Source organism: Rhodoplanes elegans (assembly GCF_016653355.1).
GTDB lineage: Bacteria > Pseudomonadota > Alphaproteobacteria > Rhizobiales > Xanthobacteraceae > Rhodoplanes > Rhodoplanes elegans.
This window is the reverse complement of record NZ_NHSK01000114.1, coordinates 1-50,352: the sequence shown is the minus strand read 5'-3', so window position 1 is coordinate 50,352 and position 50,352 is coordinate 1. Positions and strand designations below refer to the sequence as shown.

Here is a 50,352-nt window from a genome sequence, read left to right as displayed (position 1 = left end):
CCGGCGATCGCGGCGGCGCCGCGGCCGCGCGAGGCCGCGCTCCTCGTCTCAGCGCTGGGGCACGCCCTCGCGCTCGCCGGCTTCGGTGCGATCATCGCCGCCGTGCCGGCGCCGACCGCGCACGCCTATGCGGCGAGCACCCTGGTGGTGCTGATCTATGCGGCCCTGCACGCGGCGATCGGCATCGTTCTCGCGGCCTATGGGCTGTGGCGGAGCCGCGCCGGCTACGTCTCCGTTGCGCGCCGGCTCGATCTGCGCATCGGCAGCCTGTGGCACGCCGCGACGGCCGCGATCGGCCTCGCCACGCTGGGGCTGGCCTTCGGCCTGCCGTGGATCGCGCGATGACTTCGCAGGCGCCCAGACCGGAGACGAAGACGCGGACCGACAGAGCGGTGACGCTCCTGCTCCTGGTCGCCGGCTTCGTGATCTGGAGCTCGGCCTTTGTCCTCCTCTACGCCGCGTCGTCGATCGGCTGCGCGGCCGGATGGGAGCGCACGACGGTGGCCGGAACGAGCCTCTTGCGCGCGCTCCTCGTGCTGCTGTGGATCGCGCATCTCGGTGCGCTGGTCGCGCTCGTCATCTACACGTGGCGCCGGCGGCCGGGCGGTCCGGGTGGAACTGCGACCTTCGTCCGCCGCGTCGCAGTCGGCGCCGGCACGGCGGCGCTGGTCGCGACCCTGTGGACCGGCGCCCCGATCGTCGCGACGACGATGTGCGATCAGTACGACGCAGGCCTCGGTGCGCGGACGGCAGCGCAGGAGACGTCCGCCGAGCAAGCATCCGGCATATTGCGCCAGCCGTCGCGCCCGGCAATCGCGCCGCGCGACAATCCTCGCTCGGCCTAGCGAGACGCACTCCTCACCTACGTGGCCGACAACGGCTGGATCGACCGCGACTTCATCGCGGCGAGCACGCTCGCGGCAGCGCAGGGCCCGGCGCTGATCTCGCGCCCGGGTGGCGGCAGCGTCGACACGGCCGATCCGCTGGCCGACTTCACCGCCGCGGTCGCGGCCAACCACACCACCATCGACGATGGCGGCGCGCATCACCGGCCTGAGGCCCGAGGACATCGTCAAGGCGGCACAGTGGATCGCCGAGCCGAAGGCTGGCGGAAAGCGCGCTCGCCACCGGCAATGTCGGCCGGCCGGGCGGCGGCGCGCCGGCTCAGCTTCAAGTCGGCGGAGTACCGCACCTGACGCGACGTCGGCGCCGAGATCGATCGCGGTCTCGGCGCCTTCGCGTCACTCCTCGTGCCAGCCCGTCACCATCATCTTGAACAGGCTGCTCACCCGCGTCCCGGTGGTGCCGAGATAGATGTGCGCCACCATGAAGGCGACGATCATGGCACCGACCATGTAGTGCAGCACCGCAACGGGCAGCAGTCCATCGACCCCGAAGGCACTCTTGGGCGCGAGGTCGGGCCACATGAAGACGAGGCCGCTGACGATCAGGAGCGGCATCAAGAGATACATCACCACCCAGTAGATGATCTGCTGCAGCGCGTTGAAGTTCGCTTCGAGGGTCGGCGGATAGGGATGATGCTCGCCGCGGAAGATGCCGTAGGCGTAGAACCTGGTCTGCCGCCAGCAGCGCTCGAAGAAGCCGTCCGGCTTGGGCACGTACTGCCACCAGTTGCCCGAGACGATGTTGGCGAGGACGAAGACCACGTAGAGGCCGGCCACGGCGAGCCCGGCATTGTTGTGCAGCATCACGGAGAGCCGGAACGGCACGAGCGGCGCGTCCGGCGAGGCGAAATGTAGGCTGACGCCGGTGACGGTCAGGACCAGCATCAGCACCGCGTTGCTCCAGTGCCAGAGCCGGATCCACAGCGGCAGGATGAAGATGCGCTCGCTCATTTGCTGCCTCCCCGTCCCAGCCCCGCCACCACGCGGCCGAGGCCGTGCAGGGCGACCCCGCCGAGCGCGAGCACCACCAGGGCGATGCCGATGTAGTCGAAATAGGTGTTGCGGGTGGCACCGATCACATAGGCCTGCCCGATGATGGCGCTGTTGACGAAGCCGAGCCGCGCCCCTTCGGTCTCCGCCTGCCAGCGATAGAGCCGCGTGCGCAAGGCAGTGTCCTTGGTGTGGCAGGTGACGCAGTTCTGCTCGGCCCGGTCCTTGTTGAGCACCTCGTGCGACAGGCCGAGACTGCGCGTCGTGGAGGCCGGCGTGTGGCACTCGACGCAGCGCACCGCCGCCCAGTGCCGCTGCGTGTTGGGCAGCCAGGCGTGGATCGCATCGAGATCGGGCCGCTTCTTCGGCACCGGCAACGGACGTGCCGCGGCCGCGAACTTTTCGTCCGAGCCGTGGCAGCCGATGCACATCGCGTTGTCCTGCTTCACGATCAGGGCGGGATCGCGGAGCCGTGCGGCGGTCTGGTAGACGTGCGAGTCGTGGCAGCTCGAGCAGGTGAACGTGTCCTTCAGGTTCTTGGCGTGGACGCTGCGCGCGACCTGCGGCTCGATCCGGAAGGTCTTCTGGGCATGGCATTCGGCGCAGGGCAGCGTCTCCGCCTTGCCGCTCGCCGCGCCGACATGCGGGTACTCGCGATAGCCGCCGGTGTGGCAGGTGCGGCACGCCATGCCGGCATGGATCGACGTGTCGAACTTGGCGATGTCGACCAGGAGGCCGGACAGCTTCTTGACGTCCATGTCGTGGCGCGGCAGCGCCCGCAGGCCCGCCTCGCTGTGGCAGGCCGTGCATTCCGCGTTCTGCCGCCGCACCATCGCTGCGGTCTCGGGATCGGCGGACGGCAGGCCCTTGGTCTGCGCCGAAGCCGGACCCGTCAGGGTGGCGGCGACCGCCATCACGGCCGCGCCGAAGAGCCATCGTGTCATTGCATGCGACATGGTCCATCTCCGGGAACCGTGCCCGCGGCCGGAGCGCGGCCGAATGCCGGAGCATCCCCGGCCCGTTCGACGGACAGCGCCAACCCCAAGGAGTCCTCGTGGAGGATCTGCGCGGTCACGCGCGCCAGCGCGGCGTAGAGCGGCTCGCGCGCCTGCGCGGCGAGCGCGTGGCAATAGCCCGGCACCCAGACCATCAGATGCCGGTCGAGGAACCGTCGCCGATGGTCGCGGGCGGCGGCGAGATCCTCGTCCGCCCCGTCGCGCGCGGCGGCGTCCTCGGCGGCACACAGCGCCGCGACGAAGCGCAGCTCCTCAGCGAGCTGGTCGCACGGACCGGCGAAGCCCCGCTCGTCGTAGCCGGCCGCCCGATAGGCCTCCGCGACCGCCGCCGCGACGGTGCCGACCGCGGGATCGTCACGCCACACCGACTCGTAGGGCGGCGGCGGGCCGTAGCCCTCCTGCAGGCCGCCGAACAGGCGGGTGTGCTCGACACCGAGTCGCAGGGCGATGTCCGGCGCGCCGTCGCGCAGCGGCGCGAGCAGCTCCGCCGCGAGCCCGCCGGCTTCGTCGCGCGCCGCGTCGCGCGTCAGCCGCGCGATCGTCTCGGCCGACAGGGGTCTGCCCCAGAGCCCCGCGAGCAGGCCGTAGACGCTGCTGCGCATCGCGGCCGGAAGCGGATCGGGATGCGGGGTCATTGCTTGGCGATCCCGTAGAACGGCGTCGCCAGCGCACCCTCGCCGCGATGGCAGCCCATGCAGGTGCCGCGATCGACCGCGCCCGGATAGGCGGCGAGCGGGAACTCCTCCTTGCGCAGATACTGGATGTTGTCGGGGAACTTCACGCCCGAATGGCAGGTCACGCACTGGATCGCCATGAAGCGCGTGTGGATCCGGTGGAAGCGGCTGCCGACCTCGAGGTTGTACTTGTCGCCCGGCGAGACGTCGCCCTCGCGGATGAGATCAGAGAGGATGCCGGCGCCGACCGGCTTCTCGGGGCCGGCCGCATCCTTGGCGGCCGGAGCCTTGGTGACCGGATCCTTGGCGACGGTGGGCTGCTGGGCGAGCGCCGGCGCGATGCACAGCGCGGCGGCGAGCAGCAGCGGGAACAGCGGCTTCATCGCTCGCCTCCTTCCAGCACGTAGTAGACCTGCGGACCGGCCCCGTATTCACGCTTGAGCTGGGCCGCCTTCTTGGTGCCGATCTGCCTGGCGACCTTGGAGGTGGGATCGTCGACGTCGCCGAAGGCGCGGGCGTCGACCGGGCAGACGAGATCGCAGGCGGGCGTGTATTGCGCGTCCTTGCCGATACGGTCGGTCTTGCCGTCGGCCACGGCCTTCTCCAGCTTGTGCCAGCAGAACGTGCACTTCTCGGCCTTGCCGGCCTGCTTGCGGTGGGTCCAGTGCCGCTCCGCCGCCGGCACCGCCTCGACCGGGGTCGGCGCCTCGCCGGGATAGAGGGTCGCGAGCTTCGCCCCGTTGATCTGCGGCACGCCGTAGGGACAGACCGCCGCGCAGTAGCCGCAGCCCGTGCATTTGTCGTAGTCGATCAGAACGACGCCGAGCTCGTTCTTGGTGATCGCCTTGAAGCCCGCCTTGTCGCAGGCGAGCTTGCACGGGGCGTTCTCGCAATGCATGCAGTTCATGGTGACGAAGGTGCGGTAGACGTTCGGGAACGTGCCGCCTTCGGACTCCACCATCACGTTCCACGGCGAGTCCGGCGTGAAATTGTTCTCGACCGCACACGCCGCGACGCAGGCCCGGCAGCCCATGCACCGCTTGGTGTCGATCACGCGAACGAGCTTCATGATCGGGGCTCCTCTCAGGCCTTGGTGATGCGGCACTTGGTGTCGTTGAACGAGTTCATCCCGGAGATCCTGTCCGGGTGGAGCTCGAGCACGCGGTTCACGTCGATTCCCTTGCGGGCGTAGGCCGGGTAGCTCGGCAGCGTCTGGCCGTAGTGGTAGGAGATGCCGACCGTGTCGGGCCGGATTCCTTCGGTGAACTTGCAGCGGCCCGTGACCTTGCCGACCCGTGTCTCGACGATCACCTCGTCACCATCGACGAGACCGAGCTTGCGCGCCGCCGTCGTGTTGATCAGCACCCGGTTCTCCTGGGTGTCCTTGCCGAGGGCGAAGTTGAGGATCGGGTTGGTGTTGCTGCACGCCATCTGGTTCCGGTACATGCTCTTGAACGTGATCAGGTAGAAGGGCATGTCGGCGGCCTCCCGGTGGGGCGTCGGGAAGGCGTGCTCCTTGCGCGGAATCGGCGCGTAGGCGATCTGGTACTGGGCGACGTCGATGTTCCTGATCCCGTTCTTCTCGACCGTCTGCTTCACCTTCTCGAACGTGCCGGCCATGGAGTCGGCGTAGAGCTGCATCTTCGGCTTGCCCGGCCCCTTGAACTTGTCCTCGACGCCGGACATGTAGACCCGCTGCGGCGTCTTCTTCGACGCCACGAAGCCGTCCTTGACGGCGATGTCGAAGGACTTGCCGCCGGTGGCGTTCAGCCAGATGGTCTCGACCGCCTCGCGCGGGGTGTACTCGCGTCCCTTCTCGAACTTGTGGGTCTTCAGGCCCCATCGCTCGTTGATCGCATCCACATAGGCGTCGCGGATGCCGAGCCGCTTCGACAGCTCCCACAGGATCGTGAAGCCGTCGTGCTGGAGATTGTAGGGGTTGACGATCGGTTGCCGGATGCCGGTGTTGCTGGCGAACGGATGCGACCGCGTCGGCGCGAAGTGCCAGGACTCCAGGAACCCGAGATCCGGCAGCACGATGTCGGACATCCACGCCGTCTCGGTCATGTTGATCTCGATGGTGACGTTGAACGTCTTCTCCATCGACTTGAACTGCGTCGTCGTGTCGGAGGTCGAGACCGGCCGGTTGGTGGCGTAGAAGATCTGCATCTCCGGCTCGTAGGGCAGACCATAGGCCTTCGGATCCAGCACCGTCAGCGCGACCTGCTGGCAGACGTCGTGATGGCCGTTGGGGAAGTAGACGCTCTTGGCGAGGTCGACGCGCTTGGGCGGATACTCGCAGTAGGCCGGCGCCATGTAGGCCGGGCTGCGGCCGACCGGCCCGAGGATCATGCCGCCGACCGCGTCCGGATTGCCGATCAGCATCTGCAGGATCAGGCCCGAGCGCCAGTTCTGCACGCCGAACTCGCGCGCCGTCATGCCGCGCCAGGTGTGGATCATCACGGGGCGGTAGCGGTGCGTGAGATCGCCCACCTTCGTGGTCGTGCCGATGCGGGCCTCGCGGCCGATCATCGTGGCGAGTTCGCGGATCGTCTCGGCCGGCACGCCGGCGATCTCGCCGGCCGCCTCCGGCGTCATCTCGCCGAGGCTCTCGGCGAAGACGTCGAACGCGGTCTTCACCGGCTTGCCGTCGACCGTGAAGCTGCCGCGCAGCGCCGGCACGACGCCGGCCTCGAACGGCTTTGCGCTCTTGCTCGCCGTGTCCCACACCAGCGGCTTGTCGCCGGCTCGCAGGATGCGACCGTCGGCACCGACGAGCTGCGGCGCGTTCGTGTAGGTCACCAGGAAGTCGGTGTCGATCTGTCCGGCCTCGATCAGCAGCCTGGACAGTGCGAGCACGATCGCGACGTCCTTGCCGGGGCGCACCGGGATCCACATGTCGGCCTTGGCGCCGACATGCGAGAGCCGCGGCTCGACCACCACCACCTTCATGCCACGCTCGCGCGCGTCGGTCACGGCGTGATCCATCCAGCGCGCGAACTGCTCGGCCTCGAAATAGTTCGAGCCGAACACCACGAACAGATTGCAGTGCTCGATGTCCGGCAGGAAGCCGTGATAGCCCCAGGTGATGTCGTCGGCGACGTGACGGGCGGATTCGCAGGTCGTCGTGCGATGGATGATGTTCGGCGTGCCGAAGGCCTTGCCGAAGGCGAGCGGGAAGTTGTCGCCGATGAGATACTTCCCGTGGCCGTGCTGCCAGATCAGCTTGGACGGGTTCGTCGCCTTGATCCGCGCCATCCGTTCCGTGATGGTCGTGAACGCCTCCTCCCAGGAGATCTCGACCCACTTCGGATCCTGATCGAGGCCCTTCTTCGGATTGGTGCGCTTGAGCGGCGTCTTGACGCGATAGGGGTTGTACATCTGGAAGGCGCCGGCGACGCCCTTCGGACAGATGCCGTGATTGAACACGTCGCGGCGCGCCGGATCGGTGCCGATCGAGCGGATCACGCCGCCGACCTTCTTCACCTCGATGCCGCAGAAGTTCACGCAGTGCACGCAGATGCTCTTGATGGTCTCGGCCGCGGCGGCCGGCGCGGCGGCACCCGGTGTCGCGGCGCCCTGCGCTGCAGCGGGCCGGAGCGGCGTGAGCATCGGCGCCACGCCGGTCGCGGTCGCCAGCGCGGCGAGCGACGCGAAGCCCTTCAGAACGTCACGTCGCGACGCGCTCCCGGACTCGCCATGCACCCCGACATCGGGAGTGGCGTCCGTCGCGAGGGTGTGGGTGAGCGGCGCAGACGACGCTGTCATGGGCATATCCTCTCGACGATCCGGCCATGGGCGCGGCACACGGGTTCGCGGGCGCGGCCGAGACCGCGCTGAATGAGCTGTTGGGATCGGGGGTAAGGTGCGGAATCCGTCTCCGGCCGGAGACGGCCTTCAGGGACCGGGCCTCCACGGCAGAAGCGCTGCGCCGGTTCGCGCCGAGACACGATCTGGACTGTCAGATCCCGTTGCAGACGGACGGCGGCGATGGCTGCACATGGGAGTCACGCGGTGGGAACCAGTGTCGCGGAGCATAGGCGCCGTACTTTTGAACGCCTTGAGATAACTCAATAAGTCATTGTTCCAATTTGGTAACGTCCACCGTCGCCAGCCGCCGGAGCGGCACCGCGGCGTAACGCCGCCGCGCTCGCGTTACGCTCCGGTAACGTCCTGGACGTCGCGTTACGCAGGAGGGACACATGCGTCGGTTCCTGATCTCGCTGCTCTTCGCGACGCTGTGCGTCGCCCCCGCGCGCGCCGACCCGCCGATTCGCTTCGGCCTCACGGCGGCGGTCGTGCGAGAGCATCTGGATCTCTACGATCGTCTCGCCGCGTATCTCGGTCGCAAGGTCGGCCGCACCGTCCAGATCGTCCAGCGCCGCTCGTATCGCGAGGCGATGGAGCTGATCGAGAACGGCGAGCACGACTTCGCCTGGATCTGCAGCCTGCCCTACGCCAAGTACCGCGACTCCCGACGCTTCGGCCTCCTCGCCGTGCCGGTGTTCCGCGGCGAGCCGCTGTACCGATCTTATTTGATCGTGCACCGGTCGAGCCCGGTGCAGACCATGGCGGAGCTGGAGAAGCGCGTCTTCGCCTACTCGGATCCGGACTCCAATACCGGCTACGCCGTACCGCGCCGGCAGATTCACGAGCTCGGGCGCAATCCCGACAGCTTCTTCCGCCACACCTTCTTCACCTACGGCCACACCGAGCAAATCGAGGCCGTCGCCGCCCGCCTGGCCGACGGGGCCGCCGTCGATTCCTACGTCTGGGAGTTCCTGGCGCGGCACGGATCGCCGCTGACCAACGACACCCGGATCGTCGCGCAGTCGGAGGCCTACGGCTTTCCGCCGCTGGTCTACCGGGTGGGCGTCGAGCCGGCGCTCCGCGAGCGGATGGCGACCGCTCTCCTGACCATGGACAGCGACCCGGACGGCCGCCGCCTTTTGGCCGAGCTGATGCTCGACCGCTTCACCACGGCCGATCCCGCCCTCTACGACGGGGTCGGCCGGAACATCGATCGCCGTTGATGCGCCTTCCGCCGTCCCCGAGCCTCTCCGTCAAGCTGCCGCTCGTCCTCAGTCTCGTGGTCGCGACCGTCGCGGCGACGATCGGGGCGGCCATGGTCTATCAGGACCGCAGCCGGCTGCGCGACGAGCTCGAAGGCAAGGCGCTGCTGCTCGCCCGCGCGGTCGCCGTCACGACGCCGGAGCTGCTGCTGCGCGGCGACACCTGGACGCTCTACAAGGTGCTCCGGCAGATCACGCAGGGCACCGAGCGCGGCGGCGAGGCGGCGACCGTGGCCGCCATGGTGCTCGATCCGGCGGGCCTCGTGCTATCGCATCTCGACCCCGCCGCGTTCCCGATCGGACTGCCGGCGGCGCGCGAAAACTCCGCCGAGCACCGTCTGATGCAGGCGGCCCTCGGCATGACGGCGCCCGGCGTGCTCGACGGCGATGGCTTCGTCGAGGGCGTCGCGCCCGTCCAGACGGGAGGGCGCACCATCGGGATCGTCCGGGTCCAGCTCTCGACTCAGGAGCTCGACCGCACGACGCGCAGCGCAAGTATCATGGTGCTACTGCTCACGCTCGGCATGACCCTGGTCGGCAGTCTGATCGGGGCAGCCTGGTCGGTCCGCGCCGTTCGCCCGCTGCGAAGCCTGGCGCAATCGATGGAGCGGATCGGTCGCGGCGAGGTGACGCTACTCCCGGTATCGCGACGCGACGAGATCGGCCAGCTCGTCGACAGCTTCAACCGCATGGCGGTCGAGCTCGACGAGAAGCGGCGGCTCGCGGCCGAGCTGGCCGCCAACGAGAAGGTGATCGCGCTCGGGCGCATCGCCGCCGGCGTCGCCCACGAGGTCAACAATCCGCTCGCCGGCATGCTGAACTGCCTCAGCACGCTGCGGGCCAAGGCGAACGACCCGGAGCTGGTGGCGCGATACCTGCCCCTGATCGAGAAGGGGCTGCGGCGCATCGGCGCCCTGGTCAAGGATCTGCTGATCGAGCTGCGCGTCGAGGACGCGCGGGAGCCGGCCGATCCGTCCTGCCTCGAGGACATCCGCGATCTCGTCGCGGCCGAGATCGATCCGGCCCGCATCGCGCTCGCCTGGGACAACGGCCTCCAGCCGGGCGACCTCCTGAACCGGCCCAAGATGCAGCAGGTGCTGCTCAACCTGATGCGCAACGCGGTCGACGCGATGCCCGAGGGCGGCCGCCTGTCGTGCCGGTTCTGGGGCGAGCCGACCGATCTCTGGTTCGAGGTGACGGACACGGGGCACGGCATCGCGCCGGGGAACACGCAGCGCATCTTCGACCCGTTCTTCACCAGCCGGCCGAACGGCACCGGCCTCGGCCTATGGATCGTGCTCCGGCTCGTCCGCTCGATGGGCGGCAGCATCGATGTCGACAGCGCCCTCGACCGCGGCACCACGTTCCGCATCCGCATTCCCCGGGAGACCGACCTTGTCGCGCAGCCAGCCTGATCCTCATCCGATCCTGATCGTCGAGGACGACGAGATCATGCGCGTGTCGCTGGAGGACCGCTTCCGGCTGGAGGGATTTACGGTCGTCTCGGCGGCGACGATCGACCGGACGCGCCGCGAGCTCGAACTCGGCCCGAAACCGTGCCTCGTGATCACCGACGTGCGGCTGCCCGACGGCAGCGGGGCCGAGCTGTTCGACTTGTGCCGCACCACCCTTCCCGGCGTGCCGGTAGTGGTCATGACGGCGTTCGGATCGGTCGCCGACGCGGTGCGCCTGGTGAAGGCCGGCGCGCTCGACTATCTGGAGAAGCCGTTCGACCTCGACGATCTCGTCGATCTGGTGCGTGTCACGGTCCGCAGCCCCGAGCCCGGCGACGACCGCAGCCTGCGGAGCAGCCTCGAGGAGGCGGAGCGCGCCGCCATCGTCGACGCCCTCGCCCGCAACGACTGGGCCGTCACGAAGACGGCGCAGGGGCTCGGCATCTCGCGAAAGAGCCTGTGGGAGAAGATGCGCCGCTATCGGATCGAACGCTGACGCGCGATGGCCCGTGGTCGATCTCGATCACGTCGCGCGTGGCCGACGGTCGGGGACGACGGCAGACCCGGCCCCGATGGCCCCTCTCGCCGACGCGGCGCGTCACGAGGTCTCCGAGACGGGGCCGCGATTGTGACCCACATCAATGCGCTTTCGCGCCGTCGCGGTCGGCTGGGCACGGGAAGGACGAGACGAGGATGCTGCCATGTCGAAGCCTGAAGCTGTCATCTGTGCGCCCGTTCGTACGGCGATCGGGACTTACAATGGCTCGCTGAAGGCGATCCCTGCGGTGCAATTGGGAGCGATCGTCATCCGGGAGACGCTCCGGCGGTCGACCGTCGATCCCGCACGAATCGAGGGAGTCGTTTTCGGCAACGTCATTCAGGCCGGGAACAAGATGAACCCCGCACGCCAGGCGGCCGTCGCCGGCGGCGTGCCGGTCGGAGCCCCTGCCATGACCGTGAACCGCGTCTGCGGCTCCGGCGCTCAGGCCATCGCCTCGGTTGCCCAGGACATCTGGCTCGGGCTCGCCAAGGCCGAGGTCGCCGGCGGAATGGAGAACATGGACACGGCCCCCTACCTCATGACTGGTGCCCGGTGGGGCTATCGCATGGGCGACGCCCCGATCTTCGACGCCATGCTGCGGGACGGCCTCAACGATGCCTTCTCCGATCAGCACGCCGGGTGGCACACCGAGGATCTGGTCGAGAAGTTCGGGGTCAGCCGGGCCGATCAGGACCGCTGGGCGGAACGCTCACAGACGCGGTTCTCCGCGGCCCAGGCCGCCGGCCGGTTCGACGCCGAGATCGTCCCGGTCGAGATCCGGGGCCGCAAGGGGCCGGAGCTGTTCGCGAGGGACGAGCACAACCGGCCGGACACGACGCTGGAGTCGCTCGCGAAGCTCAAGCCTGCGTTCCGCAAGGACGGGACGATCACGGCCGGCAATGCGCCGGGCCTCAACACGGGTGCCGGCGCCATGATCGTGGCGGACCGCGCATTCGCGGAGAGCATCGGGCTGACGCCGATGGCCCGGCTCGTCTCGTTCGGCATCGGAGCGGTGGATCCCGGCATGTTCGGCATCGGGCCGGTGCCGGCCGTCCGCCAGGCCCTCGACCGCGCCGGCTGGACGATCGCCTCCGTCGAGCGGATCGAGATCAACGAGGCGTTCACGGCGATCACGCTCGCCGTGCTGCGCGAGCTCGGCCTGCCGGAGGACATCGTCAATGTCGAAGGGGGCGCGATCGCGCACGGGCACCCGATCGGCGCGACCGGCGCGATCCTGACGACGCGGCTGCTTCATTCCATGACGCGCGACGGGCTCGACCGCGGCATCGTCACGCTGTGCATCGGCGGCGGCCAGGGGATCGCGCTGGCCCTCGAAGTCGTGCGGTGACCGATCCCGGCGGCGCGAGCCGGTGAGCCCGGTTCGCGCCGCCGATCACGCCACGCGGGAGCCGGTATGAAACACTCGGCCGACCGCGGACGGCCGGATCTCTCGGCCCGCTCCCGGACACGAGCCGTCCGCGTCGACCATCGCAGCACGAGGGGAACGGCGCGCACCGCGTCCGGGAGCAGCTGCGATCCGCGCTGCGAGGCGGAGATCGATCAATCGGCGTTCTTCATGTCGGGCAGCCCGACCGGCCGCTCGACGGATCTTTCATGACTGATCGCAATCGCGCTCAGGTCGGTGCTGGCGTCTCTCGGCCCGTCGGCCTTTCGCTCACTGTACCGGTCGGTCAGGTAGTCCGAACGGTCGCGCACCAGCAGCGTGAACTTCACCAGCTCCTCCATCACGTCGACGACACGGTCGTAGAGGGGCGACGGCTTCATGCGCCCCGCGTCGTCGAACTCCTGAAACGCCTTCGGTACGGACGACTGGTTGGGAATCGTGACCATCCGCATCCACCGACCGAGAACACGGAGCGCATTCACCGTATTGAAGGACTGCGACCCTCCTGAAACCTGCATGACGGCGAGCGTTCGCCCTTGCGTCGGCCGTATCCCGCCCACCTCGAGGGGTAACCAGTCGATCTGGCTCTTGAAGATTCCCGTTATCGTCCCGTGCCGCTCGGGCGAGCACCAGACTTGGCCTTCCGACCACATCGACAGCTCGCGCAGCTCCGCAACCTTCGGATGGCTCGGAGGCACGGTGTCGGGCTGCGGCAGGCCACGCGGGTCGAACACGCGGGTTTCCGCGCCCAAATGATTCAGGAGCCGTTCGGCCTCGAGCGTCAGCAAGCGACTGTAGGAGTGCTCGCGCAACGACCCGTAGAGCAGGAGAATTCGCGGAGGGTGCGCCGAAGCCCGCGCCGGCTGTAGCTTTCCCCAGGACGGCAGGTCGAGGTGCTCGACCGCCGCGCTCGGAAGATCGTCCATCATTCGACCCCTTCTGGTAGTGCTGGGGAGAGAGTTTCATGAGCGTGGCCGATCGCCGCCGCGGCGATCGACGAGCAGCAAGACCGCTGGTCCGACGAGCGCGCCAAGCCCCATGGCGGCGAAGGCGGCGCCCCATCCGGCTCCGGTTCCGGCGCCGACGCCGCCGAGCACCCAGCCGAAGACGAGAGGACCGGCAAAGGCCCCGGCGAACCCCACCATCGAATAGACGGCCATGATCGCGCCGCGCTGCCGGGTAGCGCCGGTGGCCACCACGGAGGACGTCAAAGCCCCCGATTCCGCCGCCACTGCGACGCCATAGACGAGACAGAGTGCGATCAGCGCCGCCGAGACGACCTCGCCGGCCGCGAAGCCCACGACCGGTGCGAGCGCGGCCGAGCCGATCATGACGCTGACGATCCAGCGGCGGCGGCCGATTCTCAACGCGAGCTCGTTGCCGCCGACGCTCGCGGGCAGCAGGAGCAGAGTCAGGACCGCCGCGACGAGCGTCGGCTCGATCTGAAGCGGATCGCCGGGCCGCAGCGCGTAGGCAAAGGTCAGGAAGGCGACCGCCCAGGACCACAGGCCGAAGAGCTCGAAGTTGTGCGCCCCGTAGGCCACGGCTCGGGCCATCACGGCACGGTCACGCAGCACCGCACCGAACTGCTGCCGACCAGGGTCTTGCGGCGCGGCAGTTCGCCGGCGCGCTTGCCCGCGAAACACCATGGCGACCGTGATGGCGGCCGTCACGGGACCGATTGCAGCCAGGCCGAAAGCCCAGCGCCAGCCGAGCCACGTCGACAGGACGCCGATCATCGCGAACGAGAAGCCGGTGCCGATGGCGTAGCTCGAGGTGTAGAGAGCGACGGCACGGGACTGCGCCGCCCCGTCCAGGCGGTCGGTCAGAAGGCGCAATCCCGGCATGTAGGTGCCGGCCAGACCAGCCCCCATGATCACCTGGAAAAGCAGAGCCGACCAGAAACCGTCGGCCAGCAGGGCGAAACCGAGCGCTCCGGCCGCCGTGGCGAGCATCGAGGGCAGATAGACGCGAAGCGGGTCGGTCCGGTCGGTCCGCGTCACCAGGATCGGCACGGCCAAGCCGTAACCGGCATAGAAGGCGCCACTGACCCAACCTGCGTGTGATGCCGTGAGGTCCCATGCCGCACTCAGCAGCGGGAGTTGCGCCACGAAGCCGGCATAGGCGGCCATCCCGGCGATTTCGGCCGCGCAGACGAGCGTGATGAGCGGCTTGACGCGGATCATCTCACCATCCCCGCGAGTCCGAACCGGCAAGACGATGGTCGAGGCATCGTTGGACAATGTCTGCGGGCATCGAGATTTCAGGTGTCGAGGACCGCCCGTCTTTCGACGGTGGGCCGCACGTCCGTCCGGGGCCCGACGGCACTGCGAACGCCTCCCTCCCCTTGCCGGTCGGGGTGCGTGCTCGACAGCACTGTCTGCTCGCCCGGTCCACGAGCGGGCAGACAAGCGTTCCGTCGAAGGAGAGAAGCCGTAGCGTCACCCGTCGCAGCACGACGTGGCGCAGCACCCACCGCCACCGGCGTCGGGGCTCTCGGCTCCGCCGGGCTTGCGGGCACGGATGAAGGCGCCGAAGAACTTGCCGTCCAGCTCGGCCGCCAAGGCGTCGACGTCGTGGCCCTTGCCGACCAGGAGGTCGTGCGCGTCCTCGACCTTGTAGACCCGAGTGGGCTGGATGCCGATGTCGACGAAGCCGGCGGCGGCGAGCTTCGCCACGTAGTCGCCCTCGTCCAGCGCACCGGCCAGGCAGCCGACCCACAACAGCATGTCGGTGCGCAGCGCCGCCGGAATGTCGCCGCGCGTCACCACGTCGGACACGGCGAAGCGGCCGCCGGGCTTCAGCACGCGGAACGCCTCGCGAAGAACCCGGTCCTTGTCGCCCGACAGGTTGATCACGCAGTTCGAAATGATCACGTCGACCGTGTCGTCGGGCAGCGGGATCGTCTCGATCTCGCCCTTCAGAAACTCGACATTGTCGAGCCCCGCCTTGCGCTGGTTGTCGCGCGCGAGCGCCAGCATCTCGTCGGTCATGTCGAGGCCATAGGCCTTGCCGGTCGGCCCGACCCGGCGCGCCGACAGCAGCACATCGATGCCTCCGCCGGAGCCGAGGTCGAGCACCGTCTCGCCCGGGGCGAGCGCCGCGAGCGCCGTCGGGTTGCCGCAGCCGAGCGATGCCAGCAGCGCCTCGGCCGGAACGCCCTCGGCGTCCCCCGCATCGTACAGATCCGTGGTGATCGGATCGCAGCCGTCGCGCCCCGAGGGTCCACAGCAGGCACTGCCGCCGTCGACGACCTGCAGGGCCGCCCGGGCGTATTTCTCCCGCACGACGTCCTTCACGTCCGGACCGGTCATGGCCGACCTCCTCTCAGCAGCAGGTGATGTCCTCGGGACGCACGACCTTGGTGCGCGTGCAGCATTCGGCATAGAGAAAGGCGAGCAGTTCACCGAGCGCGACGGAATCGGCCGTGTAGCGCAGAAACGTTCCTTCGCGGCTCACCTTCACCAGGCCTTCCGTCTTCAGCTTCTCGAGATGATGGGAGAGCGTCGACGGCGCGATGCCGAGGCTTTCGCCGATCTCGCCGACGACGAGCCCCTCCGGATGGGCGGACAAGAGAAGCCGAACGATCCGCAGACGCGGCTCGGCCCCCATCGCAGCCAGCATGTCGGCGAAGCGGACAACATCCGCGTCGTTCGGCATGGCACCTCCTATTTCTGTATTTCTATCATTATCGAATTTTAGAGTCCATCCCGCCGCCGGGTTTTCCTGCGCGAGCCTTCTCCCACCCGGATCGGTCACCCATGCCGCCAGACCTTCACAGACGAGACGACGAGGATCAGCGCCAGGATCGGCAGCAGGACATGGTCCGGCACGATCCCGAGCAGCCGGCCGCCGACGAAGGTGCCGACGATCGACCCGATCGCCATGACCAGCACGAAGCTCCTGTTCCGGGCGACGACCGCGAAGGCGCTGTCGCGGCTGTAGCGGGTGAAGCCGACGATCATGGTCGGCAGGCTGACGGCCAGCGACAGGCTGCCGGCGAGCCTGATGTCGGCCCCGAACAGCAGGACCAGCGTCGGAATCAGAAGCTCGCCGCCCGCGACCCCCATCAGCGAGGCGACGACGCCGATCGCGAACCCCGCGGCGATCCCGGCGACGATCTGCCAGGCTCCGGTGAACAAGGGCTCGGCGGCCGTGGTGCCGTGCCCGAGGACGAGCACCATGGCGATCAACATCAGAAGGACGGCGAGGACGCGGTAGAGGCCGCGGGATCCGAGCTTCGTCGCCCATCCAGCGCCCAGCCACGCGCCGAGCAGGCTGCCGGCCAGCAGGTTGGCGATCGTCGGCCAGTGCGCCGCGACGGTCGCGAACGGCACCGTCCCGGCCCGGAACGGCAGGGCGGTGGCGACCACGACGAGGCTCATCGCCTTGTTGAGGATCACGGCTTCGAGCGCGCGAAACCGGAACGGGCCGATGAGGAGCGGCAGCCGGAACTCGGCGCCGCCGAGACCGATCAGACCGCCGAGTAGGCCGATCAGTGCGCCGCCGGCAAAGGCGGGGATCGGACGCGGACGGTCGGCGCGACAGAAGGCGGTGTCCACGCCGGGCTGAACGAGTTCGGGCGCAGGATGCACCGCCATTGGGAGGCTCCGGATCGGTCTCGCGCCGTGTCACTCGAGCCCCTCGAGTCTTGGAGCGTTTCAGATCATACGAAACGGCACGAAACCAAGACGGCATTCGTCCCACGGACGGAATTCCTGCGCAAAATGGAACGAAGCGTGAAATTCTGTAAAGCGCAAATCGCCGGCACTGGCACCGGTTTCTGACCGTCTGAGCGTATCGTTACGACGGCCCGCCCGATGGCCGCTGACGTGATCCGGCACGGCTTCTGCACATTGCGGCAGCACACCGAGCCGGTCCGCCATCGCGGTCGCCGCTGTGCGGCGAAGATCGTGAAGGGGCCAAGCCGGCGTGGGCTCGACCTTGTCGACGTTGGCTGCGGCGGTCTTGCGAGCGCCGAGGACGGTGTCCTCGGCCCCTCCCCGACGGTGCGCCCGACCGTCATGCGACCATGTCTCGTGATGATCTCCGTATTTTATAGTATTGACCACTCGACGCCGACCCAGTTGCCTCGCGACGCGTTCCGCGCGAGCCGACCGGGAGAAGAAACATGATCGCCGGCCTGCCGATCGATACGTTTACGTCTCTTCATGTGGTCATCAGCCTGACCGGGGTTCTGTCCGGGATCGTTGCGATGATCGGAATGGCGGCGGGCCTTCGCGTAGCCGTCCCGACATTCGTTTTCCTGACCGCCACGCTCTTCACCAGCCTCACCGGGTTCCTGTATCCGGCGAACGCGGTCGGCATTCGGCATGTGGTCGGCGTGGCGTCGGTCGCTCTGCTGACCCTGGCGGGCATCGCGCTCTACGGCGCGAAGCTCAAAGGGGCCTGGCGCCCGGCCTATGTCGGTGCCGCGCTGGTTGCGCTCTGGTTCAACACCGCGGCGGCGGTCGTGCAGGCTTTCCGGAAAATTACGCCTCTCGCAGAGTGGACCGGAGAGGACACGGAGGGCTGGATCCTTGCGATCGAGGTGGGGCTCGGCGCCGTGTTCGTCGTCATCGGCATTCTCGCCTTGTATCGACGACCCGCATCGTATCGCCCCTGGGCCGACCACGACCGCCCCGCGGCGCCGCTGGACGTCGTGCTCCGCGTTCCTCGTCCTCGGTAGCGCTGCTCAGCCCGGCGCCCGAACCGCATCATCGCCGCGGCGGGGCGATCGAGGTGATCGGCAGCTCCGAGGTCGCCCCGTCGAGGGCCAGCCGCAGCTCCAGCGACACGTGATGGAAGCGGGCGTCGGCGAAGTCGTCGTGCACGGCGAAGCCGACCGTGTAGACGGCGCCCGGGACGATCTCGATGTCGCCGTTGTCCGCCGGTTTCAACGGTCGCCGCAGCGTCGCGACCCAGCGGTCGCCGAGCTGGGCGATGCTGCCGCCGACCGGGACGCCGCCGTCCATCAGGCGCTGCGCCAGGACACTGCCTGACTCGACCGGACGCCCGGGACGCACGCGCAAGAGCTCCATCCGGGTTCCGGCGGCGCGCAGTGCCGCGAGGTCGGACGCCGGCTTCACCGCGACGCCGCCGCCGCGCGGGCCGTCCTTGCCCTGCAGATCGATCCGCTCGCGCGATTCGGCCAGATACTTGGTGAGGCCCTGGGCGATCGCCGCGTCGCGCGCATCCGCGACGAGTCCTGGCGCACCCGCGGGATCGACCCGGGCGGCGTCCGGCATCGAGCGCACGTCGTGATGGCACGTGACCCAGCAACCGCCCTGCTCGCCACGCGCGACGGCGGGCCCGACGATCATCATCGACAGCTTGCTGGCGTGCTGCGGGTCCATCTTGCCTCCCTCGGCGAACGGCGCGGGCGCGTGCGGCGTGTCGCTCCACTCGAAGCGGAGAAACAGATCGGTGCCGTCCTGGGCCGCCTGGACCGAGAGGTCGATCCACGGCCGCTTGCCGGGGATCGGCGTCGGCTCGTTCTTGGCGCCGGACACGAGCTTGCTGCCGATCTCCTTGACCTCCTTGCCGTGGCACTCGCTGCACCGCTCGCCGGTGCGCAGGAAGCCGCGGGCGCCGGTGTGATCGCGCGCCACCTGGATCCACTCGAACGAGCTGACGCCGGGATAGAACAGCGTCACGGTCTTGGCCGGCACCGCGGCCCAGTCGACCCCGAACGTGTCGACCGCCGCCGCGCCGTCGGCGTCTCCCGCCGCCTTGCGGGACAGCTCCGCCTCGATGCGCGTGCGCAGCGCCTGCTCGGCGGCCCTCGCCGCCTCGTCGCGCGCCTTGGCTTCCGCCTCCTCGCGGGCCGTGACCCGCGCCAACCCGTCGACGAAGGTCTGCGGAATCGGGCGGATGAAGGCCGGATTCGGCTTTTCGAGCGCCTCGATTTGCGCGGTGGTCAGGCGCTCGCGCGGGCTGTGGTGGGCGATGCCCTTGTGGCAGTCGATGCAGGTCTGGCCCGACCCGAAGGCATCCAGATGGACCTTCCTGGCGCGCGGCTTCTGGAATTCCGGGTTCATCGACTGCAGCGTGTGGCAGTTGCGGCATTCGAGCGAGTCCGTCTGCTTCATCCGGTCCCAGACATGGGTGGCGAGCTCCAGCCGCTTGGCCTCGAACTTCTCCTTCGTGTCAATGGTGCCGAGCATCCAGTGCCACAGCTCGTTGGTGGCCTGCACCTTGCGCATCATCTTCGGGAACCACTCCTTCGGCACGTGACAGTCCGAGCAGGTCGCCTTCACGCCGGTGCGGTTCTGGTAGTGGATGGTCGTCGCGTACTCCTTGTAGACGAAGTCCCGCATGACGTGACAGCCGGTGCAGAACTCCAGCGTGTTGGTCGCTTCCACGGCGGTGTGGAAGGCGCCCCAGAACAGCACGCCGCCGAAGAACCCGGCGACCACGAGGCCCGCGAGCGCCCATCGGGCCGGCGAGCCGAGCCGATCCTTCTTCCCGCCGCTGGCGGACGAGCGCGCCGGCACGGTGATCCGGGGTTCCGACATGTTCACTCCATGGGGATCGTGCGGGCCGTCAGGCGGCCGACGCCGCGAGCCGTCGGGCCACCGCGACCGACTCCGCCTCGGCGAAGCAGCGGGCGCAGCGGACCAGCCCGCGATAGAAAGGCGCGGTGCGCTCGCCTGGCGTCTCGTCCATGGCGATCAGGAACGGCACGAGATGCCGATCGAGGAAATCGTGTTGCGCCCGCCGGTACGAACCGGCGTTGAGCGCCTGCTCGACCGCCTGCGCCTCCTTGGCGACCAGGAACTGGAGGAACTCGAGCTCCGCCGTCACGTTGTCGACGAAGTCGCGCGGAGCCTCACCGGGCACGAGCCCGAAATGCCGATAGAAGGCGTCGATCTCCAAGAGCAGGTCCGCGCGCGGGCGATCGGTCACGTAGCTGCCTTCGTAAAGGGAGAGCGGCGGCTTGCGCGGCCCGGCCTCGAACGTCGCCAGATAATCGCCCTCCAGCGCCACCAGATCGGCGGGCCGCGTCTCGAGGTCGGGACGCACGCTCGCCAGCACCCCGATCAGATCGGGATGAACATCGGTGACGAGATCGATCAGATCGAAGCCGAAGTCGCCGGCCTCGATGTCGTCGAGCAGCTCGGCGCCGGGATAGGCGAAGCCGCGCGCCAGCGCTCCGTAGATGCTGCTCCGCACGATGGCGGACCGCGACGTTTCCGTCATGGCGAATGATCCTCGTCGCTCAGTCGGGGTCCTTGGCGTCGGCCTGGAGCTGGCTCCGGATGGCGGGCACCGGCTCGCCCATGAACACGTTCTTCAGCTTGAAATGCTCGTGCACGCCGGTTCCGGCCCCCGAGCGGAGGACCTCCTTGTCGTAGTCGAAGGCGTATTTGGGATCGAGGGCCGGCGTGAAGACCTTGAAGGGCGGATGCGCGCCGGCGAAGCCCGAGCCTTCGTAGTTGAGGTGGCAGGTCGCGCAGGCGGCCTTGTAGTCGAAGTTCTGGCCGAGCTTCACCAGGACGTCGCGGGCGGTCTCGCCCTTGCCCGTCTTCCACCGCTCTTCCGCGTTACCGTGCTCGACCCGGAACGTGCTGCCGGCCCCGTGGCAGGACTCGCAGCCGACGACGGCGAGGTTCTTGTGCTCGGACACGGGCGTCGTCGCCGCGAAGCCGCCCGGCTTGCCGAAGCCCGTGGTGTGGCAACCGACGCAGGCCGCGTCGGTCGTGTAGTCCTTGTCCGGATCGAGCTTGCCCTTCTGCTTGACGGCCGCCTTGACCTTGGGCTTGAGCGACTCGAACGCCTTGGCGTGCGAGGTCTGGGCCCAGCTCTCGGCCTGGTCGATGTGGCATTTGCGGCAGACGCTCACGCCTTCGAACTCCTGGCCGGGCGCGAGGCCCGGAACGAGCAGGATCGCGAGCGCGACACCGATCGGCAGGATACTCTTCATTCTTCCTCCTCCGGAGCCTTCGCCCTGATCCGGCTCGTCCGGGTTCGTGATCACGTCAGCGGGTTCAACATCATGTCGGCGCTGCGCCGACCGATCATGATGTCCATCAGCTCGGAGGGCTCGCTCATGAGACGCTTTCCGCGCTCCTCCTCGAGCACCTTCATCACCCGCGGCACGTCGTTTCCGAACAGCTTGACCAGATACTCGATCGGGATCTTCTTGTCGGTGCGGAGATTGCCCTGCGCATCCTCCATCGTCGGGCCGAGGACCGGCGGGATGTAGAACATGTTGGGCTCGGTGCCGCGTGCCGCGTAGAGCGGCAACGCGACCTTCCACACCTTGGCGAGCTTGTGGACCGAGCTCGCCGTGTCCTCCATGAAGCCGACATGCATGGCGCGGCCGACGCACTGGGCGACACACGCCGTGGCGACGCCCTTCTCGATGCGCGGGTAGCAGCCGATGCACTTGCTTGCCTTTTGGATCGCCGTGTTGAAGTAGGTCTTGTCGTAGGGGCAGGCCTGCACGCAGTTGCGCGCCGCCTTGCACTTGGTCTGGTCGACCAGGACGATGCCGTCGGCGGCGCGCTTGTAGATCGCGTCGTTCGGGCACGCTTCCAGGCAGGCGGGCTTGCTGCAGTGGTTGCAGTGGCGCGGCAGGTAGAAATAGTAGTTGTTGGGATAGGTGCCTTCGCCCTGGTCCTCGTCGAAGTTCGGCGCCCACGACGCGAAGCCCGCCGTGGTCGCGGCGGGGCGCGGACGCACCCGGCCGGGCACGCCCTCGAACAGTCGCGCCTCGTAGTCGAACTCGAACGGCACGCCGTAGTCGCCGGCGGTCGGCATGCGGCCGCGCTGGACCTCGCCGGCGGCGTTGAAGCCGCCGCCCTCGTTCTCCCAGTTGCGCGGATAGCCCTTGCCCGGGCGCGTCTCGACATTGCGCCAGTAGATCGGGTCTTCGCCCCGCTGGTTGGTCCACAGCTTCTTGCAGGCGACCGTGCAGGTCTGGCACCCGATGCACTTGTTGAGATCGACCACGAAGGAGAGTTGCTTCTGCGGTTTGGTGATCTGCTTGGCCATGATCGTCGTCCTCGAAACCCTGGTTCGGGGACGGCGCGCCGCCGAGGGCGGCCGTCCCGTGGCGTCGTACCGCTCAGCTCGGGATGAGACCCGTGTAGCGGCGCACCTGGACGCGGGCGTCGCGCTGGGTTCCGCCCGGCCCGTAGTAGTTGGGCCGGAACAGCAGATGGCCGTAGTTGCCGACCAGGCTCGTCGGGTTGATGCGGATCGGGCAGACGCTCTGGGTCGAGCCCTCGATCAGATCCATGTAGAGCTCGGGGGTGTGGCACATGGTGACCCGCCCCTCGGGCTCGCGGTTGTGGATCTTCACCCGGCAGATCATCCGGCCGTGGTCGTTCCACACCTCGGCCCAGTCGTTGTCGCGCAGCCCCCGGGTCTTCGCTTCGCCGGGCGGCATCTCCAGCACCGGACCGCCGCGCTGGAGCCGCAGCATCAGCACGTTGTCCTTGAAGGTCGAGTGGATGGCGTGGCGGCTGTGCGGCGTGTTGAATCGCAGCGGGAACGCGTCGGCGTCGACCGGCGCCTTGTAGACCGGCAGCTCGACGCCCATCTCGATGAACCAGTCGTGATCGATGTAGAATTGCTGCCGTCCCGTGAGGGTCGGCCACGGCTTCTTGCTGTCCGTGTAGAACTGGAACGGCGTGTAGGGCACGCCATCCTTGATGGGCGAGGTCCAGTTCGCCTTGAAGCGCTGCGGCCGCTCGCGGATCATGTCGAGCGTGATCCCCTTGGTGGCCGGCGCGTTGTCGAGGATGAACTGGGCCGCCTGGGCGGCGCTCTCCAGCTTGCCGTTGTCGGTCTGCTGCGCGTACAGGGTGGAGAAGTCGCGCGAGACGTTGAACTGCTCGTCGAAGACCCGCGACATCCCGCGCGCCACCGCGCGGTCCTGCATCTTCTTTGCGAGCAGCGTGAACACGTCCCAGTCGTGCTTCGATTCGTGCATCGGCGGGATCGCCGGCTCCGTCATGTGGACGAAGGTGTGCTCCTCCGTCATCTGCAGGTCGAGCTTCTCGTACCAATGCGCGGCCGGCAGCACGATGTCGGAGTAGAGCGCCATCGAGTCCATGCGCAGGTTGAGATTGACGATCAGGTCGAGCTTCGGCCACAGGTTCTGCAGGACGTATTTCTGGCCCTTCGCCTGGTTCAGGAAGTTGCCGCGATAGACGATGAACACCTTGGGATCGCGGCCCTCGCGCGGATAGATCGGCATCATCTTCTGGTCGAGGCTGGCACGCAGGTACTTGCGCGTGTCGATCCCCACCGTCTCCATGGCGTCGTAGGCGTCGGCGTGCACGTAGGTCCAGATCGTCGTCTGGGTGAAGCGATGCCGCGCCGCGCCCTGCGGGAACGACAGCGCCAGCACGCCCGGCACCGCGACCGGCTTCCACTGGCCGATGTAGTGGTTGACGCCGCCGCCGTTCTTGCCTTCGTTGCCGGTGAGCGACGAGAGCAGATGGAAGGCCCGGATCTCGATGTCGCTCCAGTACCAGTGATTGGTGCCGCCGCCGCTGATGATCATCGCCGGCTTGACGGTCCCGTAGGACTTGGCGAGATCGACGATCGCCTTCTCGGCGACGCCGGTGATCTCCGACACCTTCTTGGGCGTGTAGTCGCGCATGATGCGCTCGGCGTAGAGCGCGTAGGCCGGCTTCACGTCGACAGACTTGCCGTCCTTGAGGGTGACCTTGAAGCTGCCCTCGAGGGCCGGGTCGAGATCGCCGAGCGCGATGGTGCCGTCCGGGAAGGTGAGCGTGTTGCGCCCGAGATAGGCGGGCTGCACGGCTGGCCGGCCACCGGGCGGCTCCTCGCCCCAGCATCCCTTGGCGAGCACGGGCTTCTTGGTCTTGGTGTCCCACACGTAGAACTTCGCGGCCGAGCCGCCCTGCACGACGTCGGCCTCGCGCAGGAACTTCTTGGTGTCGGTGCGGATCAGATAGGGAAGATCGGTCTGCTCCTTGACATTGGCGACGTCGACCAGCTTGTCGCGCATCAGGACGTGCGCCATGCCGAGCGCCAGCGCCGTGTCGGTGCCGGGCTTGGGGTGAATCCAGGTGTCGGCCTTGATGGTCGTCGCGTTGTAGTCCGGGGCGATGCTGACGACCCGGCTGCCGTTGAGCGCCGCCTCGTTGATGAAGTGCGCGTCGGGAATGCGGGTGACGGCCGGGCTCGACCCCCACAGCAGGATCAGCTTGGCGTTGAACCAGTCCGCCGTCTCGGCGGTGTCGCCCTGAACGCCGCAGGTCTGCGTCTGGCCGGTCGGATGGTCGCCGTACCAGTCGAAGAAGGTGTGGGTGTGGGCGCCGATCAGATGGGCGAAGCGATGCCCGGCCGAGAACGACACCGGCGCGACCGCCGGCACCGGCGTATAGACGCTGATGCAGTCGACCGCATGGTCCCGGATCGTGTCGAGCATCTTGTCGGCGATGATGCCGAGCGCCTCGTCCCAGCTCGCGCGGCGCCACTTGCCCTCGCCGCGCGCCCCGGTGCGGATCAACGGATACTTCACCCGGTGCGGCCCGTAGAGATAGTCGGTTCCGCAGGCGCCCTTGTTGCAGCCGCGCGGATTGTACTCGGGGACGCCCGCGAGCGACGGCATGTCCTTCGAGGCCTCCTCGCGGACCACGATGCCGTTCTTGGTGTAGACCCAGTGCGGGCAGGCGCCCGTGCAGTTGATCAGATGCGCGCCGCGCGTCTTGGTGTCCCAGCTCCACTTGTCACGGTAGAGCTGCTCCCAGCCGGCGTAGTCGTGCTGCATCTGCGGCGATGCCGCCGGTGCCTGGGCCAGAGCCTTCAACGCGAACGGGCCGCTGAACAGCGTGCCCAGATACGCGGCACCGCCCAATCTCAGCAGATCCCTGCGGGTCGTCTTCGACATGGAGAATCTCCCGGCGGAAAAGTTTGACAGGATGACGCGCGCGCGACGGCGTCACGCGAGCGAGAAGGCCGGCAATCGGAACGGGGCGGATCGCGGACGGGGGCGGCGAGCCGGACCGGGGCAGGACCTCGCGGACATGTCGGACGGCATGTCGGATCGCGGTCGAGACGGGGGTGATGGCGGTGGGCCGCCGACCCGCGCGAACGCGGACCGGCGGGAGCGGGATCGCCGGCGCGAGCGGCAGCGCAGGCCCGCCGCCGCTCGCGACCGGTCACAGGACGCGAGTCACATGGAGCGATCGGCGTCCGAGAGCGTCTTCACGACCGAGTCGATCGACTGGATCGTGCCGAGCACGGTCGGGTTGCCCCAGCGGACGTGATACTTGTTCTCCGGGACCTGGGCGAGCGCGATCAGCAGGTTGTTGAACGCACCGAGATCGTTGGTCTCGAAATAGGTGATGAAGTCGGTGTCGGAGAGGCCGGTCGAATGGTAGAGCTTGCGCTTGACGTTGACGAGATACTGCAGCGTCGGCGCCGTGTGCACCTCGATCTCCTTCAGCCGCTGCTCCGGCGTCATGTTCCACCACTCGGCGTTCTTCTTCACCGGGATCATGATCGCGTAGCGGGGCGTCGGATCCGTGTAGGTCGCCGCGAACAGCCCGGCGTTGAGCGTCTCGGACTTCTGCTTGGTGATGTAGTTGAGCGCCTTGGTGATGCCGACCAGGTTCTCGGTGACGTCGGAGTACGAGCCGAACTTGGTGGCACGGAAATCGGTGAGGAACTTCTGGGCGGCGGCGAGATCGTAGGCGTGCACGCGCAGGAAGTAGTCGCTCTTGGCGTCGAAGCCGCGGGTCAGGTAGGCGTCGACGATCACCTTGTCCTTGTGCTTCTCGACGAGGGCGAGGACCTCGGCCGCGGCCGCCTTGCGCTCGGCCGCCGGCAGCATCGCGTATTCGGGGCGCAGCTTGTAGACCGCGAAGTCCCCGAACACACCGAGGTCCGTGAGGATCTTCGCGCGGTCGATCGGAGCCATGGGGGCCATCGGGGCTGCTGCCATGGGGGCCGGCGGCATCGGGCCGGGCGCCGGCATTCCGCCGCCTTGCTGAGCGAGCGCCGTGCCGGCCAGGGCGAGGGACATCGCCGCGGCGAGCCCGAGTTGCAGCCGGTGCCGGCGCGGCACGAGGATCGAAATCATGTCTGCCTCCGCGTTTGAATCAGCGGGCGGCGCGGCCGGGGGTCGCCCTCGCCCGGCCGGGACCGGAGAGGGCTGGCGTCGTCCATTCTGTTCTTCGGCGAAGTGCGGCCGGTGTTACTGGTCCGACGGGGTCGGGTGTAGTACCTAGGCACCCCGCCACGCTGCGCCGTGCCGGGCCGGGCCGGGCCGGTAGAATATTAATTCTGCCCCGACGTAACATCGGCGCGATCGAGCCGAAAAGGACTATGAACGTGCGGGTGGACCGCAGCGAGCACGACCTGGCGGAGGCGATGAGAGCGGCGTCGCGCGGCGACGCTGCCGCTTACACACGATTGCTGCGGGACGTCGCCGAGTGGCTGAGGCCGATCATCCGACGCGAGCTGGTTCGCTCCGGCCGGTCGGGAGCCGATGCGGAGGACATCGTGCAGGACACATTGCTCGCGCTTCATCTGAAGCGGCACACCTGGGACGAGGCGCGTCCGATCGGGCCATGGATCCGCGCGATCGCGCGGCACAAGCTGATCGACACGCTCCGGCTTCCACGCGGGCGCGGCAACGACGTGTCGATCGACGAGTTCGGTGACGTGCTGGTGGCCCACGAGCCGGCACGCCCGGCCCTCGAGCGCGATGTCGAGCGCCGCCTCGATGCGCTGCCGCCGGGCCAGAGACAGGTCATTCAGGCGATCGCCATCGACGGACTGTCGATCGGCGAGGCCGCGGCGAAGTTCGAGATGACGGCGGTCGCGGTGCGGGTCGCGCTCCACCGCGCTCTCAAATCGCTCAACAGCACGGCGGGCGTAACATGAAGACCGATGAGCTCATTCAAGCCCTCGTGGCCGATCGCGAGACGCGTGAGCCGTTCGGGTCCGGCGCGCTGGCCGGCGCGGTGGCACTCGGGCTGGTCGGTTCTCTGCTTGTCTATGCCGCGACGCTGGCGCCGCGCGACCTCGCGACCGCATTGTTCCAGCCGCGGTTCGATTTCAAGCTGATCGTCGCGCTCACGCTCGCCCTCGCTGCGGTGCCGGTGGTCGGGCGCCTCGCGCGGCCTGACGGGCAGCCCGGGCGCGCCACGCTGGCGGTGCTGATCGCACCCCTCCTGCTCGCGATCGGCGTGCTGGTCGAGCTGGCCGTGGTCGATTCCTCCGCCTGGCGGGCTCGGCTGATCGGCGAGAACGCCGTCGCCTGCCTGCTCTGCATCCCGCTGCTCTCGGCTCCCATCCTCGCGGCCGTCATCCTGTTCCTGAGAAAGGGCGCACCGACCCGGCCGGACCTCGCCGGCGTGTTCGCCGGCCTGCTGGGCGGCGGTCTCGGTGCGTTCCTCTATGCCAGCCACTGCCCGGACGATTCCCCGCTCTTCGTCGCGACCTGGTACCCGCTGGCGATTTCCGGCGTCGTCGTCGCGAGCACGTTGCTCGCACGGCGTCTCGCCCGCTGGTAGCACCAGTCATTTCCGCCGAGTAAGTCATGGCGTCGTAGACGTCCCCGCGGGTGAACCGTCGCCGCGCCCCGGTGGTCGGGTGGTTCGGAAGAAGCACCATCGGGATCCGCGCGCAGCGGTGATCACGCCCAGCGGGGTTCTGGCGGTCCGCGCCGCGACGGCGACAACGTCGATGCGGCCCCCGAGCGGAACGGCCGGGTCGTCACTGCCGCAAGAACAGCAGCACCAAGCCGGCGACGACAGCGATCACGCCGGCCCGACGAACACCTCGGCCGCCGCGAAGAGCGCGAGGTCGGTCCCGACGGCCGCGCGCACGGTCTCTCACCCGACCCCGCACCCGCCCGTCGGAGCCGCGCGGTCCGTTCCGTGACAAAGTCACTCGCTGCGGCGGGCAACTCGCTTATCACCGATCTCCGACGATGGTCGTGCCGGTCGGACGCGGCCCGAGGACGCGTTCGGCCGCATCGACCGGCCGCCACCCGGATGGGAGCCGGGGGGCGACCTGCGGGCCGTCGTCGCGCCGCATCTTCGACCGCAGCATCGTCGACAATGGAGGGGAGAGACCCGCTATGGCCGAGACCCGACACGTCAGGTTCTGGAACCGGATCGCCGGGCGCTACACGGCGAAGCCCGTGAAGGATCCGGCCGCCTACGAGGCGATGCTGGCCGACGCCGCTGGTCGTTTGCGCCCGACCGACCGCGTGCTGGAGATCGGCTGCGGCTCGGGCTCGACCGCGATCCGCCTCGCGCCTCACGTGGCGGAATGGACCGCGACCGACTTCTCGTCCGAGATGCTGCGCATCGCCCGGGCCAAGCCGGCGCCGGACAATCTGCGCTTCGTGCTCGCCGATGCGCAGAACGCCTTCGCGGGCGGCCTCTTCGACGCGATCTGCGCCTTCCAGGTGCTGCACCTGGTCGGCGATCTCCCCGGCACGCTCGCGCGGATCCACGCCCATCTGAAGCCCGGCGGCCTATTGATCTCGAAGACCTGGTGCTTCGCCGACATGGGGGTCAAGCTGCGCAGCCTGTTCTTCGTGCTGGGCGCGCTGCGGGTGTTCCCGCCCGTGAACAATCTGACCACGGGGGCACTGCGCCGGACCCTCCGCGACGCCGGCTTCGAGATCGTCGACGAGCGCGTCTTCGGCAAGAACCCGGCCGGCCCTTACATCGTCGCGCGAAAGCCCGATCCGTCCTGAAGCGCGGCAGCGGCTCACGGCCGGCGCGCAGCCGATCAGTCCGAGCCGTCGCTCCGACGATCGGAGGTCGCGGGATCTGCGGTGGGCTCGACTGGCCCGGCCGATCCGTCCGTCGCGCTCTCGAGACCCCGGCCCGGTCCGAGCCGCCCGCAATGACCGCGGCGCCGGCGCATGCCGCGGCCGCAGCACGGCCCGGCGCCCTCCTCGGCGACGCGCGCCGGGCCACCCTCGATGCGGAGCGCCAGGCCCTGCACCAGCGCGGTCGCGACCGTGGTCCGCGCCTCGGCGATCAGCCGCGAGAAGGTCGGCCGCGAGACGCCCATCTGGGCGGCGGCGGCGGCGTGCTCGAACCCCTCCGCGTCGGCGAGGCGCAGCGCCTCCAGCGCATCGAGCGTGAGCACGATCTCGTCGAGATCACGCCGCGGCACGCCGGCCGGCTTGTAGACGCGGGCCGGGAGCGGCTCGCGAACCGTGCGCAGCTTGCGGGGACGGGGCATCGGCGCGGGGATCCTCTATTGAACATATGCTCATAATGCGCTAGGGTCGATCATATCACGGTCGAGGGCATGGACGGCGCGCGACGCCCCCGCCATCGACGCAGGCCCGCGGCGGAACGCGCCCGGCCCGCCGCGACGCGGGTGCGGGACCGCCTGCCGCCGATCCGATGCCAGAGACGTTGCCGAAGCCGTGCGGCGCCCGGGACGGGCGCCGTGCGCGCCCTCCGCTGCCCATCAGGATGACCCCATGACCACCGTGCCCGCCGCCGATCCGAGCCGCCGCGACTTTCTCTATCTCGCCACCGGGGGCGTCGCCGCCGTCGGCGTCGGCGCCGCCGTGTGGCCGCTCGTCGACCAGATGAATCCCGACCGCTCGACGATCGCGGCGGGCGTGCCGATCGAGATCAGCCTCGCCGCCATCGCGCCGGGGCAGATCATCAGCATCTTCTGGCGCGGCAAGCCGATCTTCATCCGCCACCGCACCCCCGACGAGATCGCCAAGGAGCAGGCGACCGAGCTCTCCGAGCTGATGGATCCGCAAGCCGACGGCGACCGCGTGAAGGCGGGACGCGAGCAGTGGCTCGTCGTGTTCGCGAGCTGCACGCATCTCGGCTGCATCCCGCTCGGCAAGCAGGGCGAGTGGGGCGGCTGGTTCTGCCCGTGCCACGGCTCGCAATACGATGCCTCCGGCCGCGTCCGCCACGGACCGGCGCAGCTCAATCTCCCGGTGCCGCCCTACGCGTTCGTCGACGACTCGACGATCCGCATCGGTGAAGCCTGAGGCTTCGCCAGCCCCCTCCTCCCGACCGGCGGCGGAGCGCCGCCGGCCGGCCGATCCATCGTGACAGGAGCATCGACGTGAGAATCGCGGTTGCCAGCCAGAACTTCCGGACCGTGACGGGCCATGCCGGCAAGAGCCGGCGGTTCCTGGTGTTCGAGGCGGAGCGCGGGGCGCGGCCCCGCGAGGTCGCGCGGCTCGACCTGCTGAAGGAGATGTCGATTCACGAGTTCCAGTGCGACGGCCCGCATCCGCTGTTCGCGGTCGATGCCGTGATCGCCGGCAGTGCGGGCGCCGGCTTCGTCCGCCGGATGGCCGAGCACGGCGTCACCGCGGTCGCGACCGCGGAACCCGATCCCGCCACGGCCGTCGCCGGATTCCTGGACGGCACGCTCGCGCCCGCCGCCCCGCACGATCATGCGTCGCCCGATGATCGTGCGCCTGGGAGCGACGCACGTGATCAGGACCACGCGGACGACGGTGCCGACTGCTGCTGCGGGCACTGAGCCCGCAGCGCGCATCGCGATCCGGCGAGGGGCCGTCATGAAGGCTCGGCCGTCCGCATCGGGACGGTCGAAGGGTCAGGCCTTCGAGACGGCGCAGGTCTTGATGCCGACGATCGAGTAGAGCGGGCAGCGCGCGACCGCGGCGGTGAAGAGCGGAACGACGCCGATCCAGGCCCAGACCGGTCCGCCGGCCAGCGCCCACGCGATCAGGCCCGCACCGAGAACGGCGCGCAGCACCCGGTCGATCAGTCCCATGTTCTTCGCAAGCATGTCGTCCTCGCTCGTTGTTGCCTTTGTCCAATGAGCGAGATCTAGGTCGAGCGACGCCGCCGGTCTGTGACCAAGTCACCATCGAACGCGGACCTGATCGCGCCTCGGCGTCGACGGGCACGGCCGGTCGATGTCGTCAACCGGCCGCGCCATCACGTGCCGTCAGAAGCAGCCGCCGAAGCCGCGGCGCCACCCCGGACCGCGGCCGTCCCACGCGCCGCGCCCGCGACCACGGCCTGCCGCCCAGGTCGGCCGGAGCGAGTCGTCACGCAACGTGAAGGTGCGATCGTCGACCTTCACGGACTTGGCGACATAGGCGTCGGCCGGCATGCGGTCGGTGCGGAACCCGTCCACCGTGATCGACCGCCCGACCGGCGCGGCCTTCAGGACGTCGCCGACGGCCGCCGACGGGCCGAGATGGAGATTGATCGTCTTGTCACCGGTCCGGACGATCAGATGCGCGCCTTCGGAGGCGCGACCGGTGGTCAGCTTGCACGGCCCGATCTTGGTGTCCGTCACGGTCCCGGACAGCGTGACGATGGGCGGCTTCTCGGCCCGGCGGGCAATCCCGGTGGCTTCACCGGTCCCCTTCTGGGCAAACGCCGCTCCGGCCGCAACGGCGACGATCAACACGCCGAGCGCGGCACTCGAACGAAGGTGTCTCATCGCAGGTCTCCTGTCCTGCCCCCGTCCCTCCATGCCCCGTCGGCGGTCGCGCCCGGCGGCGCTCCGATCGAGAGGATCGCGCCGTCGAGAGCGACCGACCGGCGACAGTGTGTGCCGGCCGGGCTGACGTTAGCCTGACGGCGCGGTCGGCGACACCGTCGCGCATCCCGACGGCCGCCGATCGACGACCCGCAGGTCCCGTCGATTCTTCCGGCAATTCCAAACTCCGCGAAGAACCGCGTCGCGCCTTGGAGTTACGCCGCGCGTGCAAGCGCGCGGCGGCGTCGCTGCCTTGATGCACCCGCGGAGCGTCTGCATAGTCGCCCGATCATCCAGCACTCTCCGGACAGCATGACCGCAGCCATCGAGACGAACCCGACACTCACGGTGGAGGGCGAGGAGGACCTCGTCGCCATCTCCTTCGACGCGGTCGCCGCGTATCACGGGCAGGCCGCCCTCGCCATGCTGGCCGTGACGTTCCAGGCGCTCCGCGTGATGCTGCCGGCGTTGTCGCCGCAGCGGCCGCCGCGTCGCGCCGATCTCACCGTGGTGAGCGGCCATCCCGGCCCCGGCGTGCGCGATGCCTTCGAGTTCGTCACCCGCGCGGTGACGCGCGGCGTCTACACGGTCGACCGCTCGCTGCCCGAAGCGCGGCTGTGTCCCGGCCTCGACGCCTCCTACTCCTGGCGCGTGTCGATGGACGGCCGCACGGTCGGCACCGCGCTACGCCCGGGCGTGCTGCCGGACCGGTTCTTCGCGCTGGTCGCGGGCGGAGCCGGCAAGAGCGAGGCCGAGCGCGCCGAGTTCTCGGCGCTCAGGCGCCGCATCGCCGCCGAGGTGCTCACGGTTGCGCCCGAAAAGCTGTTCGACCGGCTCTGATCGCATCGGGACGTGATGAAGACCATCCTTCGCTTCTCGTGCGGCCACGCGACGTCGTCGGCCGGCTGGGCGCCCCGCCTCGCCGGCCTCGACTGCGTGGTCCGCGACGTCGATCTCTACGCCCTCGATGCGTCGCTGCTCGACGGTGTCACGGCGCTGCTGATCGGCATGCACATGGACCAGCGGTTCCTGCAGGCCAACACCGCATTGCTGGACGACTACGTCGCACGCGGCGGTCGCATCGCGATCAGCGGCCACGTCGCCCACCCGTTCCTGACCGGACTGTCTCCGGTGCGGCCGCTCGACGGCGGCGGCATCGCCGAGCTGAGGGTGGAGCGCGCCGTGGCGCATCCGATCTGGGACGGCGTCGCGCTCGACGATCTCACCTTCCGGCGCGGCGTCGCCGGCTTCTACGGCCACGCTTGGCATGCGCCGCCGGAGGGTGCGACCGTGATTCATACGCTTGGGCCGGCGCGCCGCCCGCTCGACTTCATCTATACGCAGGGCCGCGGCGACGTTCTGTTCCACGGCGGCAACGATTTATGGAGCTTCGGTGGCGGCGACGACACCACGCGGCAGCTCTTGCCGCAGCTCGTCGGCTGGCTCGTGGAGGCGCGATCATGACCGTGGCCGTGCTCGACGGCGGCACCTTCTATCATCACGAGACGATCTTCGGCGCACGCTTCCGCGACCGTTTCGACCGGGTGATCTATGCGCCCGCGCTCGCGGCGGACGATCTCGCCGACGTGCTGCTGCTGATCGTGCCGGACCGGCTCAATCCCGAGCTGCTACGCCGACACGCGCCGCTGCTGACGGACTTCCTCGGCCGCGGCCGCACGCTCGTGGTGCTCGGCGAATGCGAGGCGGAGACCTGGGTACCGGGCGTGCGCACCGCGCCGCGGCCGACCAATTTCTGGTGGTGGCTCGATCCGGCCGAGAAGCCCCCTCACCGCTTCGTCGCGCCCGATCACGAGCTGTTCCGTCACGTCGCGCCCGACGCGACCGTGTGGCACATCCACGGCGTGCTGTTCCCGCCCGAGGGTGCGGTGCCTCTGGTCATCGTGCCGGACGATCGCGACGGCCGCGATCCCGGCGGCGCCCTCCTCTACGACGACCGCGTCACGACCCCGGGCCGGCTGATCGTCTCGACCCTCGACCCGTTCTATCACCACGGCAGCCGCTTCATGCCGGCGACGACGCGCTTCCTCGACGGCTTTCTGACGTGGACCCGCGAGCTCGCACAGTCCTGACCGCCGGAGTGACTTTCCGGTTTCCGTGATCGACCGGCCTCACGTTCCGCTCGTCCCCGCGCAGGCGGGGACCCAGGGCGACACGGCACGCAACCCTAGATCCCCGCCTGCGCGGGGATGAGCGGAGATTGGGGCGACCTCAGCGAACAGCAAGTCTCGTCGGCACGTCGCCGAGGCGATGCACCGGCACGGTCGCCTCGATCGTCTCGCCGTCGGACGTGATGGTGACGCGGCGCACCGGCACGCCGTAGAGCCGCGCGAGATTCGTCTCGTCGAGCGTCTCCGACGCCGGGCCGAACACCGGCGCCCCGGCCATCATCAGCACCGTGTCGGCGACCGCGAGCGCATGATCCGGGTGATGCGTCGTGAACACGATCGTCATGCCGTCGCGGGCGAGCCGCCGGATCAGCCGCAGCACGACGCCCTGGTTGGCGAGATCGAGCGCCGAAGCGGGCTCGTCGAGCAGCAGCACACGGCAGTCGCTCGCCAGCGCGCGGGCGAACAGCACGAGCTGCCGCTGGCCGCCGCTCAGCCGGTCGTAGCGGCGCGCGGCGAGATCGGCGAGCCCGACCGCATCGAGACACGCCTCGGCCCGCGCGAGATCGCGCCGGCCCGGCGCGCCGAAGCGGCCGAGATAGCGGCTGCGGCCGAGCAGCACCATGTCGATCACCCGATAGGCGACGTCGGCGCGCAGCGCCTGCGGCACCACGCCGACGACGCCGTCGATCGCGATCCGACCTTCCCGCAAGGCCAGCGTCCCGCCCATGGCGCGCAACAGCGTGGTCTTGCCGCAGCCGTTCGGCCCGAGGATCGCCGTCACCTCGCCTTCGCCGACCGCGAAGGAGAGATCGCGGAACAGCCAATGCTCGGGCCGGAACCCATGGCCGGCGCGCTCGACCCGGATCATGCGCCCTGCCCCTTCGCGTGCCGGCGCAGCAGCCAGGCGAACACCGGCGTGCCGACGATCGCCGTGACGATGCCGACCGGGATCTCGGCCGCGGTGAGATCGCGCGCCAGCGTGTCGGCCGCCATCAGGAAGGCCGCTCCGGCGACGGCCGACACCGGCAGCAGCCGGCGGTGATCGGCGCCGACCACCATGCGGGCGAGATTCGGAATGACGAGACCGACCCAGCCGATCGCGCCGGAGACCGCCACCTGGGCCGAGATCGCGAGGCATGTGGCGGCGAGCAGGATCACCCGGTCGCGGCCCGGATCGACGCCGAGCGAGCGCGCCTCCTCGTCGCCGAGCGACAGCACGTTGACGCGCCAGCGCATCGCCAGCATCACGCCGCCGCCGATCGCCGTGCAGACGGCGAGCAGCGCGAGATTGGGCCAGCTCGCCGCCGCGAAGCTGCCGAGCAGCCAGAACACGATGCCGGGCAGCTTCACCTCGGGATCGGCGATGAAGGTGACGAAGCCGACCAGCGCACTGCAGAAGGCACCGACCACGACGCCGGCGAGCACCAGCGTGAGCACCGGCGAGACGCCGTCGCCGCGATGCACGGCGAGCACGGCGGCGAGCGCCAGCGCGGCGCCCGCGAAGGCGCCGAGATGAACCGGCAGGCCGAAGCCGAACAGCAGGATGGCGACGACGCCGCCGAGCGAGGCGCCCGACGCCGCGCCGATCGTCTGCGGGCCGACCAGCGGGTTGCGGAACATGCCCTGCAGCACGGCGCCCGAGAGCGCCAGCCCCGCCCCAGCGACGCCGGCCATAAAGACGCGCGGCAGCCGCACCGTGGTGATCACGATTCGCTCGGTCGGCGTCCAGGTCACGGCGCTCCAGCTCGCCGGCAGCCAGTCCGCCGCTATCGTCCCGAGCAGGCCGAGGAGCTCGTTGAGCAGAATCCCGAACACGTGCGCGGCCGGCACCTGATAACGTCCGGCCGACAGGCACAGCAGCGCCGTGACGATCGGCAGAGCGATGAGGCCGGCGACCGCGAGGGGCGCGGCCCACGGGCGGCCGGCGCGATCCGGACGCGCGGCGGCAGCGTCGAGCGCGCTCATCGGGCGGTCACGAAGCGCGCATAGCCGGCCGAGCCGCCGTTCTGCCGCGCGTGGAGGATGCCGTCGATCTCGGCCTCGGCGAGCGCGTGGCCGTACAGAAACTCGTACCAGGCGCGCATGTCGGCCCGCAGGTCGATGCCGATGCGATCGGGATGCAGCAGGCCGGCGAGCCAGGTCCAGGTGAGCGCCGACTCGTGACTCGGTGGATCCCAGCGATAGCCGCCGAGCGGCACCTTGTAGACGCGGCGCGCCTTGACGGCGGCGAGGCTCTGCAGGCGCGGATCTCCATAGAGGTCGGCCGGCATCGCGGTGTCGAAATTGCCGAGCAGGATCACGTCCGGGTTCCAGGTCAGTACCTGTTCGAGCGTCACGGTGCGGCTGCCGCCGATCTCGGCAGCGGCATTGCGGCCGCCCGCCGTCGTGATCACGACGTCCAGGTAGGATTCGCGCCCGGCGACGGCGAACGAATCGGAGGCGCGAGAAAGATGCAGGACCCGCGGCTTGTCGGCGTCGCCGACGCCTGCGAGCGCGGCGGCGAGGGTCTCCCGGCGCTCACGTTGGCGATCGACGATCTCGGCGGCGCGCGCCTCCTGGCCGGCGAGCTTGCCCATCATCAGGATGGCGCCCGCGACCTCGTCCTGGCCGCCGTAGCGCAGTCCCAGCACGGTGAGGCCGGCGCGATCCAGCATGGCGATCGGCTCGTCGCCGAAGCTCGCCCACTGCAGCACCGCGTCGGGATGCAGCGCCATCACGGCCTCGACGTTCGGGATCACGCCGGCGCCGCGCGTGATGCCGGTCGGAATCCGATCGAAGGCCGGAAAGATGCGCCCGAGGATGCCGGACCGCATGGCACTCGCCGAGGCCGGGTTCATGCCGGCGACATGCGCGGCCGAGCGGTCGATCGCCATGTAGGTCGACGGCGCCGGCATGGGCAGGAAGACGACGCGCTGCGCCGGCGTCGCGACCGCGACGATGCGGCCACGCTGATCGGTGATGTCGGCCGCCGCGCCCGGTCGCATCGCCACGACGAGCGCCGCGACGACGAGCGCCGTCGTCGCGGCTACGGCGGCATGCCCTCGGCCCGCACCGGATGCTGTGCTGATCACGTCGTCGCCCTGCTCACGTCACCTGCTCACGCGCCCTGCCCGACGGCGTCGCTTCAACCGCGGTCGACCGATGTCGGCCCGACCGTCGGCTGGCGCGACGTCCAGTCAACCCTTAGGTCCGCCGGAGAACCACTTCAAGCGGATATTCTTTGGAACTGGAACAGTTATACTTTTGAACGGCAATCAATTTCGAACGATTCGAATGAACGGACTCTATAATCGTTCCGAACATAAGAATCTCACGTTGACTTTTAGTCCCTCGACAGATGAATCCTCGACCGTGATCCATACGAATACATAATAATTACAATCGACGGAACAGAGGCCTAGATCATGACGACCTGCGCTTGCGCGCCGTTGGCGCACCCCCGCGCTCCGCATTCGACCACGGCCGCGCGCCTGCTGGCCGGCCTCTCGGTCTCGGCGCTCACGATCGGCTGGCTCGCGAGTGGCACCGCGCTCGCCCAGACCGCGGTGCAGCAGCTCCCCACCGTAGAGGTCGAAGGACAGGGCAACTCGGCCGGCACATCGACGGGAACGTCGGTCGGCCCGATCGGCGGCAAGATGGCGCAGCCGAAGACGGTCCATCAGCCGACCCAGAGCATCACGGTGGTCGATCGCAAGGAGATCGAGACCACCAACCCGACCAGCCTGCTCGACATCCTGCAGGATGTGCCGGGCGTATCGATCGCGCGCTCCGGCGGCATCGGCGGCCAGATCTATCTGCGCGGTTTCTCGTCGAACAACTGGCGCTCGCCCATGTATGTCGACGGCGACCGCTTCCGCGGGCGCAACACGCTGCAGCTCAACTATTTCGCGCCGGAGGAGCTGGAGCGCGTCGAGGTGATCCGCGGCCCCGCCTCGGTGATCTACGGCTCGGAGGCGATGACCGGCCTCGTCAACGTGATCACGCGCCGTCCGGCCGTCGATCCGTTCGGCCCGTGGCGCATCACGCATGGCGGCTTCTCGGCCGGCTTCTCGTCGGTCGACAAGGGCTTCAGCACCTACGACTGGGCCCAGGCCGCCGGCCAGGGCTTCGACGTGCTCGGCGGAGTCAGCTATCGCAAGGGCGGCAACTACGACACGCCGATGGGCCCGGCGCTCAACAGCGACTACGAGAGCATCGGCGGCAATCTGCGGGTCGGCTGGTCGCCCACCCGCAACCAGCGATTCGAGCTGGCGCTGCGCTCCTACTGGGAGGAGGACGGCCGCGCCGGCGGCGTCGGCGGCGCCCCGGGCTGGCCCTACATGAACGTGCGCCAGCAGCCCAACCAGGTGCAGATGGCGAAGCTCTCCTATTCCGGCGACTTCGCCGACCAGCTCGTGCAGCACGTCGAGGCGTCGTTCTACGCCAATTACTTCGACACCAAGCTCGCCACCGTGAACACGGCGACGAAGGGCGTCGTCGCCAGCTCGGTCAGTCACGTGATGGGGCCGACCGTGATCGGCGGCCGCGCGCTCGGCGTGATCCCGTGGGAGCCGGGTCCGTGGGGCACGCTGAAGACGACCTTCGGGCTCGACGGCTTCCAGGAGTGGCGGCCGGGCAGCTCGTCCTGGTCGGTGCGCCAGACGGCGACCACAACGACCATCACGCCCGAATCGCAAAACGGCCCCGACAACGCCCAGGCCAATGTGGGCGCCTTCATGCTGCACGAGTGGACGCCGCTGAAGCTGCTGACACTCTCGGCGGGTGGCCGCTTCGACTGGTTCAACACGACGTCCGAGCTGTGGCCGCTGCAGAGCACCATCAAGCCCGCGGCGATCGCCGCCTTGCGGGCCAACAGCGACGTCACCGCGACGGCCCCGACCGGCAGCATCGGTGCGGTCGTCCACGTGCTGCCGATGCTCGATCTGCTCGCCTCGGTCGGCACCTCGTACCGCTATCCGACCAATTCCGAACTGTTCGCGATCTCGGCGACGGCGATCCCCAATCCGGAGCTGAAACCCGAGAAGGGCGTCACCGTGGAGGGCGGCTTCCGCCTCAACTTCTCCAACGCCACCGTCAAGGTGACGGCGTTCGACAGCCGCTACACGGACTTCCTGCAGACCGTCGCCCTCACCGTCAACGGCGCCGCCTTCACCCAGACCCGAAACGTCGCCAACGCCACCGTGCAGGGCGTCGAGGCGGAGTGGCGCTGGCAGATGACGCGAGCGTTCAATCTGTCCGGCAACGTCGCGCAGCTCCGCGCGACCAACACCGACACCGACCAGCCGCTGCCCTACATCGCGCCGTGGAAGGGTCGCGTCGCCGCGCAGTTCGCGGAGCCCGGCTCCGGCTGGTCGGTGATGGCGGCCGTGGACTGGGCCGCGGCGAAGACCCGCATCGACGCCGCGCAAGAGTATCCGACCGCCGCCTATGCGGTGCCGAGCATCTACGCCTCGTTCGATCTCGGCACCCTGATCTCGCGCGATCTCGGCGACACCAAGCTGCATCTCGGCCTGCAGAACATCTTCGACAAGGCCTATGTCAGCGCCTCGACCTTCGTGAACAAGTCCTATCCGGAGTCCATGTACAACCCGCTGCTCGAGCCCGGGCGCAACTTCACGGCCCGGCTCGTCCACACCTTCTGATCACGTCGCCCGACGCCAAAAGCCTCGCTCCGCCGCCGCCCCCCGGCGGGGCGAGGCGGCGTCGGTGCCTTCGCGAGGATCGCGAATGAAGAAAATCGCCATCTACGGCAAGTGCGGCATCGGCAAGTCGACCACCGTCTCCAATCTCTCGGCCGCGCTGGCGCGGCGCGGCCTCAAGGTCGTGCAGATCGGCTGCGACCCGAAAGCCGACTCGACCAAGGGCCTCACCGGCGGCAAGCCGATCACCTCGGTGCTGGAGGTGCTGGGCCTCAAGAAGACCGGCTCGACGCTCGACGATCTGGTGGTCGAGGGTGACCTCGGCGTGCTGTGCGTCGAGGCCGGCGGGCCGACGCCGGGCATCGGCTGCGCCGGCCGCGGCATCATCTCGGCCTTCGATCGCCTGGAGGAGCTTGACGCCTGGGGCCGACTCGCCCCCGACGTGGTGCTGTGCGACGTGCTCGGCGACGTCGTGTGCGGCGGCTTCGCCATGCCGATGCGCAAGGGCTACGCCGACGAGGTGGCGATCGTCTCCTCGGGCGAGATGATGGCGCTCTACGCCGCCCACAACATCGCCAACGCGCTCGCCAACTTCGCGACGCGCGGCTATGCGCGGCTCGCCGGCATCATCCAGAACTCGCGCAACATCCCGGACGAGGACGATCTCGTGCGCCGCGCCGCCGCCGAGCTGAACACCTCGGTGATCGGCATCGTGCCGCGCTGCGACCTGGTGCAGAAGGCCGAGGACCAGGGCGGCACCGTCGTCTCCTGCTTCCCGGACTCGGCGCAGGCCGGCGTCTATCACGCGCTGTCCTGCCTGCTGGTCCCGGATCTCACGAGCAAGCTCGCACACGCCGGCACGGCGCCGGCAGCCCTGGCGGCCGCGTCATGAGCGGCACCGCGCGAGACGACGCCCCGCTCGGCGCCGCGCACGGCCGCGTGCGCATCGCCGATCTCGGTGCCGATACGGGCCGGCTGTTCGACGAGGGCGCCGGCTGCCTGCACTACTGCGCCCCGACCCATGGCGGCTGGGGCGTGCTGCGCACCGCGCTCCTGGTGCCGGAGATGTACGTACTGTTCGTCTGCCCTGCCGCATGCGGACGGCACGGCGCCATCGCGGCGTTCGAGCAGGGCCAGAAGGACCGCGTCGGCTATCTGTGCATCGAGGACGACGAGATCGTGCTCGGCAGCTACGAGGACGAGATCCGCAAGACCGTGCCGCTCCTGATGGAGCGCCTCGCGCCGCGGCCGAAGGCGTTCATGATCGTGGTGTCGTGCATCGACGATCTGCTCGGCACCGACTACGCGCCGATGGTCGCCGACTTCGAGGCGGCGCACGGGATTCCGTTCCGGGTCGGGCGCATGAACCCGATCACCATGGGCAGCGGCCTGCCCCCGCAGCGGCGCATCCAGCGCGACATGTACGACTACCTCGTGCCGGCGCCGGAGCGCGACGGCAGCATCGGGCTGATCGGACCGTTCCTGCCGCTCCACGCCGAGAGCGAGCTGCACGGCATGCTGGCCCGCGCCGGCCTCGGCCCGATCCGCCACATCGGCGACTGCGCCACCTTCGCTGAGTTCCAGCGCCTCGCCGCCGTGCGGCTGAACCTGGTGACGCGGCCGGAAGGGATCGCCGCGGCGGAGACGCTGCAGAAGACGCTCGGCACGCCCTTCGTCATCGCCCCGGTGGCGTTCAGCGAGGCCGCCATCGGGGCGCGCTACGCCGCGATCGCCGCCGCGCTCGGCGGCGTTACGCTCGATCCCTCGGCGGCGCGCGAAGAGGCCGAGCGGGCGGCAACGCGCGCGCACGCCGTGGTCGGCGACCGCACGCTGGCGATCGACAGCACCGCGACCTGCAGCCCGTTCGATCTCTCCCGCGCCCTGATCGAGCGCGGCTTCGCGGTCGTCGAGGTCGTCGCGCATCAGCTCCCGGCGCACGAGCGGCCGGCCTTCGACTGGCTCGCGGCAAACGCGCCCGATCTGATCATCTCCTCGCCGATCCATCCGGCGCGCAGCTGGTCGCGGCCCGACCGGCCGACCGCCGACATCGCAATCGGCTTCTCGGCCGGCTATCTCACGGCCGCGCCCGTGACGGTGCCGATCAGCTTCGACGAAGGGCTCTTCGGGTTCCACGGCCTCGCGACCGTGCTGGACGCGCTGGCGGCCTCGGCCGCCGCGGCACGGCCGGAGGCGCTCGAGGACATGGTCCGGGCCTACGGGCTGGTGGTGTGAGGACGAGATGAGCTTTTTGCTGACCCGGCTGCCGCCCTTCGCGGCCGACTATTCCGGCGTCGCCTCGGCGCTGCACGATCTCGGCGGCCTCGTGGTGATTCACGACGCCTCCGGCTGCACCGGCAGCTACACGGGCTACGACGAGCCGCGCTGGTTCTCGGGGCGGTCGAGCGTGTTCTGCTCGGGGCTTCGCGAGTTCGACGCGATCATGGGCAACGACCAGAAGCTGCTCGACAACATCCTCCGCGCGACGCGCGAGGCCGACCACGGCTTCGTCGCCGTGGTGGCGAGCCCGGTGCCGATGCTGGTCGGATTCGACGTCGACGGCTTCGCCAATCTGGTCGAGCACGAGACCGGCCTGCCCGCCTTCGGCTTCGCGACCACGGGCCTCGGCCTCTACGACAAGGGGCTGTCGGCGGCGTTCCTGGCGGTGGCGAAGCGGTTCGTCGCCGAGCCGGAGGAGCCGCCGGCCGGCGCCAACATTCTCGGCGCCTCGCCGCTCGACGACATCGACGGCGCGACGCTCGTGCGGCTGCGCCGCGTCCTCGACCGCGCCGACCTGCCGCTCGTCTCGATCTGGGGCCAGGAGTCCGGGCTCGACGCGCTCGGCCGCGCCGCAGGCGCCGCCGTCAACCTGGTGGTCGCCGCCGCGGCGCTGCCGCTCGCCCGCTTCATGGAGCGCCGCTGGGGCATTCCGTTCGTCACCGGCCTGCCGCTCGATGAGCACGACGAGGCCGCCCTCGCGGTCGTGCTCGCGCGCGCCGCAGCGGGCGAGCCGTCGGAACCGGCGCCGGCACCCGGCCTTGTCCCGGCCCCGGACGACGCCGGAGCCGGTCGCCAGACGGTCGCGCTGGTCGGCGAGCAGATCCACATGGGCGCGATCCGGGCCGCCCTGCGGCGGAGGCGCGACGGCGCGAGGATCCGGGTCGCCTCGTTCTTCGCCTTCGACGAGACGCTGGCGGAGCCGGGCGACTGTCGGCTCGCGCACGAGGAGCACGCGGCCGCCTGGCTCGCGGCCGAGGACGCCGACCTCGTGGTCGGCGATCCGCTGCTCAGAGTCCTTCTTCCGGACGCCGCACCGACCGGATTCGTCGCGGTCCCGCACCGGGCCGTGTCGGCGCGGCTCGACCACACCTCCGGCGACCGGTGCGCCGGCGATCCCGCCGACGCCATCCGCGGCGCGATCGACGACATTCTCGGGCGGCCGAGGCGCTGATCAGCCCGCAAGCGACGTGCACGCGCGGTGTCGTCCGGGCGCGCCTCGGCTATAGTCGGTCGATGCCGCCGAGCCCCCGACTCGCACCCGAGGACTGGACCGCGCCATGACATCCGAGATCTCCGCCGAACGGCCGACCGAGACCCCCGCCCTCCGACGTCGCCCACGCTCCCGCGGGAGCGTCGCCCGATTCACCGCCCTCCTGGCCGGGCTGGCGAGCGTCGCCCTGGCGTCGCCGTCGGAGGCTGGCCATCGCAGCGGCCGAACCTTCGTCGGGTCCTTCGTGGTCGTTCGGACATGGACACCGCCGACCTGGTCCGTACCGCCCGTTGGCTGGGCTTACGGCGTGCCGGCGATCTACGGCAAGGCCGTGCGCACCAAAGTCTATCCCTACGGGCCACGGGGCGACGCCAAGACCGCCTACTGGTATCCGCACCTCGTCTACGGCCGCTGCGGCTGCGCTGTCGACGGGCTGTGCTGCTGAGGTCCGTTCGCGCCGTCGCGTCGCCGGCCGGGGTCGTCCACCGGCCAGCTCATCTGGAGGAGGCAACCGTGCCGTCCGCCCCGCATCGCTCCCGCGCCGGCGCGCTCGCGCTCGGCGCGTCCCTGCTGCCGGTCGTCCTGATCGCCGGGCTCGTGGCGCCGTGTCCGGCCCGCGCCGAGCAGGCCGTGATGCTGCTGCCCGACGCGACCGCCACGGTGCCGGCGGGACCGCCGGCCGCGCGCGGCCGCACGCTGATCCCGCTGCATTCCACCGTCATCGCCGGCGGCGGCCGCACCAAGATCAATTTCTCCGGGCTTCTGTCGATCCACAACGCCTCGGCCAAGGATGTGCTGGTGATCGACGCGATCGAGTATCGCGATCAGGCCGGACGGCTGGTCGAGCGGACGCTCGACAAGCCGGTGGCGTTGAAGCCCTATGCGTCGATGCAGGTGGTGATCGCCCAGGAGGACGTGCGCGGCGGCATCGGCGCGAGCTTCGTGGTCGACTGGGCGGCGCCGGCCGCCGACGCCGAGCCGGTGATCGAGGCCGTGATGGTCGCCGTCCAGGGCACCCAGGGCTACAGCTTCGTGTCGGCCGGCCGCCGCGTCCCGCGTCCCTGACGGCTGCCGATCGCCCGGCTCGGCGCGCCAGCGCGCGCCGGCGCGCCCGGCAGCTTCCGCAGGATCAGGCCCGGCAGGTCTTCTGTATCGTCCAGCACCCGCGCGGTCGGACCGACGACCTCGCCCGGCCGATACCCGGGCGCACCGAAGATCGGTGCCTCGGAGACGGGTTGCTCGAAGACCGGTGCCTCGAAGACTGTCGCCTCGAAAGCCGGTGCCTCGAAGACTGATGCTTCAAAGTCTGACGGCCCGACGACGTCTGGTGCTGCATATCCGTCGGCTGCGGCGTCACGACACGGCGCGATCGCAACGGCCATCGGGGTCGCGCCGGCCCGCGCGGCCGGCAGGGTCACGGCGACGCCCGAGCTCGACACCGATGTCGACACTTGGCCGCGCTCCGCGGGCGATTGCGTTTTGTCGGACGGCGACAGCGCGACAGTGCCGCGCGCCCGCGTCATCCATCCCTCGGTCTCGAGCGCGCGGACCAGCGCGTCAGTCGCCAAGCGAACGTCGATTGTCGATCCCGTGTCGGAGGCGATCAGCAGCAGCCGCGCCACCGCGGCCCAATGCGGACGGAGCCGGGAGACGAACGGCAGATCGTCGAGCAACGCCCGGTTCACGTCCACCAGCGTGCGCATCGGGCGCATCGGGCCGGACTTCGGCGTCACGAAATATGCGAGCTCGGTGTTCCAACTCATCGAATATGCAGGCGCCCATGGCGTCACGAGATCCGCGCAACAACTAAAACTCTACCTCATTCGCTCCGCACAGCCGCGGTAAATCAATCGCTGCAGGTCCGATCGTGACAAAACCGTGTCGCCTCGGCAACGAACATCGTCAGCCCGGTATCGGCTCACGGCATATCGCACTATTCGCGAAACAGCGGTTGGCGGCCGAGGCTCGAATGGCCGCGTCTCCAAATGATCGCGCTTTCAGATGGCAGAGTCGTCCACCACCCAGCCGACCTTCTCGAGCGGCGCTTCCATGCGGTACTTCAGGCCCTGCGGCGCATATTCGATCGAGTGCTTGCCGATCCGCCGCATCGTATCCTCGATGATCTTGCGGCCGTAGCCGCTGCGGGTCGGCGGCGCGACGGTCGGCCCGCCGTCCTCCTGCCACGACAGCACGAAGGCCATCGGTCGCAGATCGCGCTCGACGCTCCAGCGCACCGCGATGCTGCCCTCGGGTGCCGACAGTGCACCGTATTTCACGGCGTTGGTGGTGAGCTCGTGCAGCAGCAGCGCGAAGCTCTGCGCGGCGTTCTGCTTCACCATCACCTCGACCCCGTCGAGGGTGACGCGGTCCGAGAAGGCCGAGGTCTCGGAGGCGAGAATCTGACGCAGCGGCGCCCCGCGCCACTCCTGCTCGGTCATCAAGGTGTAGGCACGGCCGAGCGACTGCAGGCGGTCGATGAACACGTCGCGCGCCTCGCGCAGCGGCCGCTCGCCCGACAGGCTCGACAGCGCCACCGACTGGATCACGGCGAACAGGTTCTGGATGCGGTGATTGAGCTCGCCGATCAGCAGCCTCTGGCGATCCTCGGTGCGCTTGCGCTCGGTGATGTCGACCAGCTCGGCCAGCACATAGGCGCGGCCGTCGACCGTCATCGGCTTGAGCGCGATCTCGACCGGGAACTCGCTGCCGTCCTTGCGGCGCGCCGCCAGGTCGCGCCCCATCCCCATCGGGCGGTCGCGCGGCGACAGGTCGAACACGCGGCGGAGATCCGGATGGCCGTCGCGGAAGCGGTCCGGGACCAGGCACTCGATCGGCTGCCCGACGAGCTCGCCGCGCGCGAAGCCGAGCAGCTCCTCGGCGTGCTCGTTCGCGAAAACGATGCGCGCGCCGCCGTCCACCAGGACCAGCCCGCTCGGCCCCGACTCGAGGATCATGTGAACAATGTCGCGTGGATCCCGCATCTCGGTCACTGTCGCGGTCAGGCTATTGCAGGACGCGCAGTCCGGCAACCAGACCCGTCGTCCGTGTCACGCGTGGAACTTCCTAATCCGTCGCCACTTTGGGTGATACGGACGGTCTGCAATGTGAGCGGCCTCACACCGAGCCTCGAACCGGCTCGTCCCGGGGCCTGCGGGACCACCCTTGCCGACTGAACTCCTGGACAACCCCGGCCGCCGGCGCGTTGACCAGTGTCAAGCCGGTACCGTTCGAAGATCGTTCCGGCTGGCCGCTGCCGCGCCGGCCCGCTCGTTCGCACCTGCATCCCGATCCGCCCTGCTCCTGCCCGCGCACGAGTACAGGGCAGAGGAGGACGGGTGCGCAACTGTGGAAATCAGGGCGGATCGAAATACCAGGCCTGACGTCCGCCGTAACGGACGTCGCACCGGGGCGCCCGCGGCGACGCGCGTCGCCGCGGGCGACAACGTTACTCCACGAAATCCCCGCAGCGTTGCACCGCCGTGTCGGCGGCGCCCCACGGCATGATCGGCACGCTCGACGTCGAGTTCTTCGGCGAGCCCTCGATGATCCGATCTGAGTAGACCATATAAACTAGTACGTTTCGCTTCACGTCGCAGCCGCGGACGATCTGCATCTTCTTGAAGAAGAGGGAGCGGCGCTGACGGAACACGTCCTCGCCCTGCTCGAACTTTTTCTTGAATCGCACGGGACCGATCTGCCGGCAGGCGAGCGAGATGTCGGAGACCTCCTCGGCCAGCCCGAGCCAGCCCTTGAAGCCGCCCTTCTCGGGCACCGTGAAGTGGCAGGCGACGCCCTCGACCTCCGGGTCGTCGAGCCCGTAGGTCGCCAGCTTGTCGTTGGGGCTCAGCCACTTGAACACGGTCGACCGGCGGAAGATCAGGTCCGGCTCCTCGGCCGCAGCGGCCGGCACGACGCTCGCGAGACCGAGGCCGAGCGCCATCGCGACGGTCGCGATGACGCCGCGCGCCTGTCGGGAGAACCGCCGCGACTCGTCGACAACACCTTGCATTTCCAGCTCCGTTGAAAACGACACCGCGAACCGGAACGGCCCGCGCGGTGTCGAGACAGGATCATCCTGACGGTTGTCAATTACCCAACGCGAGATCGGTTTCCTGGCGCCACAGGAAAAGCCGCCACGAGCCTCGAAGAAACCTCCGAGGAACACCGGGCCGGCGGCCGGTGGGCGATCGCCACCTTCGCGAGGCGGCCGAACGGGATCGTCGGTCGTCGCCGGGTCGCACGGCCGGCCGTCGTCGGCCTTGTCGAGCCGGAGTCGGAGACGGGTTCGAGAACGGGTCAGTAGGGGAAGAAGCCGCCCTGCCGCTGGCCACCCCAGCTCTGGCCCCAGCCGTTGCGCTGCCAAGCGTCGGCGCGGCGATTGCCGCCCCAGCCCTGGTCGACCGTCTCGGTCCGCGGCTTGCGGCGGACGGCCTTCTTCTTTTTCGGCTTCGCCGGCTCGGCCGCGGGCTTGTCCTCGCCGGCGGCCATGATGGCCTCCTTGGGCGGCTCGCCGGTCGCAGGCGGCGCGGACGCCGCCGGGGCGGACGCCACCGGGGCCGGCGGCGGAGCCGCGACCGCCGACGTCGTCGCCGGGTCGATCGGGGGCCGCCCGTCGGGCACCCGCCGACCGTCCGTCGACCGGCTCGGGCCGGCGGTGCCGATCGGCGTCAGGGCGGTCGCCGACACCCCGCGCCGTTGGCGCGGTGCGGCGGACGGGGCGGCCGACGTTGCAGCGGCGGCCGCCGGCGCGTTCGCGACGGGCGCTTGGGTGGCGGCTGGCGCAAGCCCGACCGTGCCTGCACCAACCGTGCCTGCACCGGTCGTCGCCGCGTAATCCTCCCAGCTCCGGCCGATCGGCGCGTCGAGGGCGGAGTTGCGGGTCATCTCGTCGACGACCATGTAACCGGCCGCCGCGATCACCACCATCACCGAGGCCACGCCGCCGAGCCGCGCGAACGACAATCGACGGCGGGTCGGCCGGGCCCGCTCGGGCCACAGCGAATAGTTACCGGATGAATGGGAAGTCATGATCGTCCCCGAGACGCCATACGCGGACACGGCCGTCTCGTGATAACGCCGCGGCGCCCCGAAAGTTCCCGAACGCCGCCGCGAGTCGGCCACAAAACATGGTGGGCCGAAACGCGAGCGTGGTTCGATTCCGCGCGGCGAAGCAATGCCGCCAAAAGTTGGAGAATCAGACCGTCACGCGCCGTCCCTTCTCCGGCACGATCACCCGCGTCGCGTGGCCCTTCATCTCGGCGACGAACTTGTCCGCGGTCGGATCGACGATCGGGAACGAGCCGTAGTGGCAGGGAATCACGGCGTCGAGCTGGAAGAACCGCTTCACGGCGAATGCCGCGCTCTTCGCGCCCATGGTGAAGCGGTCGCCGATCGGCACCATGGCGATCTTCGGCGCGTGCAGCTCGGCGATCAGCCCCATGTCGGAGAACACGTCGGTGTCGCCCATGTGATAGACGGTCGGCTCGCCCGCCGCCTTGACGATCACGCCGTTGGGATTGCCGAGCCCGATCGGAATGCCGTCGACGAGGTCGCCGGAGGAGTGGTCGGCCCGCACCAGCGTCACCGTGAAGGTGCCCAAGTCCGTGGTGCCGCCCGTATTCATCGGGTTGAAGTTCTTCAGCCCCTTCGACACCAGCCACATGCCGAGATCGTAGTTGGTCGTCACCGTCGCGCCGGTCTCGGCGGCGATCCCGAGCGTGTCGCCGACATGGTCGCCGTGGCCGTGGGTCACGAGAATGTGCGAGACGCCCTCGATCGCCGCGGCGCGGTCGCTGACGAAGGCGGGATTGCCGGTGAAGAACGGGTCGATCAGCACGGCCGTGCCCTTGAAGTCGAGCCGGAAGGCGGAATGGCCGAACCAGGTGATCTCCATGACGAACTCCCCCTTTTTGCGCGATGTCGGCTCGCGCCGCGGATCACATCCGCGGCCAGATAAGCCGCAGGCGCGGCGAAGCGTCAATCAGCTCCCGTCGTTCCGGCACGAGACTCGCGCGGCCTCGTCCGCCGTGTTAGGCGGGCGCATGCCCGCACCCGTTCTTCCCCTCGTCGAGATCGCCCCCCTGCTGCCGGAGCGTGGCGCCCTGATCGGCCTCGATCTCGGCGACAAGACCATCGGGGTCGCGGTGAGCGATCCGGATCGACGCCTCGCGACGGGCGTCGAGACCATCGCGCGAAAACGCTTCACCGACGACGCGACCCGGCTGCTGGCGCTCGCTGCGGAGCGGCGCGTCGCCGGGCTGGTGCTCGGCCTGCCGCTCAACATGAACGGCAGCGAGGGGCCGCGCGCCCAGTCGACCCGCGCCTTCGCCCGCAACCTGGCGAAGCTGACCGAGCTGCCGATCGGCCTTTGGGACGAGCGGCTGTCGACCGCCGCGGTCGAGCGCGAGCTGATCGCCGCCGACGCGAGCCGCAAGAGCCGCAAGGCGGTGATCGACCAGCACGCCGCGATCTTCATCCTGCAAGGCGCCCTCGACCGCCTGCTGCGCGGACCGGCGTAGGACGGACGCGTCGGTCGCACATGAAAAAGGCGGGTCCGAAGACCCGCCCTTTGCAGTCGCGCTGAAGCCGATCAGTACTGCGGATACGGCACCACGGTGCCCTGGGTGCCGGCCTGGCCCGTGATCGCGGCGACGCCGAAGTCGGCCCCACGGGTGCGACAGTCGCCCAGATACCCGTAACCACGGTTGAGGTCGGTCGAGATCCAGCACTGGCCGTTACCGGCCACCGACGCGGTGCCGCCGGCCGGGCCGGTCACCGGAGCGATCGGGCCGCCGGCCGAGGCGTAACCCTCATAGCCGGGCTGCCACCCGGGATTGTAGCCGCCCGTGAGCGGGCTCAGCGCGGCCCCAGCGATGCCGGTGGCGAGGCCGACGCCGGCCCCGACCGCCCCGGCCGCGAGGCCGACGCCGGTGCGGGCCGCCTGACCGGCGACCCCGACCCCGGCGGCAACCGGATTGCCGTAATAGCCCTGCCCGTAATAGCCCTGCGCCGACGGCGCGTAGGACTGCGTGGCGACACGGTCCTGGTAGCGCATCGACTTGCGGGACTGCGCCTCGCTCGGGGTGGCGGCGCCGAGGGCGACCGCACCGACCAGACCGGCCGCGAGGGCGTAACGAATCGTCGTCTTCATCGTGTTCTGCTCCATGTGATGACGAGCCCGCTCCGGACAACGATCACGCCGCGCGGGGCGCGAGGTCGCCGCCCCGGTCGTCCGGGTCGTGACGTCGCGGTGACAGGCTCTCGTGGCGTCAACAGGCGGCCGCGCGGTCGGTTCCGCCGCGGCGCAACATGACGCAGCTTGTTGTTTCCGCTCGGGGATCAGCGTCGGCCGAGGACCATGGCACCGGCGCCGCAGCATCGCCACGATGTTGCCCCGGAGCGGCCACGTGGTCCGGCGCGGCGTGGCGTGCCGGGACCCGCGATCACCCCGGCATGGCGCGGGCGAGCAGGCGGTCGATCTCCGCCGTCGAGAGATCGCTGGTGCCGGCCGTCGCCCCCGCCGCGCCGGCGAGCCGCAGCCGCGCGAACAACTCGGCGATCGGCGAGGCCGAGGCGCGCAGCG

52 protein-coding genes and 1 pseudogene are annotated in these 50,352 nt (G+C 69.5%); 23 read left to right on the top strand and 30 right to left on the bottom strand.

Annotation, left to right across the window (positions count from 1 at the left end; genetic code table 11):
• The 3 genes and pseudogenes from CCR97_RS15265 to CCR97_RS15255 all read left to right on the top strand — a co-directional run.
• Positions 1 to 345, top strand: a pseudogene (locus CCR97_RS15265) (cytochrome ubiquinol oxidase subunit I); the annotation flags it as partial.
• Positions 346 to 392: 47 nt separating this feature from the next.
• The gene (locus CCR97_RS15260; RefSeq protein ID WP_201159620.1) at positions 393 to 845 is read left to right on the top strand and encodes a hypothetical protein; all 453 of its coding nucleotides are present in this window, start codon (positions 393 to 395) and stop codon (positions 843 to 845) included.
• 21 nt (positions 846 to 866) lie between these two features.
• Complete coding sequence (locus tag CCR97_RS15255) at positions 867 to 1,196, top strand: hypothetical protein (RefSeq protein ID WP_111355611.1); 330 nt, start codon at positions 867 to 869, stop codon at positions 1,194 to 1,196.
• A 45-nt stretch (positions 1,197 to 1,241) separates the two neighbouring features.
• On the opposite strand, the gene CCR97_RS15250 is transcribed toward CCR97_RS15255, so the two are convergent.
• Genes CCR97_RS15250 through CCR97_RS15225 form a run of 6 tightly spaced genes read right to left on the bottom strand, consistent with a single transcriptional unit; the run spans position 1,242 to position 7,353 of the window.
• Positions 1,242 to 1,856, bottom strand: a complete 615-nt coding sequence (locus CCR97_RS15250; protein WP_111355610.1) for a cytochrome b/b6 domain-containing protein — start codon at positions 1,854 to 1,856, stop codon at positions 1,242 to 1,244.
• Positions 1,853 to 2,839, bottom strand: a complete 987-nt coding sequence (locus CCR97_RS15245) for a cytochrome c3 family protein (protein WP_170145694.1) — start codon at positions 2,837 to 2,839, stop codon at positions 1,853 to 1,855. Before CCR97_RS15245 ends, CCR97_RS15250 begins: the two co-directional genes overlap by 4 nt.
• Positions 2,836 to 3,546, bottom strand: coding sequence for a TorD/DmsD family molecular chaperone (locus CCR97_RS15240; protein ID WP_111355608.1), 711 nt, complete (start codon positions 3,544 to 3,546; stop codon positions 2,836 to 2,838). The genes CCR97_RS15245 and CCR97_RS15240 overlap by 4 nt, the downstream gene beginning before the upstream one ends.
• Positions 3,543 to 3,968, bottom strand: coding sequence for a hypothetical protein (locus CCR97_RS15235; protein ID WP_111355607.1), 426 nt, complete (start codon positions 3,966 to 3,968; stop codon positions 3,543 to 3,545). Before CCR97_RS15235 ends, CCR97_RS15240 begins: the two co-directional genes overlap by 4 nt.
• Complete coding sequence (locus CCR97_RS15230) at positions 3,965 to 4,654, bottom strand: 4Fe-4S dicluster domain-containing protein (RefSeq protein ID WP_111355606.1); 690 nt, start codon at positions 4,652 to 4,654, stop codon at positions 3,965 to 3,967. The genes CCR97_RS15235 and CCR97_RS15230 overlap by 4 nt, the downstream gene beginning before the upstream one ends.
• 14 nt (positions 4,655 to 4,668) lie before the next feature.
• A complete protein-coding gene (locus CCR97_RS15225) occupies positions 4,669 to 7,353 on the bottom strand; it encodes a molybdopterin-containing oxidoreductase family protein (protein ID WP_201159619.1) in 2,685 nt (894 codons plus the stop codon).
• Between the two features lie 434 nt (positions 7,354 to 7,787).
• On the opposite strand from CCR97_RS15225, the gene CCR97_RS15220 reads away from it, so the two are divergent.
• The 4 genes from CCR97_RS15220 to CCR97_RS15205 all read left to right on the top strand — a co-directional run bounded on the left by CCR97_RS15220 (position 7,788) and on the right by CCR97_RS15205 (position 12,000).
• The gene (locus tag CCR97_RS15220; protein WP_111355605.1) at positions 7,788 to 8,618 is read left to right on the top strand and encodes a substrate-binding domain-containing protein; all 831 of its coding nucleotides are present in this window, start codon (positions 7,788 to 7,790) and stop codon (positions 8,616 to 8,618) included.
• Positions 8,618 to 10,072, top strand: a complete 1,455-nt coding sequence (locus tag CCR97_RS15215) for a sensor histidine kinase (protein ID WP_111355604.1) — start codon at positions 8,618 to 8,620, stop codon at positions 10,070 to 10,072. Before CCR97_RS15220 ends, CCR97_RS15215 begins: the two co-directional genes overlap by 1 nt.
• A complete protein-coding gene (locus CCR97_RS15210) occupies positions 10,053 to 10,607 on the top strand; it encodes a response regulator (RefSeq protein ID WP_170145693.1) in 555 nt (184 codons plus the stop codon). The genes CCR97_RS15215 and CCR97_RS15210 overlap by 20 nt, the downstream gene beginning before the upstream one ends.
• A 205-nt stretch (positions 10,608 to 10,812) precedes the next feature.
• Positions 10,813 to 12,000: a thiolase family protein gene (locus tag CCR97_RS15205; RefSeq protein WP_111355602.1), complete on the top strand. Its 1,188-nt coding sequence runs from the start codon at positions 10,813 to 10,815 to the stop codon at positions 11,998 to 12,000.
• 212 nt (positions 12,001 to 12,212) lie between these two features.
• Here the strand turns inward: CCR97_RS15205 and arsH are convergent, their stop codons facing one another.
• The 6 genes from arsH to CCR97_RS32310 all read right to left on the bottom strand — a co-directional run bounded on the left by arsH (position 12,213) and on the right by CCR97_RS32310 (position 16,943).
• On the bottom strand, positions 12,213 to 12,986 hold the full coding sequence (arsH, locus tag CCR97_RS15200) for an arsenical resistance protein ArsH (protein WP_111355601.1): 774 nt from the start codon (positions 12,984 to 12,986) through the stop codon (positions 12,213 to 12,215).
• A gap of 33 nt (positions 12,987 to 13,019) precedes the next feature.
• Entirely contained in the window at positions 13,020 to 14,243 is a 1,224-nt protein-coding gene (locus CCR97_RS15195) for an MFS transporter (RefSeq protein WP_111355600.1), read from the bottom strand.
• A gap of 255 nt (positions 14,244 to 14,498) precedes the next feature.
• Positions 14,499 to 15,371: an arsenite methyltransferase gene (locus CCR97_RS15190; protein WP_111355599.1), complete on the bottom strand. Its 873-nt coding sequence runs from the start codon at positions 15,369 to 15,371 to the stop codon at positions 14,499 to 14,501.
• A gap of 13 nt (positions 15,372 to 15,384) precedes the next feature.
• Positions 15,385 to 15,717, bottom strand: a complete 333-nt coding sequence (locus CCR97_RS15185) for an ArsR/SmtB family transcription factor (protein ID WP_111355598.1) — start codon at positions 15,715 to 15,717, stop codon at positions 15,385 to 15,387.
• A gap of 95 nt (positions 15,718 to 15,812) precedes the next feature.
• Positions 15,813 to 16,658 (bottom strand): sulfite exporter TauE/SafE family protein, encoded by an 846-nt coding sequence (locus CCR97_RS15180; protein ID WP_111355597.1) that lies wholly within the window; start codon positions 16,656 to 16,658, stop codon positions 15,813 to 15,815.
• 60 nt (positions 16,659 to 16,718) lie between these two features.
• A complete protein-coding gene (locus CCR97_RS32310) occupies positions 16,719 to 16,943 on the bottom strand; it encodes a hypothetical protein (protein ID WP_338049087.1) in 225 nt (74 codons plus the stop codon).
• Positions 16,944 to 17,188: 245 nt separating this feature from the next.
• Here CCR97_RS32310 and CCR97_RS15170 point away from each other — a divergent pair, with 245 nt between their 5' ends.
• The gene (locus CCR97_RS15170; protein ID WP_111355596.1) at positions 17,189 to 17,746 is read left to right on the top strand and encodes a hypothetical protein; all 558 of its coding nucleotides are present in this window, start codon (positions 17,189 to 17,191) and stop codon (positions 17,744 to 17,746) included.
• 28 nt (positions 17,747 to 17,774) lie between these two features.
• On the opposite strand, the gene CCR97_RS15165 is transcribed toward CCR97_RS15170, so the two are convergent.
• The 6 genes from CCR97_RS15165 to CCR97_RS15140 form a co-directional block, all read right to left on the bottom strand.
• Entirely contained in the window at positions 17,775 to 19,574 is a 1,800-nt protein-coding gene (locus tag CCR97_RS15165; protein ID WP_170145692.1) for a NapC/NirT family cytochrome c, read from the bottom strand.
• A gap of 28 nt (positions 19,575 to 19,602) precedes the next feature.
• Positions 19,603 to 20,259 carry a molecular chaperone TorD family protein gene (locus CCR97_RS15160; RefSeq protein WP_111355595.1) on the bottom strand — a complete coding sequence of 219 codons (657 nt, stop codon included), beginning with the start codon at positions 20,257 to 20,259 and terminating at the stop codon, positions 19,603 to 19,605.
• A 19-nt stretch (positions 20,260 to 20,278) separates the two neighbouring features.
• Entirely contained in the window at positions 20,279 to 20,983 is a 705-nt protein-coding gene (locus tag CCR97_RS15155) for a cytochrome c family protein (RefSeq protein WP_111355594.1), read from the bottom strand.
• Between the two features lie 50 nt (positions 20,984 to 21,033).
• A complete protein-coding gene (locus CCR97_RS15150) occupies positions 21,034 to 22,056 on the bottom strand; it encodes a 4Fe-4S dicluster domain-containing protein (RefSeq protein WP_111355593.1) in 1,023 nt (340 codons plus the stop codon).
• A gap of 73 nt (positions 22,057 to 22,129) precedes the next feature.
• Positions 22,130 to 24,931, bottom strand: a complete 2,802-nt coding sequence (locus CCR97_RS15145) for a molybdopterin-dependent oxidoreductase (protein WP_111355592.1) — start codon at positions 24,929 to 24,931, stop codon at positions 22,130 to 22,132.
• 285 nt (positions 24,932 to 25,216) lie between these two features.
• Positions 25,217 to 26,125, bottom strand: coding sequence for a chlorite dismutase family protein (locus CCR97_RS15140; RefSeq protein WP_201159618.1), 909 nt, complete (start codon positions 26,123 to 26,125; stop codon positions 25,217 to 25,219).
• 245 nt (positions 26,126 to 26,370) lie between these two features.
• On the opposite strand from CCR97_RS15140, the gene CCR97_RS15135 reads away from it, so the two are divergent.
• The 3 genes from CCR97_RS15135 (at position 26,371) to CCR97_RS15125 (ending at position 28,759) form a co-directional block, all read left to right on the top strand.
• Positions 26,371 to 26,931 carry a sigma-70 family RNA polymerase sigma factor gene (locus tag CCR97_RS15135; protein WP_207199478.1) on the top strand — a complete coding sequence of 187 codons (561 nt, stop codon included), beginning with the start codon at positions 26,371 to 26,373 and terminating at the stop codon, positions 26,929 to 26,931.
• The gene (locus tag CCR97_RS15130) at positions 26,928 to 27,563 is read left to right on the top strand and encodes an NrsF family protein (RefSeq protein WP_111355591.1); all 636 of its coding nucleotides are present in this window, start codon (positions 26,928 to 26,930) and stop codon (positions 27,561 to 27,563) included. Before CCR97_RS15135 ends, CCR97_RS15130 begins: the two co-directional genes overlap by 4 nt.
• Before the next feature lie 569 nt (positions 27,564 to 28,132).
• Complete coding sequence (locus CCR97_RS15125) at positions 28,133 to 28,759, top strand: class I SAM-dependent methyltransferase (protein ID WP_111355590.1); 627 nt, start codon at positions 28,133 to 28,135, stop codon at positions 28,757 to 28,759.
• Positions 28,760 to 28,794: 35 nt separating this feature from the next.
• Here the strand turns inward: CCR97_RS15125 and CCR97_RS15120 are convergent, their stop codons facing one another.
• Positions 28,795 to 29,256 (bottom strand): DUF134 domain-containing protein, encoded by a 462-nt coding sequence (locus tag CCR97_RS15120; RefSeq protein ID WP_111355589.1) that lies wholly within the window; start codon positions 29,254 to 29,256, stop codon positions 28,795 to 28,797.
• 247 nt (positions 29,257 to 29,503) lie between these two features.
• Between CCR97_RS15120 and petA the strand changes: the two genes are divergently transcribed.
• Entirely contained in the window at positions 29,504 to 30,037 is a 534-nt protein-coding gene (petA, locus tag CCR97_RS15115) for a ubiquinol-cytochrome c reductase iron-sulfur subunit (protein ID WP_201159617.1), read from the top strand.
• A 77-nt stretch (positions 30,038 to 30,114) separates the two neighbouring features.
• A complete protein-coding gene (locus tag CCR97_RS15110) occupies positions 30,115 to 30,540 on the top strand; it encodes a NifB/NifX family molybdenum-iron cluster-binding protein (protein ID WP_111356823.1) in 426 nt (141 codons plus the stop codon).
• Positions 30,541 to 30,615: 75 nt separating this feature from the next.
• Here CCR97_RS15110 and CCR97_RS15105 read toward each other — a convergent pair whose 3' ends face one another.
• Together CCR97_RS15105 and CCR97_RS15100 are read right to left on the bottom strand one after the other, a co-directional pair.
• Entirely contained in the window at positions 30,616 to 30,810 is a 195-nt protein-coding gene (locus CCR97_RS15105; protein WP_111356820.1) for a YgaP family membrane protein, read from the bottom strand.
• A gap of 162 nt (positions 30,811 to 30,972) precedes the next feature.
• Positions 30,973 to 31,476: a MamS/MamX family magnetosome protein gene (locus CCR97_RS15100; RefSeq protein ID WP_111356819.1), complete on the bottom strand. Its 504-nt coding sequence runs from the start codon at positions 31,474 to 31,476 to the stop codon at positions 30,973 to 30,975.
• A gap of 351 nt (positions 31,477 to 31,827) precedes the next feature.
• Here CCR97_RS15100 and CCR97_RS15095 point away from each other — a divergent pair, with 351 nt between their 5' ends.
• Genes CCR97_RS15095 through CCR97_RS15085 form a run of 3 tightly spaced genes read left to right on the top strand, consistent with a single transcriptional unit; the run spans position 31,828 to position 33,605 of the window.
• Entirely contained in the window at positions 31,828 to 32,355 is a 528-nt protein-coding gene (locus CCR97_RS15095) for a hypothetical protein (protein WP_111356818.1), read from the top strand.
• Positions 32,356 to 32,370: 15 nt separating this feature from the next.
• A complete protein-coding gene (locus CCR97_RS15090) occupies positions 32,371 to 32,979 on the top strand; it encodes a hypothetical protein (protein ID WP_111356817.1) in 609 nt (202 codons plus the stop codon).
• A complete protein-coding gene (locus CCR97_RS15085) occupies positions 32,976 to 33,605 on the top strand; it encodes a hypothetical protein (RefSeq protein WP_111356816.1) in 630 nt (209 codons plus the stop codon). The genes CCR97_RS15090 and CCR97_RS15085 overlap by 4 nt, the downstream gene beginning before the upstream one ends.
• 139 nt (positions 33,606 to 33,744) lie before the next feature.
• Here CCR97_RS15085 and CCR97_RS15080 read toward each other — a convergent pair whose 3' ends face one another.
• From CCR97_RS15080 to CCR97_RS15070, 3 genes are read right to left on the bottom strand one after another with little or no spacing between them, the layout of a single operon-like run.
• Positions 33,745 to 34,512 (bottom strand): ABC transporter ATP-binding protein, encoded by a 768-nt coding sequence (locus CCR97_RS15080; protein ID WP_111356815.1) that lies wholly within the window; start codon positions 34,510 to 34,512, stop codon positions 33,745 to 33,747.
• A complete protein-coding gene (locus tag CCR97_RS15075; protein ID WP_111356814.1) occupies positions 34,509 to 35,609 on the bottom strand; it encodes a FecCD family ABC transporter permease in 1,101 nt (366 codons plus the stop codon). Before CCR97_RS15075 ends, CCR97_RS15080 begins: the two co-directional genes overlap by 4 nt.
• Positions 35,606 to 36,715, bottom strand: coding sequence for an ABC transporter substrate-binding protein (locus tag CCR97_RS15070; RefSeq protein WP_245428807.1), 1,110 nt, complete (start codon positions 36,713 to 36,715; stop codon positions 35,606 to 35,608). Before CCR97_RS15070 ends, CCR97_RS15075 begins: the two co-directional genes overlap by 4 nt.
• A gap of 333 nt (positions 36,716 to 37,048) precedes the next feature.
• Here CCR97_RS15070 and CCR97_RS15065 point away from each other — a divergent pair, with 333 nt between their 5' ends.
• The 6 genes from CCR97_RS15065 to CCR97_RS15040 all read left to right on the top strand — a co-directional run bounded on the left by CCR97_RS15065 (position 37,049) and on the right by CCR97_RS15040 (position 43,835).
• Entirely contained in the window at positions 37,049 to 39,286 is a 2,238-nt protein-coding gene (locus CCR97_RS15065) for a TonB-dependent receptor (RefSeq protein WP_111356812.1), read from the top strand.
• Between the two features lie 64 nt (positions 39,287 to 39,350).
• Positions 39,351 to 40,175, top strand: a complete 825-nt coding sequence (locus CCR97_RS15060; protein WP_338049085.1) for a nucleotide-binding protein — start codon at positions 39,351 to 39,353, stop codon at positions 40,173 to 40,175.
• Complete coding sequence (locus tag CCR97_RS15055) at positions 40,172 to 41,515, top strand: nitrogenase component 1 (protein ID WP_111356810.1); 1,344 nt, start codon at positions 40,172 to 40,174, stop codon at positions 41,513 to 41,515. The genes CCR97_RS15060 and CCR97_RS15055 overlap by 4 nt, the downstream gene beginning before the upstream one ends.
• Positions 41,516 to 41,522: 7 nt before the next feature.
• Positions 41,523 to 42,731, top strand: a complete 1,209-nt coding sequence (locus CCR97_RS15050) for a nitrogenase component 1 (protein WP_111356809.1) — start codon at positions 41,523 to 41,525, stop codon at positions 42,729 to 42,731.
• Positions 42,732 to 43,077: 346 nt separating this feature from the next.
• Positions 43,078 to 43,215, top strand: a complete 138-nt coding sequence (locus CCR97_RS15045) for a hypothetical protein (RefSeq protein ID WP_170145788.1) — start codon at positions 43,078 to 43,080, stop codon at positions 43,213 to 43,215.
• A gap of 68 nt (positions 43,216 to 43,283) precedes the next feature.
• Positions 43,284 to 43,835: a DUF3124 domain-containing protein gene (locus tag CCR97_RS15040; protein ID WP_201159616.1), complete on the top strand. Its 552-nt coding sequence runs from the start codon at positions 43,284 to 43,286 to the stop codon at positions 43,833 to 43,835.
• Here CCR97_RS15040 and CCR97_RS15035 read toward each other — a convergent pair.
• The 5 genes from CCR97_RS15035 to CCR97_RS15015 all read right to left on the bottom strand — a co-directional run bounded on the left by CCR97_RS15035 (position 43,793) and on the right by CCR97_RS15015 (position 48,663).
• On the bottom strand, positions 43,793 to 44,533 hold the full coding sequence (locus CCR97_RS15035) for a hypothetical protein (RefSeq protein WP_201159615.1): 741 nt from the start codon (positions 44,531 to 44,533) through the stop codon (positions 43,793 to 43,795). The two genes, CCR97_RS15040 and CCR97_RS15035, sit on opposite strands and share 43 nt — an antisense overlap.
• A gap of 234 nt (positions 44,534 to 44,767) precedes the next feature.
• Entirely contained in the window at positions 44,768 to 45,724 is a 957-nt protein-coding gene (locus CCR97_RS15030) for a PAS domain S-box protein (protein WP_170145787.1), read from the bottom strand.
• A gap of 491 nt (positions 45,725 to 46,215) precedes the next feature.
• Positions 46,216 to 46,710 (bottom strand): CreA family protein, encoded by a 495-nt coding sequence (locus CCR97_RS15025; RefSeq protein WP_111356821.1) that lies wholly within the window; start codon positions 46,708 to 46,710, stop codon positions 46,216 to 46,218.
• Positions 46,711 to 47,066: 356 nt separating this feature from the next.
• Positions 47,067 to 47,798, bottom strand: a complete 732-nt coding sequence (locus tag CCR97_RS15020; protein WP_201159613.1) for a hypothetical protein — start codon at positions 47,796 to 47,798, stop codon at positions 47,067 to 47,069.
• Positions 47,799 to 47,964: 166 nt separating this feature from the next.
• The gene (locus CCR97_RS15015; protein ID WP_111357447.1) at positions 47,965 to 48,663 is read right to left on the bottom strand and encodes a metal-dependent hydrolase; all 699 of its coding nucleotides are present in this window, start codon (positions 48,661 to 48,663) and stop codon (positions 47,965 to 47,967) included.
• Positions 48,664 to 48,811: 148 nt separating this feature from the next.
• Here CCR97_RS15015 and ruvX point away from each other — a divergent pair, with 148 nt between their 5' ends.
• Positions 48,812 to 49,288 (top strand): Holliday junction resolvase RuvX, encoded by a 477-nt coding sequence (gene ruvX / locus CCR97_RS15010; RefSeq protein WP_111357448.1) that lies wholly within the window; start codon positions 48,812 to 48,814, stop codon positions 49,286 to 49,288.
• Between the two features lie 71 nt (positions 49,289 to 49,359).
• On the opposite strand, the gene CCR97_RS15005 is transcribed toward ruvX, so the two are convergent.
• Positions 49,360 to 49,935 carry a hypothetical protein gene (locus CCR97_RS15005; protein WP_111357449.1) on the bottom strand — a complete coding sequence of 192 codons (576 nt, stop codon included), beginning with the start codon at positions 49,933 to 49,935 and terminating at the stop codon, positions 49,360 to 49,362.
• Positions 49,936 to 50,352 lie beyond the last annotated feature (417 nt).

What these genes read in the sequence shown, in the direction of transcription:
- CCR97_RS15250 (WP_111355610.1), bottom strand. Translation starts at nt 1,856, where the DNA reads ATGAGCGAGCGCATCTTCATCCTGCCGCTGTGGATCCGGCTCTGGCAC.
- CCR97_RS15245 (WP_170145694.1), bottom strand. Translation starts at nt 2,839, where the DNA reads ATGACACGATGGCTCTTCGGCGCGGCCGTGATGGCGGTCGCCGCCACC.
- CCR97_RS15240 (WP_111355608.1), bottom strand. Translation starts at nt 3,546, where the DNA reads ATGACCCCGCATCCCGATCCGCTTCCGGCCGCGATGCGCAGCAGCGTC.
- CCR97_RS15235 (WP_111355607.1), bottom strand. Translation starts at nt 3,968, where the DNA reads ATGAAGCCGCTGTTCCCGCTGCTGCTCGCCGCCGCGCTGTGCATCGCG.
- CCR97_RS15230 (WP_111355606.1), bottom strand. Translation starts at nt 4,654, where the DNA reads ATGAAGCTCGTTCGCGTGATCGACACCAAGCGGTGCATGGGCTGCCGG.
- CCR97_RS15225 (WP_201159619.1), bottom strand. Translation starts at nt 7,353, where the DNA reads ATGACAGCGTCGTCTGCGCCGCTCACCCACACCCTCGCGACGGACGCC.
- CCR97_RS15220 (WP_111355605.1), top strand. Translation starts at nt 7,788, where the DNA reads ATGCGTCGGTTCCTGATCTCGCTGCTCTTCGCGACGCTGTGCGTCGCC.
- CCR97_RS15215 (WP_111355604.1), top strand. Translation starts at nt 8,618, where the DNA reads ATGCGCCTTCCGCCGTCCCCGAGCCTCTCCGTCAAGCTGCCGCTCGTC.
- CCR97_RS15205 (WP_111355602.1), top strand. Translation starts at nt 10,813, where the DNA reads ATGTCGAAGCCTGAAGCTGTCATCTGTGCGCCCGTTCGTACGGCGATC.
- arsH (WP_111355601.1), bottom strand. Translation starts at nt 12,986, where the DNA reads ATGATGGACGATCTTCCGAGCGCGGCGGTCGAGCACCTCGACCTGCCG.
- CCR97_RS15195 (WP_111355600.1), bottom strand. Translation starts at nt 14,243, where the DNA reads ATGATCCGCGTCAAGCCGCTCATCACGCTCGTCTGCGCGGCCGAAATC.
- CCR97_RS15190 (WP_111355599.1), bottom strand. Translation starts at nt 15,371, where the DNA reads ATGACCGGTCCGGACGTGAAGGACGTCGTGCGGGAGAAATACGCCCGG.
- CCR97_RS15185 (WP_111355598.1), bottom strand. Translation starts at nt 15,717, where the DNA reads ATGCCGAACGACGCGGATGTTGTCCGCTTCGCCGACATGCTGGCTGCG.
- CCR97_RS15180 (WP_111355597.1), bottom strand. Translation starts at nt 16,658, where the DNA reads ATGGCGGTGCATCCTGCGCCCGAACTCGTTCAGCCCGGCGTGGACACC.
- CCR97_RS32310 (WP_338049087.1), bottom strand. Translation starts at nt 16,943, where the DNA reads ATGGCGGACCGGCTCGGTGTGCTGCCGCAATGTGCAGAAGCCGTGCCG.
- CCR97_RS15170 (WP_111355596.1), top strand. Translation starts at nt 17,189, where the DNA reads ATGATCGCCGGCCTGCCGATCGATACGTTTACGTCTCTTCATGTGGTC.
- CCR97_RS15165 (WP_170145692.1), bottom strand. Translation starts at nt 19,574, where the DNA reads ATGTCGGAACCCCGGATCACCGTGCCGGCGCGCTCGTCCGCCAGCGGC.
- CCR97_RS15160 (WP_111355595.1), bottom strand. Translation starts at nt 20,259, where the DNA reads ATGACGGAAACGTCGCGGTCCGCCATCGTGCGGAGCAGCATCTACGGA.
- CCR97_RS15155 (WP_111355594.1), bottom strand. Translation starts at nt 20,983, where the DNA reads ATGAAGAGTATCCTGCCGATCGGTGTCGCGCTCGCGATCCTGCTCGTT.
- CCR97_RS15150 (WP_111355593.1), bottom strand. Translation starts at nt 22,056, where the DNA reads ATGGCCAAGCAGATCACCAAACCGCAGAAGCAACTCTCCTTCGTGGTC.
- CCR97_RS15145 (WP_111355592.1), bottom strand. Translation starts at nt 24,931, where the DNA reads ATGTCGAAGACGACCCGCAGGGATCTGCTGAGATTGGGCGGTGCCGCG.
- CCR97_RS15140 (WP_201159618.1), bottom strand. Translation starts at nt 26,125, where the DNA reads ATGATTTCGATCCTCGTGCCGCGCCGGCACCGGCTGCAACTCGGGCTC.
- CCR97_RS15135 (WP_207199478.1), top strand. Translation starts at nt 26,371, where the DNA reads ATGAACGTGCGGGTGGACCGCAGCGAGCACGACCTGGCGGAGGCGATG.
- CCR97_RS15130 (WP_111355591.1), top strand. Translation starts at nt 26,928, where the DNA reads ATGAAGACCGATGAGCTCATTCAAGCCCTCGTGGCCGATCGCGAGACG.
- CCR97_RS15125 (WP_111355590.1), top strand. Translation starts at nt 28,133, where the DNA reads ATGGCCGAGACCCGACACGTCAGGTTCTGGAACCGGATCGCCGGGCGC.
- CCR97_RS15120 (WP_111355589.1), bottom strand. Translation starts at nt 29,256, where the DNA reads ATGCCCCGTCCCCGCAAGCTGCGCACGGTTCGCGAGCCGCTCCCGGCC.
- petA (WP_201159617.1), top strand. Translation starts at nt 29,504, where the DNA reads ATGACCACCGTGCCCGCCGCCGATCCGAGCCGCCGCGACTTTCTCTAT.
- CCR97_RS15105 (WP_111356820.1), bottom strand. Translation starts at nt 30,810, where the DNA reads ATGCTTGCGAAGAACATGGGACTGATCGACCGGGTGCTGCGCGCCGTT.
- CCR97_RS15100 (WP_111356819.1), bottom strand. Translation starts at nt 31,476, where the DNA reads ATGAGACACCTTCGTTCGAGTGCCGCGCTCGGCGTGTTGATCGTCGCC.
- CCR97_RS15095 (WP_111356818.1), top strand. Translation starts at nt 31,828, where the DNA reads ATGACCGCAGCCATCGAGACGAACCCGACACTCACGGTGGAGGGCGAG.
- CCR97_RS15090 (WP_111356817.1), top strand. Translation starts at nt 32,371, where the DNA reads ATGAAGACCATCCTTCGCTTCTCGTGCGGCCACGCGACGTCGTCGGCC.
- CCR97_RS15085 (WP_111356816.1), top strand. Translation starts at nt 32,976, where the DNA reads ATGACCGTGGCCGTGCTCGACGGCGGCACCTTCTATCATCACGAGACG.
- CCR97_RS15080 (WP_111356815.1), bottom strand. Translation starts at nt 34,512, where the DNA reads ATGATCCGGGTCGAGCGCGCCGGCCATGGGTTCCGGCCCGAGCATTGG.
- CCR97_RS15075 (WP_111356814.1), bottom strand. Translation starts at nt 35,609, where the DNA reads ATGAGCGCGCTCGACGCTGCCGCCGCGCGTCCGGATCGCGCCGGCCGC.
- CCR97_RS15065 (WP_111356812.1), top strand. Translation starts at nt 37,049, where the DNA reads ATGACGACCTGCGCTTGCGCGCCGTTGGCGCACCCCCGCGCTCCGCAT.
- CCR97_RS15055 (WP_111356810.1), top strand. Translation starts at nt 40,172, where the DNA reads ATGAGCGGCACCGCGCGAGACGACGCCCCGCTCGGCGCCGCGCACGGC.
- CCR97_RS15050 (WP_111356809.1), top strand. Translation starts at nt 41,523, where the DNA reads ATGAGCTTTTTGCTGACCCGGCTGCCGCCCTTCGCGGCCGACTATTCC.
- CCR97_RS15035 (WP_201159615.1), bottom strand. Translation starts at nt 44,533, where the DNA reads ATGAGTTGGAACACCGAGCTCGCATATTTCGTGACGCCGAAGTCCGGC.
- CCR97_RS15030 (WP_170145787.1), bottom strand. Translation starts at nt 45,724, where the DNA reads ATGATCCTCGAGTCGGGGCCGAGCGGGCTGGTCCTGGTGGACGGCGGC.
- CCR97_RS15025 (WP_111356821.1), bottom strand. Translation starts at nt 46,710, where the DNA reads ATGGCGCTCGGCCTCGGTCTCGCGAGCGTCGTGCCGGCCGCTGCGGCC.
- CCR97_RS15020 (WP_201159613.1), bottom strand. Translation starts at nt 47,798, where the DNA reads ATGACTTCCCATTCATCCGGTAACTATTCGCTGTGGCCCGAGCGGGCC.
- CCR97_RS15015 (WP_111357447.1), bottom strand. Translation starts at nt 48,663, where the DNA reads ATGGAGATCACCTGGTTCGGCCATTCCGCCTTCCGGCTCGACTTCAAG.
- ruvX (WP_111357448.1), top strand. Translation starts at nt 48,812, where the DNA reads ATGCCCGCACCCGTTCTTCCCCTCGTCGAGATCGCCCCCCTGCTGCCG.
- CCR97_RS15005 (WP_111357449.1), bottom strand. Translation starts at nt 49,935, where the DNA reads ATGGAGCAGAACACGATGAAGACGACGATTCGTTACGCCCTCGCGGCC.